We start from the raw sequence: 54,857 nt of genomic DNA on the forward strand, positions 1-54,857 counted from the left end.
TTCCGTGCCTGTGCGTGAGGTGCGTCTGTCAGCCGGTGCTGGCTTCATCGTGGTGGTCTGCGGCGAGATCATGACCATGCCAGGTCTGCCGCGCAAGCCTGCTTCGGAAAGCATCCGACTGAACGACGAAGGCTTGATCGAAGGTCTGTTCTGATCGCGATTGCGGTTTGGGTATAGGCAGGGTAGGCATGCGCGACACGTTCTGGAGAACAGCGATGCTTGCCCCTGCCGATTGCCCTGACATGCCCACTTTGCGCGCGCAAATCGATGCGTTGGACCATGAGTTGGTCCAACTTTTGGTCAAGCGCGCAACCTATATCGACCGGGCGATAGAGATCAAACAGGAGGCCGGCTTGCCGGCCTCTATTCCGGCCCGCATCGAAGATGTGGTGGCCAAAGTGAAAACCACAGCAGAATCCGAAGGACTGGACCCAGTCCTCATCGAGACCTTGTGGCGACAATTGATAAATTGGTCGATTGAGCGCGAAGCGCAGACCATAAAATACGAATAGCGGAGCACACCATATGCGCGCAGCGGTGATTGACGGCAAAGCGATTGCAGCGGAGCTTAGAGCGGAAGTCAGAGCGGAGGCGCAGACGCTGAGTGAGCTGGGATGGGCGCCTCGGTTGGTGTCTATCTGTGTTGGAGATACAGCGGCGGCGGAAATCTATGTCCGCAACCAGCAGAAACAGGCCGAAAGTGCGGGCGTTCAATTTGAAGCCCGCAGCTATCCGTCGGAAACGTCTCTGGAACAACTGATCGGTATTTTGCAGGGCCTTAACCATGATCCGCGCGTGAACGGCATCATTATTCAGCGCCCGCTGCCAGAGCATATTCCAGTGAAAGCGCTCCAGAAGACAGTGCACCCACTGAAAGATGTGGAAGGCATGCATCCGGCCTCTATCGGCAACATTGTATACAACGATTTGGCACTTGGGCCTTGTACCGCAGTGGCGGCTGTTGAAATCCTGAAAACCCTGCCGCTGCAGATGGAAGGGCTGAACGTCACGGTGATCGGTCACAGCGAGATCGTGGGCAAGCCGATTGCCTTCTTGATGATGGGCCTGGGGGCAACCGTAACCGTGTGCCATCACATGACGCGCTCTGTGGCCATGCACAGCCGTGCGGCAGATGCGGTGTTTGTTGCCGTGGGCAAGCCGGGGCTGGTGACAGGTGACATGATTAAACCCGGCGCAGCGGTGATCGACATTGGCATCAACCGGGTTGAGACGCCAGACGGGCCGCGCACTGTTGGTGATGCGGATTTTGCAAGCTGTTCTGAGGTGGCCGGGTGGATCACGCCGGTGCCCGGTGGTGTTGGCCCGGTGACGGTGGCCACGCTTATGAAAAACGCCGTGTTGGCGACACGGATGCAGATGGATCATTACCGGGCGTCTTACGCTCGGGCGGACGCGTAAGGGGAGAGCAAGATGACTGCGCAAGTGATTGATGGAAAGGCCTTTGCGGCCACTGTGCGCGAGAAGGTGGCAGGCCATGTCGCGCGTCTTAAGGCGGATCACGGGATCACCCCCGGTCTGGCCGTTGTGCTGGTGGGTGAAGACCCAGCCAGCCAAGTCTATGTCCGTTCCAAAGGCAAGCAGACCGTGGAAACCGGCATGAACAGCTTTGAGCACAAGCTCGAAGCGGACACATCCGAAGCAGATCTGCTGGCGTTGATTGATCAACTCAACAACGATGCATCGGTGCATGGCATTCTGGTGCAGCTGCCGCTGCCGGGTCACCTGAACGAAGATCTGGTGATCAACTCGATCGCGCCGGAAAAAGACGTTGATGGTTTCCATATCTCCAACGTGGGCCTGCTGGGCACCGGTCAGAAATCCATGGTGCCCTGCACCCCTCTGGGCTGCCTGATGATGCTGCGCGATCACCATGGGTCGATTTCTGGCATGAATGCCGTTGTGATCGGTCGCTCCAATATCGTGGGTAAGCCAATGGCGCAGCTTCTGCTGAATGACAGCGCCACTGTGACCATCGCGCATTCGCGCACCAAAGACCTGCCCGGCGTGGTGAAACAAGCTGACATCGTTGTCGCCGCTGTTGGCCGCCCGGAAATGGTGCCGGGTGATTGGATCAAAGAAGGCGCAACCGTGATCGACGTGGGCATCAACCGCATCGACGCACCTGAAAAAGGCGAAGGCAAAACCCGCCTTGTGGGCGACGTGCACTACGAGAGCGCGGCCAAAGTGGCCGGGGCAATCACACCTGTGCCCGGTGGCGTGGGCCCGATGACCATCGCCTGCCTGCTGGCCAATACTGTGACAGCCTGCTGTCGTGCCAATGGCTTGGACGAGCCAGAAGGTCTGACCGCATAAGTCTTTTGAGACTGTGAAACGTTACGGGCGGCTCTGGGAGCCGCCCGTTCTATTTTGGCAGGCTAGGGACCATCGTGCCGGTCATCAGCGCGATTTGCGTACGCTGCTCTGCTAAGATGGCAAACACCTCTGCCTGCACAATCACGAGACGCCGCCCGGGTTTGATCACCTTGCCAATGGCTTCGAGCCGGTCGCCCTGCGCAGGGGCGAGCAGATGGATCTTCATTTCGCTGGTCAGCACTTCCGCCCCCTGAGGCATCACAGACAGCGCAGCATAGCCCGCTGCGCTGTCACCAAGACCAAAGGTCAAGGCCGCATGGCCGAAACCGTGCTGTTGACTGCAGGTAGGCAGGATCGGCGCCCTTATCGTGATCTGGCCCGCGTCAATATCCGCAAGCTCTGCGCCGAAAGTGGCCATCATGGCCTGTTTGGCAAAGCTGTCTTTGATCTTCTGTCTGATCGGCTCTGAAAGTGACATGGTGGCTCCTCCCAACACGGAGCAGAAGGCACCGTTGATGTTCCGTCAAGCGGCTCAGCGCGGCATAGGGATAAGACGTGGCGTCTTGCCGGTCAAAATGGCCATGGCGTCAGGGCGCATGAGTTCTGAGAGCACATCGGCGTCACTGCGCAAGCCGCCCGTATAGGTGCCAAAGGCAGGTAGAATGATGCGGTCCCTGTCAAACAGGAACGCAGCGCGCGAGATTTTGCGGAGCCGAGTCTGAAGCGCGACTTTCGGATGGTAATGTCCTGAGATTTCGCCGTTTTCGCCAGTTTGTGCGATGTGGCGGAATATCAGCGGCGACAGGTGTAGCTCTGCGAGATGTTCTCCGCCCATGTCGATGGGGCCGGGATCATGATTGCCCTCTATCCAAATCCAGCGGCGTCCGGCCTGCAAACGTGCGATCCACAGCCGCTCTGCTTCTGGCAGTGACTTGGCCGCCTCGGCATCGTCAAAACTGTCGCCTAGGCACACCACCGTTGCAGGCTGCGTTTCTTCCAGAACGTGTTCCAGGCGCAGCAACGTGTCGCGTGTTTCGTAGGGGGGCATCGACGGGCCACCTCTGCGTCGCACGCGCTCGGACTTGCCGAGATGCAGATCGGAGACCACGACGAGCTTTTGCGCCTGCCACCACAAAGCGCCAGATGCCAATGCTGTTAGGGTGCAATCTGCAAATGATAGTGCGACGCCGTTCATGGTACGTTCTTATTTGCATGTTTCGCTGTTATCAAGACGGAGCGGCGCTGCATATGTGGTTTGTGCATTTGACGTTTCTTTTGCACCTAGACCTGCGCAAGGCCGCTGTCCTTCATCAACGCTGCGGTTTCCTCTGCGAGCAGGCGCTCTTCTGCACTGCCGCTTTGCACGGGTACCTTACCCACCTCCAGAAGCAATGGCGCCGCTAGCGGGGTGACATGCGGCGTGCGCACATGGTCGATCCTGTCGCCAACTTGCTGGAGCAGCATTTCTATACGCGCAAAGTCCACGAGGCCACGCATGGCTTCGGTGCGTGTGACTTTCATCAACAGGTGATCGGGATCGTACTTGAGCAAGGTGTCATACAGAATATCAGAACTGAAGGTTGCCTGCCGTCCAGATTTTTTCGCACCCGGTGTGTTACGCTCGATCAGGCCCGCGATGGTGGCTGATGCTCGAAAGGTGCGCTTCATCAATGCGTTACCGGCCAGCCAGCCTTCTAACCCTTCCTGCATCACCTTGAGATCAAACAATAGCTTTGGATCGACCACCTCGTCCAATCCCCAGATCAACGTGGCATAGTCAGACGACACAAACCCCATTGGGGCCAGATCCATCTCTTCCATCCGTTTGGTGAGCAGAAGTCCCAAAGTTTGCTGGGCATTGCGGCCTGCAAACCCATAGACGCACATGTTTTGCCGCCCGTCGCGTTCGAACGTTTCAACGAGCAGTCGATTGGGTTCGGGCAGGCGCGACATGTCTCGTTGCAGGCGCAACCAGTCGGCGGTGTGAGCGGGGAGGTCGGGCCAGTCCCCCTGCTGCAGGTAGCGCAGGGTGCGTTGGGAAAGCTGGGTGGATGTGGCAAATTTGGTGCCGGAGAAGACAGCCACGCGCGGTTTTCGTGCTGCGTTGCGCGACACCTGCACGGTCATGTCTCGCAGGCCCTCGTAGCGTACGATTTGCCCGCCAATCAGGAAAGTGTCGCCGGCCGAAAGTGTCGCGGCAAAGGCCTCTTCGACTTCGCCGAGGGGCTTGCCACCCCGATTGCGCTTGAGCTGCACCTTAAGCGTATCGCTGTCCTGTATGGTGCCAGCGTTCATGCGCAGGCGCGCGGCACTGCGTGGATCGCGCAACTGCCAAAGACCATCCTCCCGAAGTTGCAGTCTTTGCCAACGATCATAAGCCTTTAGCGCATATCCACCAGTGGCGCAGAAGTCGAGGCAGGCCTCAAATTCTGATCGAGACAGGTCAGTATAGGCGCCCACGCTGACGATCTCCGCAAATAGGGCATCTGCATCAAATGGGCCTGCGGAAGCAGTGAGCAGGATGTGTTGACACAGGACATCTTCAGGCCCGGGACCCCGGGTATCCCCGTCGAGTTCGCCCGCGCGGACGGCGTCCAGAGCGTTGACACATTCGACCACCTCCCAGCGGTTGGCTGGCACAAGCAGGGCCTTGGAAGGCGCGTTGTAGCGGTGGTTGGCGCGTCCGATGCGCTGGATCAGGCGTTTGACATTTTTGGGAGCGCCGACCTGGATCACCAGATCGACATCGCCCCAATCGATCCCCAGATCCAGGCTGCCGGTGCAGACAATCGCGCGCAGGTCCCCACGCACCATGGCCGCTTCCACCTTCTCTCGCTGTGCGCGGTCAAGGCTGCCGTGGTGAATGCCTATGGGCAGCCCTTCGTCATTGGCAAGCCACAGATTGTGAAAGAAAATTTCGGCCTGTGCACGGGTGTTGTGAAAGATCAACGTCGTGGTGTGGGCCTTCACGTGTTCCAGCACCGCAGGGATCGCATAGGCCGCGCCGCCCCCTGACCAGGGCGGGGCTTCCTTGGTGGTCAGCATTGCGATGTCTGGTGCTGGACCGGGGTCTGCATAGAGAATGTCACACGGGTCAGGATTGCGGGCCAGCAGTCGGGCGATTTCTGCGGGCTGGTCGACAGTGGCCGAAAGGCCAACGCGGCGCAGATTGGGGCGCAGTGCTTGCAGGCGGGACAGAGCAAGGAACAGCTGGTCTCCGCGTTTGCTCTCGGCAAGTGCATGGATCTCATCGACAATCACGCGCTTTAGCCCCGCAAAGATGCGAGGGGCGTCCTCATATGACAGCAGCAGTGCAAGACTTTCCGGCGTTGTGAGCAATATGTCAGGCGGATCAACGCGCTGGCGTTTTTTGACAGTTTGGGAGGTGTCTCCGGTGCGGTCCTCTATTCGAATATCCAGCCCGATTTCTTCGACCGGTGTGCGCAGATTGCGCTTGATGTCGGCGGCTAAGGCCTTGAGAGGGCTGACATAAACTGTGTGCAGCCCGTTATGGGGAGCGGCGGCGAGATCACACAGAGTGGGCAAAAAGCCCGCGAGGGTTTTTCCGCCACCGGTTGGGGCGATCAGCAACGTACAGGGTGCATCGGCCCGGGCGAGCATGTCCAGCTGGTGAGGATGCGCCTGCCAACCACGCGTCGCAAACCAATCAGAGATTTTGGCTGGCAGCGTGTCAGGCACCAGAGATCACTCCGCAGCTGGCGCGCAAAAAAGACGATATAACAGGGAGATAATCTGTGATGTGTTGGAATCTGCGAGGCGATAGTAGATCGTTTTACCTTCGCGCCGCGTGGCCACGAGCCCCTCTTCGCGCAGACGTGCGAGCATCTGACTGACTGCAGCCTGACGCAGATCCAGCAGGGCCTCAAGTTCGCTCACCGATTTTTCCCCGCCTTCCAGATGGCACAGGATCATGAGCCGCCCGGAATGGGCCAGTGTCTTGAGATAAGTCGCTGCAGCATCGGCATTTTTAGCCATCTCACTGTGCAATTCAGGCGGGTCTTTTAGGGTCACGGCTGTTGGTTCCGGTTAGGCAGAAAAGCGGTTGTCCGCTTCTCATATAACATGTGCAGGCTGGGGTTGCGAGACACGTCAGTGCTTCGGAGGAGCCCCGCCTTCAAAACTGTTGCCGTTGACGTAATCGCAGGGGGCGTCCTGCATTTGCAGGTGTAACCCTTTGCCATCAAATGGATTCATACGAGCAAGGGTTTCATCAACCTCGATGCCCAGACCCGGTGCTGTTGGGGGGATCACGAAACCTTGTTCTACTCTAAGGTGATTCTTGATCAGCGCGTTGTGAAAGGGCGTATCGATTGTTTCGATCATCAGCAGGTTGGGAATGGAGGCCGCAAGATGGATATTGGCGGCCCATTCAATGGGGCCAGCATAAAGGTGCGGCGCCATCTGTGCGTTATAACACTCTGCAATCGCTGCGACTTTTTTCATTTCCCATATGCCCCCTGCGCGTCCTAGGGCGGGCTGCAAAATCTCTGCAGCCCCTGCGCGCAGGACGGCTGCGAACTCTGATTTGGTGGTCAGGCGCTCGCCTGTGGCAACAGGGATTCGGACGGTGCGCGCAACGCGGGCCATGTCTTCGATATTTTCTGGCGGGGTGGGCTCTTCGAACCAGAGCGGGCTGTAGGATTCGAGCGCCTGACCCAGACGAATGGCGCCTGCGGTGGTGAATTGGCCGTGGGTGCCAAAGAGCAAATCCGCTTTGTTTCCAACGGCTTCCCGGATCGCTTTGCAGAAGGCGACGGATTGCGTGATGTCGCTCATCGCGGGCATGTGGCCACCGCGCATGGTGTAGGGGCCGGCGGGGTCGAATTTTATGGCGGTGTAGCCCTGCTCTATCGCGGCCAGCGCGCTTTCAGCGGCCATTTCAGGGGAGGTCCAAAACTCTGAAATCGTATGCTTTTCAAGAGGATAAAGGTAAGTATAGGCGCGTAGCCGCTCGTTCATCAAGCCGCCGAGCAATGCGTAGACGGGCCGGTCACGGTCTTTGCCGAGGATATCCCAACAGGCGATTTCCAGCCCCGAAAAGGCGCCCATCACGGTCAGATCTGGGCGTTGCGTGAAGCCGGAAGAATACGTTCTGCGGAATAATCTCTCAATGTTTTCAGGGTTTTCATTGAGAAAGTACCGCTCAAACACATCCCGGATGACATGTGTCATCGCCGCAGGTCCAATAGAGGAGGCATAACATTCGCCCCATCCAACAATACCCGTGTCTGTGGTGAGCTTTACCAAGATCCAGTAGCGCCCGCCCCAACCGGGGGCTGGGGGCGCGGTGATGATGACGTCGAGATCCGTGAGCTTCATGGGAGCGATCCTAGAGGCAACGGTTGTTGTTAACCATGTTTTTCAACGTCGGTATTGCGTCGGTTTTCCAACGGTATTGCGACGGTGCAATTTTGCGGTGCTCAGAAAGGTTTTCGCACCGCGCGTTGCGCATGCGTCAGAGCCCTTTGGCGGCGGCGAACGCCTCCAGCTCTTGCTGAATTTCCGCCACCGCGTCCAAGGTGCCAAAGAAGGTGAGATCGGGCGCGTCGATGTCATCCATCAACGCCTCGATCTCCATCAGGATCGGTTGACGGTCAAAATCGCAGGTGAGCTTCCAACGGCGTGTCTCATCAACGGCCATGTCCTGCAGCCCATGTGCGATCTCCTCTGCAAGAGCGGCTGGGAAGGTGAAGCGTGCGTTATTGCCAAGTTGTGTGAGGAAGGGGGCGACCTCCTGCAGATCGAAGTTCATTGAGGTTTCGGAAGTGGCCGGTGCAGGGGGCTTTGCTTCTGCGGGCTTGAACAGATTGGTGACGAACTTCAAAACGTATCTTTCCTTTTGTGCGCGCGGGGGCGGCGTTGGCTCAGGAGCCTGGCCGCTCGGCCGGACAATAGCGGCTCTTTGCGGTTGCGTGCCAGTGCCCACAGTCGTTTTTGACGCATCATGCGGATCTACGGGATCCGGCAAACACGATCAGGGACAACACCATAAGCACGGCAGCAAGCAGGAAGGGCGCGCCAGGCAGGTAAAACATTGCATGGTCAGCGGAGAAATAGGCAAAGGTTTGTGTCATCACCAAGGGCGCTAGAATATGTGCCAGAGAGGTCAGCGAGGAGGAAATGCCCTGTAGCTCTCCCTGTGCATCGTCGGCGACGCGGCGGCTCATGATGCCTTGCAGTGCGGGCAGGCCTACAGAGGCCAGCGCTGCGAGGGGAATGCCCATCAACAGCAGCATGCCGGACGGGATAAACCCGATATAGATCAGCGCAACCACTTCCAGCGCGAGCCCGATGACAACGGTGCGGCGGTTGCCAAGCCATTTGATGGTGGGCGCGATCAGCGCGGCCTGCACAATGGCGTAACAGAGCCCATAGGTGGACAGTGACACGCCGATCATGCCTTCCTCCCAGGCAAAGCGTTCGGTGACAAAATAGGCCCAGATGGCGGGATAAACGGCTGCTGCGATTTGATAGAGGAAGAACACCAGAAGCAGCTTGGTCATCGCGGGCAGGTGGTTGAGCGCATGGAGCGCGCCAAGCGGATTGGCGCGGCGCCATTCAAAGCTGCGGCGATTGGCTTGTGTCACCGTTTCCTTCAGCACCATCCACCCCAGAAAGGCATTGCCGCCTGCCAGCACAGCGGCGGCCCAGAAAGGCGCGCGGGTGCCAAATTGGCCGAGAATGCCGCCCATGGCTGGGCCAAGCACGAAGCCAATGCCCACCCCAGCGCCCACCAGACCAAAGGCGCGGGCTTTGTCCTGTGGGGTAGAGATGTCGGCCATATAGGCCATGGCGGTGGCATAGGTGGCGGCTGTGATCCCGGCGATCACGCGGCCGATCACCAGAACCCAGATGTTCTGCGCCAGCGCCATGATGACATAATCGGCGGACATCACAGCCAGAGAAATCAACAGGACGGGGCGGCGGCCAAACCGGTCAGACAGGTTGCCAAGCAGGGGGCCGCAGAGAAATTGCATGAAGGCAAAGACGGTGGACAGCACGCCGCCCCAGATGGCCGCCGCGCCCAGATCCCCGCCGGTGACTTCGCGAATGAGATCGGGCATCACCGGCAGGATCAGCCCGATGCCCATGGCATCAATGATGACGGTGGTGAGGATCACCAGAGTGGGAAGGCGATTTTTCATGAGTTTGCTGTCTGTCCTGCGATGGCGAGAGCTGAAAATGTGATGTGAATACGCCACCAGTTGGCACTTGGATGTGCCACTTTTTGAAGCGCCTCCCCACAGCTTCAAGACGTTGCGCCACGCTGGCGCAAGCTGATGTCAGAGGCAATCTTTCCCTAACGTCAATCTGAGGCGGGTCTGACCATTTGCAACAGCGATAGACTGCCAAGGGCGATCTGGGGCAGGTGGAGGGTTTCGGCGAGACTGGCGTGGGGCGCCAGTGTGCTGAGCTGCAATGTGCCGTTGAGGGTTTGCACCTGCTGGAGGAGCGCGGCGGCTGTGGGGCTGGGCTGCGTTTGGGATGCGGGGGGGTGAGCGGCGGCCTGCGCAGCAGCGGTGAGCCATTGGGCAATGGTGCGTGTGCTTTGGCGGGTGTCGCCGGATGTGCCCAGCGACAGCGCGCTTGCGATCTCGGCGCCGATGTCCGCATCGTTCGCAAAGGCTGCGTGAATGGCCTCCGCGCGCAGGGCGGGCAATTCCGCCAGCACGGCGGCGGTTTGATTGGTTTCTGGCAGGGCTTGTAGGGCTTTTTCTGCGAGGCCCAGCAGCTGGCGCAGCCGCAGCATCAGGGCGGTGTCCGCAATGTCCTGCGGGGTGGCGCCATGGCCGATGAAGCGGCTGTGCTCGGGCGCTTCCATGGCTTTGTCAAAGGCGGCGATCAGCGCGGGGATATAGGTTTGATCGGTGGCCACCCCCGCGGCGAGGCCCGCCGGATCCACCTGCACCTCCATGGCGCTGCGGTGGATGAAGAAGCCGCTGTCCTCGGGGATGTCACCGCGGGTGGCCTGTACTTTGGCAAGCGTGCCCAGAACCAGCAGCGCGGCGCGCAGTTCGGCGCTGTGGGTGAAAAGGCGCCCGGCCTCTCCCACTGGGAAAAGCTTGGTGAACATGGGGCTGTCAAAGACGGAGGCGGTCATCAGCTGGCTTTCAGGATGCGGTCGATCAGGGCGGCAAGGCCTGTAGGATCGGCAAAGAAGGGAGAATGGCTTGTGGCCATCTCATAAACATCCGCGCTTGGCCAGTCCTGTGTCATTGTGACCTGAAATTCTGGCGGGATGGTTTGGTCATCGGCACAGCGGATGTAGCTGCGGGGCGTGGCGCGGTGGCCCTCCCCCAGGGTGATGGGATCAGACTGCGCGCGGATCGATTGGGGGCAGAGGTGGGCGTTGGCAAAATCTTCGGTGCCTGCGGGGCAGTCGTGATAAAACGCGGCGCGGGTCTGGGCGGGATCAATCGTGTAGCTGGCGCCGTCCTCTGATTTGACCACAGCTTTCATCAGTGGCTGACGGGGCGCGGCGCGGCGCATATCGGCTAGTGAATGCCCATCCCAAGGGGCGTAGGCGCACAGATAGATCAGGCGGGCGATTTTAGTGGGGGCGATGTCGGCGGCGCGGGTGATTGGGAAGCCGCCCCAGCTGTGGCCGAGCACCACGGTGTTGTCGCCAAGGGCGTTCACAATGGCTTCGGCGCAGCTGTCCAATGTGACCTCTGCCACCGGAGTGGTGTCAGCGCCATGAGAGGGCAGGTCAATGGCGCGGGGGTGATGGCCGAGGGCCGCGAGCGCGGGGATGAGATCGCGCCAGCACCACGCGCCGTGGCAGGAGCCATGTACGAGCAGGATGTCAGCGCCGGTGCGCGGGATGTCAGACATGGCCGGTCTCTTTCATGAAGTCAGTGAGAAGTTGGGCGTATTCGACAGGCTTTTCCACGCAGGGCAGATGGCCCACGCGGCGCATCAGTTCCATGCGTGCGCCGGGGATCAGCTCGACGGTTTCGCGCACCAGATCGGGCGGCGTGGAGCCATCCTCAGACCCCGCGATGCCAAAGGTGGGCAGGCGCAGGCCGGAGGTGGGGGTGTAAAAGTCTGTGCCTTTGATCGCGGCGGCGCAGCCTGCGTAGCCTGTAGGCGGCGTGGCCTCAAACAGCGCGCGCCACTGGCCCAGCTCTGGCCGGATGCGGAAGTCGCGGCTGAACCAGCGGGTCATGGTTGCCTCTGACAGGGCGGCGATACCTTTGGTTTCCGCCGTGTCGATACGTTCGTCCCACATCTTGGGAGAGCCGATTTTTGCGGCGGTGTTGGAGAGCACGAGCGCCCGCACCAGATCAAGCCGTTTGACCGCCAGACCTTGCGCCACCATGCCGCCGATCGACAGGCCGACCACCAGCGCGTCTTTGACTTCCAGATGATCCAGCAAGGCTTCGGCGTCTTTGACAAGTTGGCCCATGGCGTAGGGGGCGGGTGGCACCTCTGTCTGTCCATGACCGCGCATGTCGGCGCGTATCAGGCGCAGGCCCGCGGGCAAATGCGCCAAGATGGGATCCCAGAGCCGCATGTCTGTGCCCAAAGAGTTGAGAAACATAATGGGCGCGCCTGCTGGGTCGCCGTCTTCGCGGTAGTGGATTTGAATGCCATTGAGTGTGGCAAAGGGCATGTGGGTTAGTCCTTCAGGCGCATGTGGGCCATGATTTGTCCGTGGTCAGAGGCCAGCTTGTTATAAGGCGCTTCGGCGTGGCTGCCATCGGTGAGATGGTCGTTGAACACGCTGAAATACTCCATGTCGCCCAAGCGGGCTGCGTTGTCTGGGTGGAAATGGCGCGAAAGATAGATTTGGTCAATGCTTTCATAGACCCCGCCAAAGGCCGTAGTGTAGACCATGTCGCGCAGGGATTTGCGGGTGAAGAGCGCCTCAGCAGAGGTGAGGCGCACCGCGCCCACGGCCTCTTGAATGGCGTCGTTTTCATCGCGGCTGTAGCGGTCATTGGCATGTTTGGCATCATGGCGCAGCATCCAGCTGTAGTTTCGGAAGGGCACCTCGCCGGAGATGATTTCAGAGCTGACCGCATGTTCGCCGTCGTTGAAATCCCCCAGAACCATCACAGGGCGGCCCAAGTTCAACTCTTCGACAATGGCGCGGCGCAGCACCCAAGCTTCGGCCATACGGCGCAGGCTCGCGCGAATGGCCCCCATGGCGCGGCCAAGCGGGTCATAGGTGGTGAGATCGGCCTCAGCCGCTGCGCCAGTCTCAGGATCACGGACAAACTCGCCGAGCTTCGATTTGAGATGGCAGTTGAAGACGGTGATGACCTGATCGCCCACCGGAATGCGCGCCTTCAGGATCGGGCGGGAGGTGCGGGTCAGTGTGAAGTGGCCCGCCTCACCGCCGCCCAAAGCCGAAAAGGGAATTTTGATGGGCTCGGCAAGTTCCTGAATCACCTCGGGTGGTTCGGCAAAACCAAAGCGGGACAGAATGGCGACGCCGGGGCGGCGGTGGCCGGGTTCACCGGTGTCGTTCACATTGGGGGCTACAAACAGGCCCTCGGTGCCATAAGGCGTGTAGCCCAATTTGCGAAAGATGGCTTTGCGATGATAGCGTTTGGAGCGGTCGGGGATGACGGCTTCATTGGAGGCGGCCCCAATGCGGTCGGCCTCTGCCACCACATCGCGCAGGGCGCTTTCTTCGAAGATTTCCTGAAAGCCGATGATGTCAGCGTCCATCGAGAAAATCTGAGAGGCGGTCCAGTCTTCTTTCCAGGCGTATTCCTCAGGCGTGTAGGACTGGAAAGTGTAGTATTCCTGATCCGGGCCGATGAGGTTTTTGACGTTGAAAGAGGCGATGGTGAATTGGGTCATATGAAAAATCTCGCAGGTTGGCGCGGCTGAAAGCCGGGCAGCGCCCGAACCGCCCCCCACCGGGGCGGGCGCGTTGGGAAGGGGAGCGCAAAACCGAAACTATCATGCGATACGGTAGAGCCTGCGCCAAGTGGCTGGCCGCCCCATGCGGTTCGGGCGCTGCCCTTGGTAGGAGCCACGCCCCTTGCGTTAGGCGTATTTGGAAAGGGCATTGTTGAACACATCGACGTCCACATTGCCGCCGGTGCAGACGGCCACGACGGCCTCTCCTTCGATTTGGTCGCCATGAAACAGCGCGGCGGCAAGCGCGACTGCGCCGCCCGGCTCCACCACGATTTTCAAGCGTTTGAAGGCCAATGCCATCGCGTGCAACGCTTCCTCTTCGCTGACCACAAGGCCGGGGCCGCAGAGGCGGGACATGATCGGGAATGTAATCTCGCCCGGACTTGGGGTGATGATGGCGTCACAGAGGCTGCCAGAGTTGCGCGCGTTGGTTTCAATCGTGCCCGACGCCAAAGACCGCGCCACATCGTCAAATGCTTCCGGTTCAGCGGTGCGCACGCGCATTTCTAGGGCTTCAGCCTCTAGCGCCAGCGCGATGCCGGAGGTCAGCCCGCCGCCACCGCAACAGACCAGCACATCCCCGGAGGTGACTCCCATCTCAGCGGCCTGAGACGCGATTTCAAGACCGGTGGTGCCCTGACCGGCGATCACCTCTGGCTCGTCATAAGGGCGGATCAGGGTCAGGCCGCGCGCCTTGGCAATGGTGCCGCCAACCTCCTCGCGGTTTTCGCCACCGGCGCGGTCATAGAGCACAACTTCGGCGCCCAAGGCGCGGGTGTTGTCAATTTTCAGCTGCGGGGCGTCTTTGGGCATGACGATCACTGCGGGCGCGCCGTGTTTGGCTGCGGCGAGTGCGACGCCCTGCGCGTGGTTGCCGGAGGAATAGGCGATGATGCCGCGTTTGCGGGTTGCCGCGCCCAATGCGGAGACCGCTGCCCAGCCGCCTCGGAATTTGAACGACCCTGTGTGTTGCAGGCATTCCGGTTTCACAAGCAGGCGGCGGCCTGCGATCTCATCCAGAAACGGCGAGGTCAGCAGGGGGGTGCGGCGGGCGTGGCCCTCAAGGCGCGTTTGGGCCGCGCGGATCATGTCTATGTTCATAAGCTTTCCCGCTCTTTGAGGGTAGAAACCCATTGGTGCAGAACGGCGAGGCTTTCTGGCTCATCCAGAAAGGGCACATGGGCGCGGTCTGTGACCTCTGCCGCCAGAATGGGCGCGCGGGCCTGCATTTCCTCCACCGTTTCGCGGCTCAGAATGTCGCTGTTTTTGCCACGCAGGACCGCAAGCGGCAGACCAGCGAGCTTGTCAAACTGCGGCCACATGTCGCCAGCGGGTGCACGCGGATCAAACTCTGCCAGCACGGCGTTGCGCAGCTTGGGATCATAGTTGATGGCAAGCCCGCTTTCGGTTTCCACGAAGTGATGCGCGGCTTCCTCGGCCCAGCGGCTGGCCGGGACGTTGTGAAAGCCGGGCAGACGCTCTGCCAGCGCCTCGGCGGCCTCTGCGCGGGTTTTCCAGATTGGCTTGCGGCCAATGAAGACAAGGATGATTTCCAGACCAGAGGTTTCAATCACCGGGCCAATGTCATTGAAGCAGACACCGGTGATGCGAGTGGGGGCCATGTCCATGAGCGTGAGGGCAATGAGACCACCGCGCGACGTGCCAAGGATGGCGGTTTTTTCCAGCCCCAGATGATCCAGCAGCTCCAGCGCGTCCTGGGCTTCGCGGGGCAGGCTGTAGGTGCTGAAATCTTCGGCCCAGTCAGATTGCCCGCGCCCGCGATAATCCATGCGGATCACCCGGGCGTCGGTCAGATGGGGCAGAACATAGTCAAAATCCGTGGTGTTGCGGGTGAGGCCCGCAAGGCACAGCACAACCGGGCCGTCGCCGCCGGTGTCATCATAGTAAATCGACAGGCCATCAGATGTGGTGAAATGGGGCATCAGGCGCTCGCAAGATCGGGGATGGTGGTCAGGTCAGACAGTATATGGGCCGGTTGCCAGGGCAGGCGGTCCACCGGTTCGCCGGCGCGGTTGACCCAGGCGGTGGTGAAGCCGTAGCCGGTGGCGCAGCCTGCATCCCAGCCGTTGGAGGAGACAAACAGCACCTCGTTCTTGGCGCAGTTAAAGCGTTTGCCGACAAGGTCATAGACAGAGGCGGCGGGCTTGAAGATGCCCACGTCTTCGACGCTGAGCACATCATCAAGGAATTCTCCGACATGGGCTGATTGTACCGCACCGTTGAGCATGTCGGGGGAGCCGTTGGAGAGGATCGCAGTGTTAAAGCCTGCGGTTTTCAGTTTGGCAAGCATGTTGGGCACCTCGGGGTAAGCCGAAAGCTCCCAATAAAGTGCCAGCAGGCGTTCGCGCAGCTCGGCATCGTCGTGAAGGCCCGCCGCTTCGAGCGCCCAGTCGAGCCCGTTTTGCGTGACCTCCCAGAAATCGGTGTGGGCATCTGCCACGGCGCGCAGCCATGTATATTGCAGCTGTTTGAGGCGCCAGTTGTTGGCCACAACCTGCCAATGGGCGGCAAATGCCTCTCGTCCCGGTTCGCTTGCGGCTTCCCGCGCGGCGGCGGCGACGTCAAAAAGCGTGCCGTAAGCGTCAAAAACACAAGTTGTGATGGCCATGTGATCCTCCCATTTAAAGTGCAGACTGGCAGGTTTGGCGCAGGGCGAAAAGGCCTGTTTGCCAATTAACACCAAGGTCTATAGGGTGCGGCGCTCAAGCCGACACTTTGGTCGGGTCATGCTGACAGATGGGACATTTCATGACCGCAGCAAAATCGGGCGATACCGTCCGTATCCACTACACTGGCACCCTGAGCGATGGGTCTGTTTTCGACAGTTCCGAAGGGCGTGACCCGCTGGAGTTCACCCTTGGCTCTGGTCAGGTGATCGCAGGCTTTGACAGCGCTGTGGATGGTATGAGCGTCGGTGACAAAAAGGTTGCGGAGATCCCGGCGGATCAGGCCTATGGCCCGCGTCATGACGAAGCTGTGCAGGATGTGCCGCGCGAACAGATCCCGGCAGAGATCCCGCTGGAAATCGGTCTGCAGCTGCAGATGCAATCTCCGACAGGTCAGATTGTGCCGGTGACCGTGGTGGAAATCACTGACGAAAGCGTCAAGCTGGATGCCAACCACATGCTGGCGGGTAAAGATCTGACATTCGCAATTGAGCTTGTGTCAATCAATTGAGCTGAAGCGCGATAAGCGTTTTGCAGAGCCCGCCTATATTTGGCGGGCTTTTTGCTGTGTGTCTGACGCCTGAGGTATTGGCGTGGGGTTGTTTTTCTGGGGTGAGCTTACCGTCCGATCCAGTTCAAGATGTTGATCTGGCTTGGCGGGAAGTCCTGGCGCAAGGGGCTTGTGCTGTTTGATGTTGAGGAGAACAGTGCCCAAAACACGATTCCAAGACTCAGGGCCACAAGCAAAGGCTCGAGTTTTTTGAGTCGGGGCGCCTCGCTGAGAATATTGGCTGCTAAAAAGAACATGAGCACCACCCCGACGATGGCCGATAAGACTGCATAAAGCTGCATTTGGGTTCAATCCGAATAAAAGTTAAATGAAGGTGTCTATATTGCGCAAAAACCCCGCTTTCCAAGTGGGGCGGCTATGCTGATCGCGCTGGGCCGCTATGAGATTTTTGAAAGGCTTGAGGCGCTCTAAAAGCGCTTTGAAAGGGTCATTTGGGGCGATGAACGCGTTTCTGGGTGGCCTTTTGAGCGCGGTGCAGTAGCGTGGGCGCAAGGAGGACAGGCAATGGATTTGGTCAAAAAACTGGGCCTCACGTGGCCCTTGTTTCAGGCGCCGATGGCGGGGGTGTCCACGCCTGAGATGGCAGCGGCCGTCAGCAATGCCGGAGGGCTTGGTGCCTTGGGGCTTGGCGCGGCAGGTGTGGACGGTGCGCGCCAGATGCTGCAGGCGGCGCGTGCGCTGACAGAGCGGCCGATCAATGCCAATCTGTTCTGCCATGAGCCTGCCGTGCGGGATGCGGATGTGGAAACTGCGTGGCTGGCCGCACTTGCGCCGACCTTTGCGCGCTATGGGGCAGAGCCGCCACAGACATTGCATGAGATCTACAAGAGTTTCGCGGTGGATCGGGCGATGTGTGACATGCTTTTGGAGGAGAATCCCGGTGTGGTGAGCCTGCATTTTGGTCTGCCGGATACTGGGTGGATTGCAGAGCTGCAGGCGGCGGGCAATCTGGTTTTTGCCAGCGCAACCAATGTGGAGGAGGCACGCGCCTGTCAGGCGGCGGGCGTGGATGCGATTGTGGCGCAAGGCATTGAGGCTGGCGGGCATCGCGGCATGTTTGATCCAGAGGCGGAGGACGCGGCGCTGTCGACCTTGGCGCTTGTGCGTGCGTTGGGGGCGGAGGTTGATGTGCCGATCATTGCCGCCGGTGGGTTGATGGATGGTGCAGACGTGGCGCGTGCGCTGGCGGCGGGTGCGGCGGTGGCACAGCTTGGCACCGCCTTTCTGGATTGTACGGAATCCGCGGCAGATGCGGGCTATCGCGCGGCGCTCAGAGATCCGGCGCTGCAGCCCTCAGAGCTGACGCCCACCTTGTCAGGCCGCCCGGCGCGGTGCTTGCGCAACAAATATGTGGCGCTGGGAGAGGCGCTGCATGCACGGGTGCCGGACTATCCTGTGGCTTATGATGTGGCGAAACAGCTGAATGCAGCGGCCAAAGCCGCTGGCGAGCCGGGGTTCGGTGCGCAATGGGCAGGTGCGGGCGTGGCTCGGGTGCGCCAAGGCGGTGCGGCAGAGATTTTGCAGGCCATTGGCGTGGAGTATGAGGCGGCGCAATAGGCGCGGCCCCAGAGGTTTAAGCTTAGAGGTTTTCGGTGAGGGGCATGCCCAGCACGTGAAAGCCCCCATCCACGCGCAGCACTTCGCCTGTGGTGCAGGCGCCTGCGTCGGAGGCGAGATAGACCGCTGTGCCGCCCACTGCGTCGAGCGTGGCATTGGCACGCAGGGGGGCGTTTTCCTCGGTGTGTTTGAAGGTGGCGCGTGCGCCACCGATGGCCGCACCCGCGAGGGTTTTCATCGGACCGGGGGAGATCGCATTCACGCGGATGCCATCGGGGCCAAGGTCACTGGCCAGATAGCGGGTTGCGCTTTCCAGCGCGGCTTTGGCCACGCCCATGACATTGTAAAACGGGGTCACGCGGTTGGCGCCCTGATAGGTCAGCGTCAGGATGGTGCCGCCGTTTTCCGCCATCATCGGATGCGCGCGACGGGCCACTTCGATCAGGGAATAGCAGGAAATATCCAGCGAATTCTTGAAGTTGTCGCGCGTGGTGTCAACAAAACGCCCGGTCAGCTCGTTGCGGTCTGAATAGGCGATGGCATGCACCACAAAGTCGATGGTGGGCCATGCGTCCGCCAGCTGTGCAAAGGCCGCATCCAGCGAGGCGTCATCGGTCACATCCACGTCAAGAAGCAGATCGCTTCCGACACTTTCGACAAGCGGTTTGACCCGCTTGCCAAAGGCATTGCCCTGATAGGTGAAGGCGAGCTCTGCCCCGGCCTCATGCATGGCGCGGGCAATGCCCCATGCAATCGACCGCTCATTTGCGACGCCCATAATGAGGCCGCGTTTGCCCGCCAGTACACCTGTCATGGGGATTACCCTTTGTATTTGCTGAGAACCATGGAGCCGTTGGTGCCGCCAAAGCCGAAGCTGTTGGTCATCACGCTATCAAGGCCGGCATTCTCGACATAAGAGGTCGCCACTTCGCCCGGCTCGATGCCGGTGGCCAGCGTGTCCACATTGATCGACGGGGCGATGAAATCCTGATCGAGCATCAGCAGGCAGAAGATTGCCTCAAGCGCTCCTGCCGCACCTTGGGCGTGGCCGGTCATGGATTTGGTCGAAGAGATCGGTGGCACGTTGCCTGCGCCAAAGACGCGGCGGGCGGCCTCAACCTCACCCACATCGCCGACTGGCGTGGAGGTGCCGTGGGCGTTGATGTAATCCACCTTGCGGCCCTCTGGCAGGGTGGAGAGCGCCAGACGCATGGCGCGCTCGCCGCCTTCCCCAGATGGGGCGACCATGTCATGGCCATCAGAAGTGGCCGCAAAGCCGGTGACTTCGGCGTAGATTTTTGCGCCGCGGGCCAGTGCGTGGTCGAGATCTTCGAGCACCACAATGCCGCCGCCGCCGGAGATCACAAACCCATCGCGGTCCTCATCAAAGGCGCGGGAGGCTTTTTCCGGGGTGTCGTTATATTTGCTGCTCATCGCGCCCATGGCGTCAAACAGACAGGACAGGGTCCAGTCGAGTTCTTCACCGCCGCCGGCAAACATCACATCCTGCTTGCCCATCATGATCTGCTCTGCGGCGTTGCCGATGCAGTGCAGCGAGGTGGAGCAGGCCGAGGTAATGGAATAGTTGATGCCTTTGATCTTAAAGGCGGTGGCGAGGTTCGCCGAAATCGTCGAGCTCATGCATTTTGGCACGGCAAACGGCCCGATGCGCTTGGTTGCGCCGGTTTTCTCGACAGTCTGGTGCGCGACCAGCATGGAGGAGGTCGAGGGGCCGCCTGAGCCCGCCACAAGGCCGGTGCGCTCGTTTACAACCTGATCTTCGGCGAGGCCGGAATCCGCAATCGCCTGTTGCATGGCGATATGGGCATAAGCCGCACCGGGGCCCATGAAGCGCAGGGTGCGTTTGTCCACATGTTCTTTGGGGTCGATGTCAATATGACCGGCGATCTGGCTGCGGAAGCCATGCTCGCTCATTTCCGGGCTGGCAGAGATGCCAGATTTGCCTGCTTTCAGCGAGGCGGTGACTTCTTCGGCATTGGTGCCGATCGAGGAAACGATACCCAGTCCGGTAACGACGACGCGACGCATGTGCGCTCTCCCTTAGTTTGCTGGCGTCTATGTAGGGGATTTGTGCGGGTAGGCGCAAGGTGGGTTGGGGGGGACTGTTTTGCGCGAAACAAAGGGCCTCTTATAAAATTGCATGATGCAAGTTGGTGCTTTAGGCGTTTGCCACAAAAATGGATCGCCTTAAGCGCGCCAGTGATGATACCGACTACCTTATGAGTGGTAGATTTTGGATTCGCACACATGGCCAAAAACATAAAACAATTCGACGTGTTTATTTCATCGCCTTCCGATGTTGACGCTGAGCGGGATATCGTTGAAGAGGCAATTGATCAGATCAATAAGCTTAAAGGTGAAAAGGAGGGGTTTCGTTTGAACCCTCTTAGGTGGGAGAGAGACGTTGCACCTGAAATGGGAGGGCAACCTCAAGCCTTAATAAACAAGCAAATTGGAGATGATTACGATATTTTCGTAGGCATTCTATGTAACAGGTTTGGGCAAAAAACAGAGAATTTTGACTCCGGTACTGAAGAAGAGTTCCGAATGGCTTTTGACAGGCTTAGCTCTGATGAAGGTGGTCCAGAAATACTCTTTTACTTCAAGGATCCAAGAAGATCTGAGTTGCCAATCGATGCCGAGCAGTTCCTGAAGGTTTCAAAATTCAAAGAACAGATTGGTAGTCTCGGAGTATACGGGGAGTTTGATACACCCGAAAACCTGAAGACCAAACTTCTTACTGCTTTGATGAAAGCACTTGACAGAATTTCGGAAGCGGCATTGGCAGAGGCGCAAGGAGATGACCGTCAGGTTGATACAGTATCAGAAAACAGTAGCGCAATGGTTGTTGTTGACTCCTTTGATGAGGATCTTGGGTTGATGGAGTTGTCGGATATGATTTCCGATGCTTTGGACAACTTTATTGAAACGATCGACAGGATGGCAGCATCAACGGCTAGGTTCGGAACAAAGCTAATGGTGCGAACAAATGAGATTTCAAACCTAAAACAGACTGGAGACACAAGGCAGGACAGAAAAAATGCCAAACTAGTCGTTGATAAGGTTGCTTCAGAAATGCGACGATTTACTCACCTGCTTGATCAGGATGTTCCAGATGCGCGACGTGAGTTCGGCGTCGCGCTACGATGTACGCAGCACGCGGTCATAATTTCCGACCAAGATGGCATGACGGGAGATGGCGAACTTGAGGCTATTGTTGATAGCTTTCAAGCTTTAAGAAATACCATTGACATGGTTTACGGGCAAGTGGCTGGCTTTAAAGATGCAATTGGTTCAACACCCCGTTTGACGTCGAATCTTAATCAAGCAAAACGCCATGCGATGAACTCTGTTAGCGATCTGCTAGAATTTTTCACCGAGGCATCAGCAAGTATAGACGACGCATTGGAAGCTATTCAAAGGTGAGAAATCTACTAATATTCAGAGAGTTCTTAGCTTTGCCATCGAATGCAATAAAAGAGGCCCTCGGGCCTCTTTTGAAAAAATAGCTTAGTGAGAAAGACAGCTCATAATCGCCCAAAATCAGCTCTCGCTGAGCGCCACCTTCATGTCTTTGACCTCATAGATCACCTCGCCGTCGGCTTCGACGATGCCGTCGGCCACGCCCATGGTCAGGCGGCGGGTTTGGATGGCTTTGGTGAAGTCGATTTTGTAGGTCAGCATCTTGCGGTCCGGGCGCACCATGCCTTTGAGTTTCACTTCGCCCACACCGAGTGCGTAGCCGCGCCCCTGCCAGCCGCGCCAGCCGAGGTTGAAGCCGGTCAGTTGCCACAGACCGTCCAGACCCAGACAGCCAGGCATGATTGGGTTGTTTGGGAAGTGACAATCAAAGAACCAGAGGTCTGGCGTGATGTCGAACTCTGCCAGAATGTGGCCTTTGCCATGGGCGCCGCCGTCGCTGGAGACCTCGGTGATGCGGTCCATCATCAGCATGGGCGGGGCTGGGAGCTGCGCATTGCCGGGACCAAAGAGCTCGCCGCGCGCGCATTTCAGCAGATCGTCTTTGTCAAAGCTCGTTGGATAGTCGGCCATTCTGGGGTCCCTTATCAGTCCGTTTGATTTGGACCCCTCTAGCACTTGCGCCCATGCCCCTGCAAGGCGGCTGTGGGGGCGCCTCTTTCGGGCAGACCCACTGTCTGAAAGGGTCTGTTTCCCACTTGCGACTCATTTTCAATTGAAACTGCCCCTTAAAATGCGCTAAACATGACCCGCACAATCAGGATTTGACCCATGAGCACGACAGACGGCACACAGGCACATATCTCAGATACCCCGGTACAGGTTGGCACGAAGTGGCTGGCATCCGGTGGGCTGCGCCCGACGCGTCAGCGTGTGGCGCTGGCGGCTCTGCTGGTGGGCGACGGCAATGACCGCCATGTGACGGCGGAAAGCCTCTATGCCTCTGTGCAGGATTCCGGGGATCGTGTGTCGCTGGCGACAGTTTACAACACGCTGCGTGCGTTTTGTGAGGCTGGTCTGATGCAGGAAATCACGGTTGATGGCGCCAAAAGCTACTTTGACACCAACACCGGCGATCACCCGCATTTCTTCTGGGAAGATGACCGTGTGTTGACCGATGCGCCGTCTGAGCAGCTCAAGATTGCCCGCTTGCCGGACGCGCCCGAAGGTGCTGAGATTTCCAAGATCGACGTGGTGATCCGCCTGCGCCGCACCTGATCGGCGCCTGACTTTCTGACATGTTGTGACGTGGCGGTCGCGCAATTGTGCGTGGCCTTTGCCTGTGTCAGCATGCGCGGAAACTGACCGTACGACAACAGAGAGGGAGCGCGCGATGAAGGCAGTGACCTGGCGCAAATTTGGCGCAGCGCAGGATGTATTGCAGGTGGAGGAATTGCCAAAACCAACCCCGGCCGCGGGAGAGGTTTTGGTGCGGGTTGCTTTTTCAGGCGCGAATCCCTCGGACGCAAAGGCACGCAGTGGCACGCGCCCCGGTGTGACCAAACCGCCGTTTGAGGTGATCGTGCCCCACAGCGATGGTGCCGGTGTGATTGAGGCGGTGGGCGCAGGCGTGGATGCGGCGCGCGTCGGCGCGCGTGTCTGGATCTGGAACGGTCAGTGGCAGCGCCCCTTTGGCACCTGTGCGGAATATGTGGTTTTGCCTGCGGATCAGGCCGTGACCCTGCCGGAAACGGTCTCTCTGGAAGTGGGGGCAGTGCTGGGCATTCCCGGTCTGACCGCGGCGCAGACCGTGTTTGGCGACGGGGATGTGACGGGTAAGGTGGTGCTGGTTTCCGGTGGCGGCGGCTCTGTTGGCTTTCTGGCGGTGCAGCTTGCGGCCTGGGGCGGGGCGACGGTGATCGCCACCTGTGGTGCACGCGATATGGCGCGGGTGAAGGCAGCAGGGGCGACACATGTGTTTGATTACGCAAGCCCAACTTTGGCGGAAGATATTCTGGCTGTCAGCGGTGGTGGCGTGGACCGCGCGGTGGAGGTTGAACTGGGGCCCAATCTCGCGCTGCTTGCCGAGGTCATGAAGCCGTTGGGCACCATTGCCGCCTATGGTTCTGCCAAGGACATGACACCTGAGATGCCGTTTGGCCCCATGCTGTTCAAGGCGCTGAAGCTTGACATTACCTTGATTTACATCCTGCCCAAAGCGGCGCGGGATGCGGCGATTGCACGTCTGCATGACGCGTTGACGGCGGGCGCGCTGACCCTTGAGACCCCCAATGTGTTTGCCCCAGATGCGGCCGGGGCTGCGCATGATCTGGTCGAAGCAGGGGGGCGCAAGGGCGCGGTTTTGGTGGCGTTCTGAGGGGCTTACCCGCAATAATGTTCCGGCTTAGAGGTGCCCGTCAGTTCAAACACTGGCGGGCCAAAGCTGTCATTTGAAAAGCTGTATTCATGCAAGTGGCCATCGATCACGGCTAAGGCATGCGGGGAGCGAAAGTCCTTGGCATGATGCGCTAAGGCTCTTTGCAGATTGAACGATGAGACGCAGATGGCGCCTTGGCGTTTGCCTGCGGCCTCAATCCGCATTTGGGTCATGAACTCCGTTGCTTTCAGGCTGAGGGTCACGCTCACCACGACAATCATGGGATGCACCAGCGCGCGCCACATGCGGCTGAGCGATGGTTTTGCCAGATGTAGCAGGGCAAACAGACTTGCGCTCATGATAAGTGGCAGCGCCATGCTTGGGAAAAAGAGTTCTGGCACGAGGTAGGCGTATCTGGAGAGGGAGGCGAGATACAGCAGGAAGACCGGAGGAAAGATGACTGCCAAAATGGGCGGGATCAGGGAGAGGTAAAGCGCGCCCAGAACAAAAAGCACAGAGATCTGTGCCAGCGGTATGTAGAGGCTTCGCGTCGTTGTGGTGCCCCGCGCTTTCATGGCTCTGTAGAGCGAAACCGCCATGGTGCCCCACCACGTTGCGCAACACGCAAGCGCGACGAAAGCCAAGAACCAAACGGTCGCCATGCTAGTGAGGGCCGCCTGTCAGAACCACCATGCTAGAACCATTGCCCCGGCTCCATCAGGCCAAGGTCGAGCAGTTGGCGGGAGTGCCATTCAAAGCGCACGGAGTTGTGCCAGCTGAATTGCTGAATGTCGAAGGTTGAGCCCGGATTGGATTTCAGCGCTTTGGCCGCTCGGAAGGAGCACACCGCCGCGGTCAGGTTGTTGTGCCAGGGGCAGGCGTAGGTGTTGTATTCCTGATCGTTGAAGGTGAAATCCTCATTGAGGATCAGGCCGGGTTGGCTGCGGAAAATCGAGATCCGGTCGATCTTGCGCCGGTTGGAGGGGATGTGCTCCTCAAACCGCCAACGCAGGCCGCCAAAGAAATCCAGCTGCCGTTCTTTGGGCTGATCGTGGTTCTCCGCGTCAGGCCGCGCCAGCGCGTAATAGCCGGAGCGGTCGAGCTGCGCGGTGTCAAGTGAAACGGCGTTTGGGGTCTGCCACAGATCTGCCGCATAGAGATCAATCACATAGGTCAGCATCGCATCGCGGCGCTCCTCAGAGTGAAAGGCGAGCATTTCGCCAATGCCGCGCGTTTCACAAAACGGATAAAACAGATACTCCGCGTTGAAGCAGTAGTAGAGCCAGATGTCAGGCGCGGCTTTGGTGATGGCGTTCACCGCCTCGCGCATGGGTTGGCCATTGGCCCGCTCCATGGTCACACGTTGGCAGCGCTCTGTCAGATCTGCGGGCAGTTTGAAGCTGTGCGGCATAAAGGCGATGACAGATTGAAAGCCCAGCGACAGATGGTGGCGCAGCGTGCTGGCAAGCTCCACATCATCTTCGGCAAAAATCAGGGCAACCGGGCCTTTGGCAAGGTGGTCCTGACCGGTTTGCAGGAATTGCTCCAGCGAGTCGTATGTCATGCACTGCCCCACATGCGTTTTTGCGCGTTCTTTCATGCGCTTGTTTGTGTTAAAATCTGCCAAAACCCTCTGCATTGCAAGCACCCCTCTTTTTGATGTAGAGACGCGCCTTGAAACCGCGAGACGCGACAGGATGAGTGCCATGGCCGAAAATACTGAAGCTGAGAAAAAGAAGCTCTTCATCAAGACCTACGGGTGTCAGATGAATGTCTACGACAGCGAGCGCATGGCAGAGGCCATGGGGGGCGCTGGTTACGAGACGACGGACAACGCAGATGACGCGGATATGATCCTGCTCAACACCTGTCACATCCGGGAGAAAGCGGCGGAGAAAGTTTATTCCGAACTCGGGCGTTTCAAGGGGCTTAAGGCGGAAAAGCCAAACCTGAAGATCGGTGTGGCAGGGTGCGTGGCGCAGGCTGAAGGCGAAGAAATCATGCGCCGCCAGCCACTGGTGGATCTGGTCGTGGGGCCGCAGGCCTATCACCGTCTGCCAGAGATGGAGGCCAAGACCCAGGAGGGTGTGAAGGCGCTCGACACGGATTTCCCGGAAGAAGACAAATTTGAAAAGCTCAAGCGCCGCCCTAAAGCCAAGCGTGCGCCCACTGCGTTTCTGACCGTGCAGGAAGGCTGTGACAAATTCTGTGCCTTCTGTGTTGTGCCCTACACCCGTGGCGCCGAGGTAAGCCGCCCGGTGGATCGCGTGCTGACCGAAGCGCGGGATCTGGTGGAGCGCGGCGTGCGTGAAATCACCCTGCTGGGCCAGAACGTGAACGCCTATCATGGTCTGCATGGCGCGGGCGATATGACTTTGGCGGGGCTGATCTGGGAACTCGACAAGATCGATGGGCTGGAGCGTATTCGCTTTACCACCAGCCACCCCAACGACATGATGGACGATCTGATCGAGGCCCATGGCACCTGCGAAAAGCTGATGCCCTATCTGCACCTGCCGGTGCAGTCCGGCTCCAACAAGATCCTGAAACGCATGAACCGCAGCCATGACCGCGACAGCTATATCAAGCTGATCGAGCGCATCCGTGCCGCGCGGCCGGATATGCTGCTGTCTGGTGATTTCATCGTCGGCTTCCCAGAAGAGACCGAAGAGGATTTCCAGGACACGATGGATCTGATTGAAGAGGTCCGCTACGGGCAGGCCTACAGCTTCAAATATTCCACCCGTCCCGGCACGCCTGCGGCGGAGCGTCCGCTGGTGGATGAGGCCAAATCCAGCGACCGTCTGCAACGTCTTCAGGCGCTGCTCAGCACGCAGCAGCGCGAAATTCAGGACAGCATGGTCGGGCGAGAGGTGAGCGTGCTTTATGAAAAGCCGGGGCGTCTGGATGGGCAGATGGTGGGCAAGTCCGATTATCTGCATGCGGTTTATGTGCATGATCCCAAAGGGCAAATCGGCGAGATCAAACGCGTGAGAATCGTGGAGAGCAGCACCAACTCTCTGGGGGGAGTGCTGATCGGCGATTGATCGCGCTGCGGAAACATTGTCGGGCACAGCCAAAAATTGATGACGGCGCTCCATTTTGATGGGCGCGCCTTTGTCACATTATGACCATATTTTTATGTGCCAGCCGCGAGAACTTTGCATTTCTTCTTCACTTAATGCGCTTTTCACTGCATTTTAAGACAATGTTGAAAGCCTTGATTTAGAACGTGTTTCGATTGAACGAAGCTTTCGGGGGTTATGGAGAGGGTATCGCTGTGGCGAAAAATTCCAAAAATAAAATGCGGGCGATTTTGGGGAGTGCGGCAGCTGCCTGTGTTGCGCTTATGTCCATTGCCGAACCCGCCCTCGCGCAGAACCAGCGCACGGTGCTTGGCCAGCGCTATGTGCCAACTGTCTGGGTGGATCCAGATGGCTGTGAGCACTGGGTGATGGACGATGGTGTGGAGGGCTACATGACCCCACACGTCAACCGCCAGGGTATTCCGGTTTGCCGCCGGGGCAATATCTGTGGGGTGATGAACTCTGACCAGTTCTTTGCCACGGACAAACATTACATCAACACGGCCAACCGCCAGAAACTGGCGGAGTTTTTCAAAAGCGCAAACGCCTCTGCCTTTATCATCTTGGGCCACACGGACAGCCGCGCCAGCGACAGCTACAACATGCGCCTGAGCTACAACCGTGCCAATGCGGTGGCGAAAGTTGCCCGTCAGAGCGGTGCGCGGGTTGCGGATGTGCGCGGCTATGGCGAGCGTATGCCACGCGCCACCAACCGCACGTCAGCGGGCATGGCGGAAAACCGTCGCGTTGAAATCATCTGCCTGCGCTGAAGGGGAGCGAGCATGAAACGGATCAAAGGTGTTCTTCTTCTTGGGCTGGCCGCGAGCGTGTCTGCCTGTGTGGAGCCAAAAATTGACAAGACTGTGGACAATGGCCGCGACTCTGGCCACCTAAGCAACCTTATTGCCGGGGTCTGGGTCGATCCAAATGGGTGTGACCACTGGATCATTGATGACGGTGTAGAAGGCTATCTGTCTCAGCGTCTGGATCCCTATGGCAAGCCGGTCTGCTCTGGTGCGGCCCCTCCCGGCGTGGCGACTGGGCCTTACAAAGAAGGTTCCAAGTTTGGCGATTGGATCTGATCGGATCCAGATCGACACAAATGCGCGCCGTCAGCCCTGTGCTGGCGGCGTTTTTCTTTTGGGCGCCTGTGATGAAATTTGCAGGCGTCATGGAAAATTCACTGGCGTGCGCTTGCACGTGGCGGCCCAACTTGGCACGATAGGCACAGACCCTTCGCTACAGGAGAAGTGATTGCCCACCGGCACAACGTCCCAACCGCCCGCCACCACCGCGCCCAAACCAGCGTCGGTCGAGTTCCCAGACAACCGTTTGCTGATCGAACTTTGCGGCGAATACGATCGCAATCTTGCAGATATAGAGCAGAAGCTTGGCGTCCAGATCCTGCGTCGGGGCAACCAGCTTGATATTCACGGCGAAGAGCCTGCACAGGCAGAGGCCGTTGAGGTGCTGACTGGGCTTTACACACGGCTGGAGAGTGGCAAATCCGTCGATCCCGGAGATATTGATCGCGAGATCCGTATGGGACCCTCAGAGGCAGAGACCGGCGCGCGCGATGGTGACCAGCTGGAGATGTTCAAAGGCGGCCCGGTTGAGATCAAGACCCGGAAAAAGCTGATTGAGCCGCGCACAGACGCGCAAAAAGCCTATGTTCTGTCGCTGTTTAACAACGAGCTGGCCTTCGGCATTGGTCCTGCGGGTACGGGTAAGACCTATCTGGCGGTGGCGGTGGGGGTGAGCATGTTCATCTCTGGTCAGGTGGACCGGATCATCCTTTCCCGCCCTGCGGTGGAAGCGGGTGAAAAGCTTGGCTATCTGCCCGGCGACATGAAGGACAAGGTCGATCCCTACATGCAGCCGCTTTATGATGCGCTGAATGATTTCTTACCCGGCAAACAGCTGGCCAAGCTGATTGAGGAAAAGAAGATCGAAATCGCACCACTGGCGTTCATGCGCGGGCGCACGCTTGCCAATGCCTTTGTGGTGCTGGATGAGGCGCAGAATGCCACCACCATGCAGATGAAAATGTTCCTGACCCGTCTGGGCGAAGGCTCGCGCATGGTGATTACAGGCGACCGCAGCCAGATCGACCTGCCGCGCGGCGTGCCCTCCGGCCTGAAAGATGCGGAACGTCTGCTCAAAGGCATTTCCAACATCAGCTTCAACTATTTCACGGCTGAGGATGTGGTGCGCCACCCGCTGGTGGCTGCGATCATCAAAGCCTATGACGCCGATGCGGTGCGCGCTTTGGCGGAAAAAGAAAAGAAGGCATGAGCGTGTCTCATTCTGAAAATATCCACGGGGGTGCGGGGGCAGTCAGCCCCCGTGCGACGCCTGCATGCTGACCGACACCATCCTGGAAGACCCGCGGTGGGACACGCTTGATTTCGAAACCCTTGCCGAAACTGCCGCGCAGGCGACCTTGGCGCATCTAGCGCTTAAGGCTGAGGATTTCGAGATTGCCGTGTTGGCCTGTGATGATGCGCGGATTGCCGTGCTGAACGCCGATTTTCGCGACAAGGACAAGGCCACCAATGTGCTGAGCTGGCCCAGCGAGGAGCGTGGTGCAGAGGAAGATGGGGGCGCGCCCGATGCGCCTGAGCCCTCCATGATGGGCATGCCGGAAGAGCTGGGGGACATCGCGATTTCCTATGACACCTGCCTCAGAGAGGCAGAGGAGGCGGGTAAATCGCTGACAGATCATTGCACGCATCTTGTTGTTCATGGCGTGTTACATCTTTTGGGGTATGATCATATCCGTGACAAAGATGCCACTTTGATGGAAGGTCACGAGGTGGCCATACTTGGCAAACTGGGTCTGCCGGACCCATATGACGACAACTAAGGGGCGCGAAAGCCTCGCTTAACAGACCAATGACACCGATCATCGGAAAGGACAGATGGGCGACAGTATAGACGGGTCTTCTAACGCAGCGCTCCGCGCGCAGCCGGAAGGCAAGAAAAACGCATCAAAAGGCTGGTTGAGCCGCCTTTTGGGCTCCAAAGACACCGTGCAGCCGGGCGCAACGCGCGCGGTCGCCCCCTCCGCCCCGGCGGGTCAGGTCCATGGTATGGTCAACCTGCGCCGCATGCGCGTTGAGGATGTGGCGGTTCCCAAGGCTGATATTATCGCGGTGCCCAACACCATCACCAAAACAGAGCTGGTGCAGCTGTTTCGCGACAGCGGCATGACCCGTCTGCCGGTCTATGACAACACGCTGGACACGCCGGTCGGCTTTGTCCACCTGAAGGATTTTGCGCTGCGCCACGGCTTTAACGGCAATGGCGATGCGGATTTTGATGTCGCCAAAGTGCTGCGTCCGCTGTTGTTTGTGCCACCGTCCATGACCATTGGCGTGCTGCTCACCAAGATGCAGACCGAGCGGCGGCATATGGCGCTGGTGATTGATGAATATGGCGGTGTCGATGGTCTGGTGACCATTGAGGATCTGATCGAGCAGGTGATCGGTGACATCGCTGATGAACATGACGTCGAAGAGGCGGATCTGTTTGTTGAGGAAAAGCCTGGCTGCTATCTGGCGCTGTCCAAAACCCCGCTGGAGGATTTTGAGGCCGCCATTGGCCGTTCGCTGACCCACCACGAAGAGGTGGACCGCGAGGAAATCGACACGCTTGGTGGGCTGGTCTTTATGCTGAGCGGCCATGTGCCCGCACGGGGTGAAGTGGTGGAAAGCCCGGATGGCGTGGAATTTGAGGTGGTGGACGCCGATCCACGCCGCATCAAACGTCTGCGTGTGTTTGTGCCCAGCCCTTCGGTGGTTGTGCAGGATGGCTGACACCCAATCGTCGGAAGGGCGGCGCGGCTGGCGTGCTGTGCCTTTCCGCATTGCCGCTGGCGGCGCGTTGCTGGGCAGCATGGCCGGGCTGGGCCATCCGCCGTTTGATCTCTGGTGGGCGACGCTCCTGGCCTTTGCGGCGGTGTTTTATCTGCTGCATGAGGTGCAGCGTGGGCGCGAAAGTGCCTGGTTGGGCCTTGGCTTTGGCACCGGCTATTTTGCCATGTCGCTGCATTGGATTGTGGAGCCTTTCTTTGTGGATCCGCTGCGCCATGGCTGGATGGCGCCCTTTGCCATTGTCTTTATGGCGGTGGGGCTGGCGCTGTTTTGGATGGCGGCTTTCTGGGGGGCAAAGCGGCTGCATCCCAGCGGCTGGCCCGTTGTGCTGACGCTGACGGTTGCGGAGCTTGCGCGGGCCTATGTGCTGACGGGGTTTCCCTGGGGCATGCCTTCCTATGTGCTGGTGGATCGGATGGCCGGGCAGGGCGCGGCCTTTGTGGGGCCACATGGGCTGAATCTGCTGCTGTTTGCGGTCGGTCTTGCGCTGGGGCTGTCATTGGCTGCCAAACGTGGGCGGCGCCTGTTGGCCCCGTTCGGACTCGCCGGTGCGGTTGCGCTGGCAGGGCCGATGCCGACACCAGAGCCGATCGCAACGGATGATCGTCCGGTGGTGCGGCTGGTGCAGCCCAATGCCCCGCAGCATCAGAAGTGGGATCCGGAACACACCGGTGTGTTCTTTGAACGGCTTGTGCGCGCCTCAGCAGCAGGTGAGGTGCGGCCTGACTTGATTGTCTGGCCAGAAACCGCGGTGCCGGTGCTTTTGAATTACGCCGAAGAAACGCTTCAAATCATAAACCGCTCTGCGGCGGGGGTGCCCGTGGTTTTGGGGATCAACCGGTTTGAAGGGCTGCGCATTCACAATGCGGCGATCCTGCTGGATGGGCAGGGGGCGGTGGCCGCAACCTATGACAAGCACCATCTGGTGCCTTTTGGTGAGTACATCCCGCTGGGCAATCTGTTGTCGCGCGTTGGGATCGCGGGCTTTGCGAGCCAGAATGGTGAAGGGTTCTCGTCGGGGCCGGGGCCTGCGCTGATGGATCTTGGGGCGCTGGGCAAAGCTTTGATGCTGATCTGTTATGAGGCGGTTTTCCCGCAGGATGTGTTTGGCGCGCCCGCGCGGCCGGACTTCATCCTGCATCTGACCAATGATGCGTGGTTTGGCAGTTTCTCTGGTCCGTTCCAGCATCTGGCACAGGCCCGGATGCGGGCGATTGAAAGCGGTCTGCCGGTGCTGCGCGCCGCCAACACCGGCGTGAGCGCGGTGATTGATGCGCAGGGGCGCGTGCTGGACGCGTTGCCGCTCAACACCGAGGGATACCTGGATGCGGCACTCCCAAAACCACTAGCGCTGACCCTTTATGCGCGCACCGGGGATTGGCTGTGCTTTGCGGTGGTGGTCTTACTGATATGCGTTGCGGCCTTAACGATGAGGCGCAATAGCGATTGACCCGGCCCGCCCGCTCAGATAGGGCGGATCAGACTTTGTCGTCACAACGGCTTCCTGACGTGACGATCGATTATCCAATGGAGCACTTCATGACACGACAGAACTACACGTTTACTTCCGAAAGCGTTTCGGAAGGCCACCCAGACAAGGTCTGTGACCGTATCTCGGACGCCGTACTTGATGCCTTTTTGGCAGAAGAACCAGAGGCCCGCGTTGCGGCAGAAACCTTTGCCACCACAAATCGCGTGGTGATTGGCGGCGAGGTTGGTCTGTCGGATCAGGACAAGCTGCATGACTATATGGGCAAGATCGACGAGATCGCGCGCGCCTGTATCAAAGACATCGGCTATGAACAGGAGAAATTCCACCACGAAACCGTGGAAATCACCAACCTGCTGCACGAGCAATCCGCCCATATCGCGCAGGGCGTCGATGCGGCCGAGGACAAAGACGAAGGTGCGGGCGATCAGGGCATCATGTTTGGCTATGCCACAACAGAGACTGAGGCGTTGATGCCCGCCCCGATCCAGTATTCCCACGCGATCCTGCGCCGTCTGGCCGAGGTGCGCAAATCTGGCCAAGAGCCAACACTGGGCCCGGATGCGAAATCCCAGCTGTCGGTGGTTTATGAAGGCGGCAAACCTGTGGGGGTGAGCTCCATCGTGCTGTCCACACAGCACCTTGATGAGACCATGAGCAGCGCGGATGTGCGCGCCGTTGTAGAGCCTTACATCCGCGAAACCTTGCCTGAGGGCTGGATCACGGACGCCACCGCGTGGCACGTGAACCCAACTGGCAAGTTTGTGATTGGTGGCCCGGATGGGGACGCAGGTCTGACAGGGCGTAAGATCATCGTGGACACTTACGGCGGCGCAGCCCCACACGGTGGCGGCGCGTTTTCGGGCAAAGATCCAACCAAGGTGGACCGCTCCGCAGCTTATGCCGCGCGCTATCTTGCCAAAAACGTGGTGGCCGCAGGCATGGCAGAGCGCTGTACCATTCAGCTGTCCTACGCAATTGGCGTGTCTGAGCCGCTTTCTGTCTATGCAGACACGTTCGGCACAGGAGAGGTCGCCCCGGCGGAGATCGAACAAGCGATCCGCAATGTGATGAGCCTGACCCCACGCGGTATTCGCGAAAAACTGCAGCTGAACAAGCCGATCTACCAGCGCACCGCAGCCTATGGCCACTTTGGCCGCACCCCGGATGCGGATGGCGGCTTCAGCTGGGAGCGCACCGATTTGGTCGAAGAGCTGAAAAAAGCAATCTGAGCAAGGGATACTGGGGGCGCAAATTGCGCCCCTTTTCTGTCAATATGCCTATGTTATTGAGAATTTTTCAGAGTCTCCGTGAGGGTAGTGAGTTTTCGGGAGACTGGTACGGCTGGGTTACAAATCAAGCAGGACATAGCTATTTTGTTGGTCTCCCATTCGCGATCATTGGTTCGCTGCTTGATGCGAGCTGGATTGTCACAGCCTCTGCAAGTTTTATTATCTACTTCGTTCTATGGGAGCTTTCGACTAAGAGCAGGGTTAATTTGCGGGATAGCTTAACTGATACTACGCACGTTTCACTTGGAAGTGCGTTGTTGGTAAGTCTTTCTAACCAGCAATTGGAGATCACTGTTGCCTTGCTGGTATTGCAATTTTTAATGCTGTTAAGTGGTATTTCTCGCCGCATGGATGGCAGAATCTGATACACCTTGGACTCTTATTTCAGTTGTTATGAACGGTAGTCACGGGCTAACGAGATAGAAGCTCTTTGGACTTCTCCACTTTTGTGTCACGGTCATGGCGGGACACTGGGAGGACGACGGGATGCTTTTAGAAGTGGCACTGCCGCTTGCGCTGGCCATAATCATGTTTTCGCTGGGATTTGGGCTGACATTTGCGGATTTTGGCCGCGTGTTCAGCCTGCCGCGTGCGGTGATTACAGGAATCTTGATGCAGGTGATTGCCTTGCCTGTGGTGGCCTTCCTGCTGGTCAGCCTGTCTGATCTGCCGCCGGGATTGGCGCTGGGCGTGATGATACTGGCGTTTTGCCCCGGTGGGGTGACATCCAGCATGCTCACAAAACTTGCGGGCGGCACGGTGGCTCTGTCGATCACACTCACGGCAGTGATCAGCCTGTTGTCTGTTTTGACGGTGCCCGTGTTGGTGGGCTGGTCAACGGATCACTTTCTGGGCAGCGCGGCCCCGGAGCTGAATGTCACTGCGATTGGCATGAATATGTTTGTCATCACGGCGGTGCCCGTGGTGATTGGGGTGCTTCTGCGGTTTGTCGCACCAGGGTTTGCGGATCGCTATGAAAGCAAAGTGTCTCTGGTGGCGCTGGTGCTGTTTGTCATCATCGTGGCGGCGGCGCTGACAGCCAACTGGACAATGTTCATCTCTAACGTGGGCACACTTGCTCCGATCCTGATGGGGCTGAATGCGGTGCTGTTGGTGCTGGGCGTGGCTGTCGCGCGGCTTGTCGGCCTGTCTGGCGCGGATGGGCTGTGTATTTCGGTGGAGATGGCGGTTCAGAACGCCACATTGGGCATCGCGGTGGCAGGCATGGTGGCGGCGGCAGCGGGCATTCCGGAATATGCGGTGCCCTCGGCGGTCTATGGCATCACCATGTTTGTGGTGACCCTTCCCGGTGTTGTGGTGTTGCGCCTGATTTTCGGCAAAACTTGACCTTTGGCGCGGCTTTGGGCAAAGGCTGCGCGCAAAGATCGAGGATCACGCTGCCATGTCTGACGACACCAAACCCACAAACCATCCCTCAGGCGCGCCCTGGCGAAACTTCTACGGCCGGTTCAAAGGCAAGGGCCTGCGCCCCAGTCAGGAAGCCTATCTGGATGAGGATCTCGCGGCGCTGTCACCCGGCAAGGTGAGCTGGGAAGACAACCCGGAGCGCGAGCAGATTGATCTGAAGGCGCTGTTTGGCGACAAAGATGTCTGGCTTGAGGTTGGCTTTGGCGGCGGCGAGCATATGGTGCATCAGGCGGTGCAGAACCCGGATGTGGGCATCATCGGCTGTGAGCCTTACATCAACGGCGTCGCCATGCTGCTGGGCAAGATCCGCCAGGCGGGCGCGGACAACATCAAAGTGCATCCCGGCGATGCGCGTGACATGTTTGACGTGCTGCCGGATGGCTGTCTAAGCCGGGCGTTTCTGCTTTATCCTGATCCTTGGCCCAAGAAACGCCACCACCGCCGTCGCTTTGTGACGCCGGAGCATCTGGAGCCCTTGTCACGCAAGCTCAAGCCCGGCGCGATCTTCCGCGTGGCGACGGACATTGAAGACTACGTGCGCCAGGCGCTGGAACAGGTGCCGCGCCACGGCTTTGAGTGGTTGGCGGAGAGACCGGCGGATTGGCAGGAGCCGTGGGAGGATTGGATTTCCACGCGCTATGAGCAGAAAGCTTTCCGCGAAGGCCGCAAGCCGCACTATCTGACCTTCCGAAAGGTGTGAGGGGGCCAGCCCCCTCGGCCAGTTTCTGGCGAACCTGGCCTCACCCCCGAGATATTTTTGGCAAGAGGAAGCGCCGCGCATTTACGGGGCGCGTCTGTTGCGCTAACAGCTTTGGCAACTGAACAAAGGATGACGCGCATATGTCCGGCCATGGCACCCCGATCCCGATGACTTCTTCTCCCTGCGGCCCGCTGTCTGGCGAGGCGCATGTGCCCGGCGACAAGTCGATCAGCCACCGCAGCCTGATCCTTGGCGCAATGGCCGTGGGCGAAACCAAAATCAGTGGCCTGCTCGAAGGCGAGGATGTGCTGGACACGGGCAAAGCCATGCAGGCCTTTGGCGCGGAGGTGGTGAACCATGGCGGCGGCAACTGGTCTGTGCATGGCGTGGGTGTGGGGGGCTTTGGTGAGCCGGACACAGTGATTGACTGTGGCAACTCCGGCACCGGTGTGCGCCTGATCATGGGGGCGATGGCCACCAGCGATATCACCGTGACCTTCACCGGGGACGCAAGCCTGAATGGTCGCCCGATGGCGCGGGTGACCGATCCGATTGCGCTGTTTGGCGCCACGTCCGTTGGCCGCTCTGGTGGGCGTCTGCCGATGACCATTGTGGGCGCGCGTGATCCGCTGCCGGTGCGTTATGAAGTGCCGATGCCGTCGGCGCAGGTGAAATCTGCGGTGCTGCTCGCTGGGCTCAATGCACCCGGACAGACCGTGGTGATTGAGAAAGAAGCCACCCGCGATCACACAGAGCGCATGCTGGCGGGCTTTGGTGCAGAGATTACGGTTGAGGAAACCAATGAAGGCCGCGTGATCACCCTGACTGGGCAGCCGGAACTGAAGCCGCAGACCATCGTGGTGCCCCGTGATCCAAGCTCCGCTGCTTTCCCGGTCTGTGCGGCGATCATCACGCCGGGCTCTGACGTGCTGGTGCCAAACATTGGCCTGAACCCAACCCGCGCGGGGTTGTTTTATGCGCTGCAGTCCATGGGCGCGGATCTGACCTTTGAAAACGAGCGTGAAGAGGGCGGGGAGCCTGTGGCGGATCTTCGTGCGCGCTTCTCTCCCAACCTCAAAGGCGCAGAGATCGACCCGCTGCGCGCGGCCAGCATGATTGATGAATACCCCGTGCTGTCGGTTGTGGCGGCCTTTGCTGAGGGTGACACGGTCATGAAGGGCGTGAAGGAACTGCGCGTCAAAGAAAGCGACCGGATTGATGCGATGGCCAAAGGCCTGCGTGCCAATGGCGTAGAGGTCGAAGAAGGCGACGATTGGTGGATCGTCAAAGGGCGCGGCCATGGCAATGTGCCGGGCGGGGCGACCTGTGAGAGCTTCCTTGATCACCGCATTGCTATGAGCTTCATGGTGATGGGCATGGCCACGCAGAAGCCGGTGAGCGTGGATGATGGCAGCCCGATTGCCACGTCCTTCCCGATTTTTGAACCGCTGATGGCGGGGCTTGGCGCGTCCATCTCACGCACAGCTCAATAACGGCGCAGTAAGGGCAACACATGGCATTTACCATTGCGATTGACGGGCCTGCGGCGGCGGGCAAAGGCACGATTTCCAAAGCGATTGCTGCGCATTTTGGCTTTGCCCATCTGGACACGGGCTTGCTCTATCGCGCAGTGGGCGCGCGTACGTTGGACGGCACCGACCCGATTGACGCCGCCCGCGCGTTGACGGCGGAGGATCTGGCGGCGGACAGTCTGCGCACGCCTGAGGTGGCGCAGGCCGCCAGCCGGGTTGCGGTGATTGGTGAGGTGCGCGCCGCGTTGGTGGATTTTCAGCGCGCTTTTGCCCGGCGCGCCGGTGGTGCGGTGCTGGATGGGCGCGACATTGGCACGGTGATCTGCCCGGAGGCGGAGGCCAAGCTGTTTGTCACCGCCAGCGCCGAGGTGCGGGCCGAGCGCCGCTATCTGGAGCTTATTGGCAAAGGCCATGACGCCAGCCGTGAGGCTGTGCTTGCGGATGTGAAAGAGCGTGACGCGCGGGATATGGAGCGCGCCGAGGCGCCGCTGAAACCTGCTGAGGATGCCGTTTTGATTGACACGTCTGAGCTGGCGATTGACGCAGCCGTGCAGGCGGCCATCGCGGCGGTAGAGGCGCAGCGCGCGTAATCTCGATGCCGGAGTGGCGTCAGGCGCTGTCTTTCAGCGCCGCCGCCTGATCATAGGTTTCTCGCGCCGCGTCAATTGTCGGCAGGTTTTCCAACGCCCAGTATCCCATGGCTTTCACAGGCTCCAAAAACGAATGCCCCAGATCGGTGAGGGCATATTCCACTTTCGGTGGGATGGTCGGGTGATAGGTGCGACTGACCAGCCCGTCACGCTCCAGCTCGCGCAGCGTGAGCGACAGCATCCGTTGCGAAATGCCCAATCTGCGCTTCAGTTCATTGAAACGCAGAATGCCATATTCGCCAAGGGAGATGATAATCAGCACAGACCAGCGGTCGCCCACCCGGCTCAGCACCTCGTTGATGCGTTGGCAGTTTGGGCATTGCGCCTTTGGTGTCGTGTCCGGCATGTGAGGCTCCTTGGGGTGGTTCCCTCGGTGTGACCGGGGATTGAAAATGTGACTTCTTGCGGCGCGATCTGGTTCTTTCTATATCGTCAGTATCGAAAATATACCACCCTTTGCGGCCCCTACCTTTGGCGTGTCGCAAGACAGAGAAAGACCCAAAATGACCGCACTCAAAGATCTGATGAACTGGCGCTATGCCACCAAAAAAATGGACCCGGCGAAAGCTGTGCCAGAGGAGAAGGTGGAGGCTATTCTGGAAGCGATCCGGATGGCGCCGACCTCCAGCGGCACGCAGCCCTTTGAGGTGTTTGTGGTGACACAGGACGCGATGCGCGAAGAGATTCGCAAAGTGGGCTGGGATCAGAGCCAGATCACTGAGGGCAGCCATCTGCTCGTGTTTGCGGCCTGGGACAACTATTCGGCGGAACGCATTGATGCGGTCCGTAGCCACATGGAAGAGCTGCGCGGCGAAAATCCGATGATTGCGCAGTATTATGAAAACCTCAAAGGCGCGTATCTGCCGCGCGACGCTGCGGTAAACCATGACCATGCGGCGCGTCAGGCTTATATCGCTCTGGGCTTTGCCATGCTGGCGGCGGCGGAGCTGGAGGTGGATTGCTGTCCTATGGAAGGGTTTGATGCGGATGCCGTGGACGACATCATGGGGCTGAAAGCCTTGGGTCTGAAATCGGTGACCCTGCTGCCGCTTGGCTATCGTCAGGAAGGCGCCGACTGGCTGTTGCCAATGGAAAAAGTGCGCAAATCGCGCGCAGATATGGTGAAAACCATCAGCTGATCAGCGACGCGATGTCTCTGTTGCGGCGGCACCCTTGCCGGGGTGCCGCTGTTTTGCGTTTTGGCCCTTGTAATTTGCTGTGGCAGATATGTAATAACGTAACATTATTGTGGCGAGAGCAGAGTCGATATGGGTAGAAATCTCAACAGCAGCCTGAAGGGGCGGCGGCGTCAAGGGAGTGCAATGCAGGCCTATGATGCCTTGCCCCCGGAGCTGCGCCAGTGGTTGCGCAGCGCAGCATTGCCCTGGAGTCCGGCCTCGGCCAGCGGGATCTGGAAGAAAGCGGGCGGCGCACGGGATCCGCAGGCGGCACTCGCGCGGCTGAATGCGGTGGAACAGGCGACACTGCGCCGAGATCGCGTCACCGGCGGAATCGGCTTGCCCACATAGGTTTTTGGCGCTATGTAGCGCTCGTCGATAAGGCGCAAATGCCATAAAACAATGAGACGAGCAGGGTCGGATGCACCGGCCCTCTTTGTTTTTTTGTGTTTTCTTGTTGTTGGCGCGCCCAAGACCAAATCGCTCTGCCAGAAGGCGGACACCAACCAAGACCGGCGGAGACAACCGCACGGCCAGAAAAAAACGTTTGTAAAGGAAGTTAGTGCCACATGGCTAACACAACCATGGAGGAATTCGAAGCCCTCCTTAATGAAAGCTTCGAAATGGACACACCGAACGAGGGTTCGGTTGTCAAAGGCAAAGTCATCGCAATTGAAGCGGGCCAAGCCATCATCGACGTCGGCTACAAAATGGAAGGCCGCGTTGAGCTTAAAGAATTCGCAAATCCTGGTGAAGCTCCTGAAATCGCTGTTGGCGACGAAGTGGAAGTGTACCTGCGCGCGGCTGAAAACGCCCGTGGCGAAGCTGTTATCTCCCGCGAGATGGCACGCCGCGAAGAAGCATGGGATCGCCTTGAGAAAGCCTACGCAGACGATGCACGCGTTGAAGGCGCGATCTTCGGCCGCGTCAAAGGCGGCTTCACGGTTGACCTCGGCGGCGCCGTGGCCTTCCTGCCAGGTTCCCAGGTTGACGTACGCCCCGTACGTGACGCCGGCCCTCTGATGGGTCTGAAGCAGCCGTTCCAGATTCTGAAAATGGACCGTCGCCGTGGCAACATCGTTGTGTCCCGTCGTGCGATCCTCGAAGAGTCCCGCGCCGAGCAGCGCGCCGAAGTTATCGGCAACCTGTCCGAAGGCCAGGCAGTGGACGGTGTGGTCAAGAACATCACCGAATACGGTGCATTTGTTGACCTCGGCGGCGTTGACGGCCTGCTGCACGTCACCGACATGGCATGGCGCCGTGTGAACCACCCATCTGAGATCCTGACGATCGGCGAAACCGTTAAGGTTCAGGTCATCAAGATCAACAAAGAAACACACCGCATCAGCCTGGGCATGAAGCAGTTGCAAGACGATCCATGGGATCTGGTTGCTGCGAAGTACCCACTGGAGTCCGTGCACAAAGGCCGCGTGACCAACATCACCGATTACGGTGCCTTTGTTGAGCTGGAAGCTGGCGTTGAAGGTCTGGTTCACGTGTCCGAGATGTCTTGGACCAAGAAAAACGTGCACCCCGGCAAGATCGTTTCCACCTCTCAGGAAGTGGACGTCATGGTGCTGGAGATCGACGGTGCGAAGCGCCGCGTGTCCCTGGGCCTCAAGCAGACCATGCGCAACCCATGGGAAGTGTTTGCAGAAACACATCCAGAGGGCACCGAGGTCGAAGGCGAAGTCAAGAACATCACCGAATTCGGTCTGTTCATCGGCCTGCCAGGCGAGATCGACGGCATGGTTCACCTCTCCGACCTGTCTTGGGACGAGCGTGGCGAAGATGCGATCCAGAACTACCGCAAAGGCGACATGGTTTCGGCCGTTGTCTCCGAAGTGGACGTTGAAAAAGAGCGTATCTCCCTGTCCATCAAAGCCCTCGGTGGTGACAAATTCGCAGATGCGGTTGGCGGCGTGAAGCGCGGCTCCATCGTGACTGTGGAAGTGACCGCGATCGAAGACGGTGGCGTTGAAGTGGAATACGAAGGCATGAAGTCCTTCATCCGCCGCTCCGACCTGTCCCGTGACCGTGCGGATCAGCGCCCAGAGCGTTTCTCCGTCGGCGACAAGATCGACGTGCGCGTCACCAACATCGACAGCAAGACCCGTCGTCTGGGTCTGTCGATCAAGGCACGCGAGATCGCAGAAGAGAAAGAAGCCGTGGAACAGTACGGGTCTTCCGACTCCGGCGCATCCCTCGGCGATATCCTCGGCGCAGCGCTGAAGTCCGGCGACGAGTAAGATCAGCCGATCTTTCGACTATGATTTTGGAAACCCCGCCAGCGATGGCGGGGTTTTCTTTTTGGAACGTAAGCACGCCATCAAATCGCCTTTTACGTGTGTGAATTAACACCGCAAACGAGTCGCAGATAAAGGTCGAGATGATGTTGGTTCTGATACGCGGATTGGCCATCGTGGGGGTCGTCATTGCCGGGCTGTTTGCCTGGCATACCCATAGCGCCCACAACCGCAACGCAGAGGCTGCGATGCCCACTTTGGAGATCGCGGACGCGCCGGGAACCTTTGAGATGGTGAGCAGCACCGCTTTTTATGTGCGCCACTTGAAAACCTATGAGTTTGAAGTTGCCGAGGCGACACGTGCGGCGGCCACGGCACAGCAAACCTTGGACGGAACGCAGCCGGTGACTTGGCATTACTTTGTGCCAGAGACCGATGAAAAGGTGCCTTTGGTGGTGTTGTTTCACGGGCGCGATCGGGAAGGGTTGTCGTTGATCGAGCTCTGGCTGGACACTGCTCGGCGCGAAAACATCGCGATCATTGCGCCAACAGCGCCGAGTGGATCTTGGCCCTACACAAAGCCGTCTCCGCAATTTGTGAACAGGATCATCAGCGAAGTGGCCAAGAGTCACCCCATTGATCAGGAACAGATTTACCTCTTTGGGCATTCAGCAGGGGCCGTCTATACACATGTGTTGCTCAACACGACGCAGGGCCCGTGGAAGGCGGCGGTTTTGCATGGGGGCTTCATGCCCGCCGATTATTTGATCACCCCGGCCATGCCGAAACCGTATCGCGCCTATATTGGACAGCACGAACGCGGGTTTGAACGCAGCGCCATTCGGGCCACTGGCGAAGAAATGGCGCGCCGCGGTCATGACAATGATCTGATTATTATTCCGGCGCACACCCATTGGATTTACGACATCGGAGATCAGATCGCGGCTGACAGCTGGCGCTGGTTTCAATCGCTCCCTCAGCTGTAAAGCCGTGCCGCCTGCGCGGTGAGCGTTTTCATCGCCGTGCGATAGGGGGCAGGGCCAAAGCTGATGCGTGCCACCCCAAGCGCGCCCAGCGGGGTGACATCGGCGGCGGTGTCCAGACACATGGCATTCACCGGCAGCCGTACTTTGTCGCAAACCATGCGGATCAGCTCTGGTTCGGCCAGACCGGGCACAAAGATGCCGCTCGCGCCGGCCTCGGTGTAGGCGGCCGCGCGGTTCAGGGCCTCATCCATAAGTTCTGCGTGCTGCTCGGGTTTGGACTGCAAAAACACATCTGTGCGCGCGTTGATATAGAGCGGGATGCCGGTGTCCTCAGCGGTGGCCCGGATCGCCCGGATTCGCGCCATCTGCGCCTCCACGTCATGCAGCCCTTTGCCGCCCACCACGCGGTCTTCGAAATTCAGTCCCACCGCACCGGTGGCGAGCAGCCGTTTGATGTGCAGTGACAGCTCTTCTGGATCGGTGGCATAGCCGCCTTCAAAATCGACGCTTAAGGGCAGATCATTGGTGGCGCTGATACGCCCGGCGATCTGAAACAGCACCTCCATGGGTAGGGCTTCGCCATCGTCATAGCCTTGCGCAGCAGCCACCGACCAGCTGCCTGTGGCCAGAGCGATGGCACCGGCCTTGGCCACCGCAGCGGCGCTGCCTGCATCCCAGATGTTATAAAGCACAAGCGGGTTGCCCGGTTGGTGCAGCGCGGCGAAAGCGTTTGCGCGGTCTGTTTGTGTCATCCGTCCATCCTCATCGGTTGATACTGTTGTTCGATTTCGATCAGTTTCTGTTTGCGCCACAGCCCGCCGCCATAGCCGGTGAGGGCGCCATCCGCACCCAGAATACGGTGGCAGGGCACCAGAATGGCGAGCTGGTTCGCGCCATTGGCGCGGGCGGCAGCGCGGGTGGCTGTGGGGCGGTCAATGGCGTTTGCAAGTTGCGCATAGGTACGGGTCTCCCCCGCCGGAATGGCACAAAGCGCGTGCCAGACTTCTTTGGTGAAGGCGCTGCCATGAAAGGCCATCGGGGTTTCAAACCTCGCGCGCGTGCCTGCAAAAAACGCCGCCAGTTCGCCCTCCACCTGATCGGTTGGCGCATAGCGGCCAAAGCCCAGATCGCCTTTGGCGAAATCACGCAGGCGTGCCAGCTCACGCGGCAGCGCTTTGCGTTCGACAAATTCCAACAGATGCAGGTGAGAGGCGCTGGACACCGCAATCATATCTCCCAGTGGCGTGTTGAACCAATCCGCCCGCAACAGCCCGCCTTGTTTCAGCGCATTGGGCGTACACCCCAGAAGGCGGGCAAAGGCTATGCGAAAGGCAGAGGCGCTTTCAAAACTGGCGCTGTGCTGGGCGTCAATCACGCGCTCGCCCTGACGCAGCACTTCAAAACCCTCGCGCAGGCGGCGCTGGCGGGCCATTTCCAGAAATGTCATGCCAAACTGGCGTTTAAATGAGCGGCGCACGGTGGACAGATCAAACCCCATTTGGGTGATGTGGCGCTCTGACCAGCGGATGTCGGGCCGCTCATCCAGTGCGCGCAGCAGTGCGGCGATGGCGGGGTCTGCATCTGCAGCAGGGGCCAAAGGATGGCAGCGTTTGCAGGCACGATAGCCGCCTTCGATACAGTCCCCGATGGTTGCAACAAAGGTGCAGTTTTCTGATTTGGGTTTACGGGCCGGGCAGGTGAGGCGGCAGAAAATGCCGGTGGTGCCGACACAGACATAGGCGCGCCCATCATAGGCCGGATCACGTGCAAGGAGTGCCGCGTAAAGCGTGTCGTGAGAAGGGAGGTCAAACATCATGGTGTCACAGTAGCGTGTCGCCGGGACAGGTCAGCCGAAAATCAGGCGCCTATTCTAAAAACTTGGTGAAATGATAGTCTCGTGGTGGACAAGGCCGTACATACAGAAAGGCTGACCATGATCCAGATTGACCGCTTGGACCATTTGGTCCTGACCGTGGCGCGAATTGACGCGACAGTGGCGTTTTATAAGCGCGTTCTGGGGATGGAGGTGGTGACCTTTGGAGCGGGCCGTGTGGCGCTTACCTTTGGGCCGCAAAAGATCAACCTGCATGAGGCGGGGCGGGAGTTTGAACCCAAAGCTCTGCATCCAACGCCGGGATCTGCGGACCTCTGCTTGATTGCCGCAACGCCCCTCAGTGAGATTGTGGCGCATCTTGAGGCACAGAAGGTTGCGATAGAGCAGGGCCCCGTTGCCCGCACCGGCGCGACAGGGCCAATCACCTCTGTCTATTTCCGTGATCCGGATCACAACCTGATTGAGGTGTCGACCTATGACTGAGCCTTTGCAGGACGCACTCTATGAAGATCAGCGTCTAGTCGCTGTCTACGACGCGCTTAACGCAAGCCGCGATGATTTTGATTTTTATCTGCGCCATTTGCCTGTACCCCCCAGTCAGGTGCTTGATATTGGCTGTGGAACAGGTCGCTTTTCTGTCGATCTCGCGCGGCAAGGCTATCATGTGACCGCCTGTGATCCCGCAGTGGACATGGTCGATTATGCTCAAGCGCGGCCTGATGCTGCGCTTGTGGCCTGGCATCACGGCGCGGTGGGGGGATTGCCGTCGTATCTGCGCTTTGACGCTGCCGTGATGACTGGGCACGCCTTCCAATGCCTGCTGTCTGATGAGGATATGCGACAGTTCTTTGAGGTTTCACGCAGTCATCTTGTCGAAAAGGGTGTTTTGATGTTTGAAAGCCGTAACCCCAAGGCCCGCGCGTGGGACAGGTGGAAGCCAGATCATGCCGGACCGCCTGTTGATCTTGGGGCAGGGCAAAGCGTTGCGGTCACCCACGAAGTGATCACGCATCGCGCGCCTTATGTGACCTTTGAGGAGCGCTATCATTTCTTGCCTGACAACGTTGAGAAACGCTCGGTATCCACCCTGCGCTTTGCCAGTGAGGAGGAGATTCTGTCGTGTGCGGAGGGGGCAGGGTTTCAGCTTGTGCAGCTCTGCGGCGATTGGTCTGGAGCGCCTTTTGAGGCGGATCAAACCCCGGAGATGATCTTCAAATTCTTGGCCGTTTAAGGCGCACAAAAAAGGCCGGGCGATGGGCCCGGCCTTTGTCTTTGGATATGTATCTTACCGACCCCGGATGCGTGGGTCGAGCGCGTCGCGCAGACCGTCGCCGAGGTAGTTCACCGACAGCACGGTCAGAGAGATCGCCAGACCGGGCCAGAACACGCGCTCTGGATAGTCTTGCAGATACTGCACCGCGTCATTGAGCAGGCGGCCCCAGGTCGGGAAGTCTGGCGGGAAGCCAAGCCCGAGGAAGGACAGCGCGCTTTCCGTGATGATCGCATTGGCGATGCCCAGAGTCGCCGACACCATGATCGGAGACAGCACGTTGGGCAGAATGTGCCGGGTGATCATGTTTTTGTTGGAGGTGCCGATGGAGCGGGCAGCGAGCACGAACTCACGCTCTTTCAGCGACATCACATCGCCCCGCACAATGCGCGCAGTTGGCATCCAGGAGGTGACGCCAATGGCGATCACGATCAGGATGAAGATCCCGCGCTCTGGCCCAACCGCTGCGGACAGAGGCTCGCGGAAAAGCATCATCATCACCAGCAGCAGTGGCAGGATTGGCAGCGCCAGAAACAGGTCTGTCAGGCGCATCAGCGGGCCGTCGAGCTTTTTGAAATAGCCCGCGCTGATGCCCACAAGGCTGCCCAGACCCAGCGCCAGCAACATGGCGGTGAGGCCCACGGCGATGGAGGTCTGCCCCCCGGCCATCATGCGTGCGAGCGTGTCACGGCCCAGCTGGTCTGTGCCAAACGGGTGTGCCAGGCTCGGGCCCTGGTTGCGGGAGCGGATGTCGATATAGGTCGCATCATAGGGCCACAGCCATGGGCCAATGAAAACGCCAAGCACGATCACGATGAAGATGATGCCGCCCAGCAAAGCACCTTTGTGCGCCTTGAACTGATGCCAGACGTCCACCCATTGGGACCGCTGCGGTGTGGTCGGTTCGGTGTTGGTGGTATCAGTCATAGCGGATCCTCGGATCAAGAATGCCGTAAAGCACATCTGCGATCAGGTTGAAGAAGACGATCAGGAAAGCGAACATAAAGGTCAGTGTCTGCACGGTGGGCAGATCGTTGGCCTGAATCGCGCCGATCAGCTGGGCACCGATGCCGTTCACAGAGAAGACCTGCTCGGTGATAATAGCGCCGCCAAAGATGGCAGGCAGACCCAACGCGATCACGGTCACAACCGGGATCATCGAGTTGCGCAGCACATGCACCAGCACCACAACACGCTCGCTCAGGCCCTTGGCACGCGCGGTGCGCACATAGTCCTGATTGAGGTTATCCAGCATCGAGGCCCGCATGTAGCGGCTGATTTGCGCGGTGGTCTGCAGAGCAAGCACCATCACCGGCATGATCATCTGGCGCAGCTGATAGACAAAGCTGTCCCAATCCACCACTTCATGGGTGGTGTCATAGATGAAGGGGAACCAACCAAGGTTCACCGAGAAGATCACAATCACCAGCGGGCCGGTGAAGAACGGCGGGATGGAGTAGCCGATCATGGTGATGAAGGTACCCGCCTGATCGAAGATCGAATATTGCTTATAGGCAGAGTAGATGCCGATAGGCAGGGCGATCAGGATGCCGACGATGTAGGACATGCCCACAACCCACAGGGTCTGGGGCAGGCGTTCTACCACCACATCCATCACAGGAGAGCGGGTCTGCCAGCTGATGATGCGCAGTTTGCCTTCGGCAAAGGTGGTGCCAAACATATGGTCTACAAAGACCTGAGGTTCCACCCAGAAGAACTGCACCAGCCATTTGTAAAAGCGGATGTAGCCAGGTTCGCCAAGGCCAAGAGCCTGACGCATTTTTTCCTTCACTTCTGGCGGGACGGTGAGTGGTACCTGGGCCATCGGATCACCGGGGGCCAGTTCCAGCAGAAGGAAAATGACAAGAGAGATGAAGAGGAGCGTCGGGATCGAGAGGATCAACCGTCGTATCGTGAAGGTCAGCATAAAGCGGCGCCTTTGTGCGTCTGTTTTTGATTGGTGGGCTCTGCGCAGCGACCTGCCTGTTCAGAGCCAAAAGTGAAAAGGCGGACCCGAGGGCCCGCCCTGTTTGATCAGCTTACTTGATACGATGCCAATCGGCAATGTTCCAAAGCTCGGAGTCCCATGTGTTCAGAACAACGCCGCCCAAAGAATTGGCATGTGCAGACACACGGCCACGGTGCACCAGTGGCACGATGGTGAAGCTTTCGTTGGTCAGCATGTCGTTCATCTTCTTGGCGATCTCGCCGCGCTTCTCGATGTCGCCGGTGCGGGCCAGTTCGTCGATCAGTGCGTCATAGGCTGGATCACAGAAGCGGTTGATGTTCTCACCCTGCCACTGGCTGTCAGGCTTCGGCTCGCCGCCACAACGGTAGGCCGCCAGATACTGCTGAGGGTCAGTGCCGTTGAAGGTGTTGGCGTACATTTCCACGTCTGCATAGAACTTCTGGAAGGTGTCAGGGGAACCTGGGTCACCACCAAAGAACACGGATGCAGACAGGTTGCGCAGCTCGGTTTCAACACCGATTTCAGACCACCACTGTTTGATCAGCGCTTGGAAATCCTGACGCACAGCGTTGGTGGAGGTCTGGTACAGGATGGACAGTTTCACGCCATCTTTGGCGCGGATGCCGTCGCCACCTTTGACCCAGCCAGCTTCATCCAGCAGCGCGTTTGCGCCTGCGATGTCCTGGGTGAAACAGTCTGTGTTGGCAGAAGCGTAGTTTGCAGGCACAGGCACCAGATCACAGGTCACTTTACCCGCTTTGCCGTAGCCGATCTCCACCAGCAGTTCACGGTCGATTGCCATCGACAGCGCTTTACGCACGTTGATGTCAGACAGGAATGGGTGTGGGTGAGCCACCGTCGCGCGCTCGCCTTCAGGCAGGCTGGAGGATGGGTCGGTCATGTTCATTTCGATACGCTCAACCAGCGGGCCAAAGCCTGCAATCGCAATGCCTTTGCCGCCTTCTTCCATCTTGGCGATCACGTCGGGCGCCAGCTGGAGGTTCCATGCGTAGTCAAATTCGCCGGTTTCCAGAACGGCACGGCCTGCACCGGTTGCATCTCCGCCACCTTTGAAGGTTACGGTGGCAAACGCGGGCTTCGCAGGGTCGCGATAGTTCGGGTTGGCTTCGTATTGGATCACGTCGTTGGTTTTGAATTCGGTCACAACGAACGGGCCTGTGCCGATTGGGCCGAAGTTTTCTGCAGTACACTCAGGCGCTTTGGCGCCCATGCAGTTTTCAAACTGTGCTTTCTGCAGGATCGGGGACTGGCCGCCAACGAACGGGCCATATGGGTTCGGCTTTGGCTGGTTGAAGGTCACTTTGACGGTTTTTTCGTCAAGCGCTTCAATGGTTTCGACGCCGTCAAAGAAAGCTGCCTGTGCACAGCCACCTTCGGGGTGCATGCAGTATTCGCCGGTGAAAACAACGTCGGCGGAGGTCACTGCGGTGCCATCAGACCACACCATGCCGTCTGCGATGGTCCAGGTGATGGTGGTCAGGTCCTCAGACACGCCGCCGTTGCTGACGGTTGGAATGTCTGCTGCCAGATAAGGCACCATTTTGCCGGTTTCGTCATAGCGCGCGAGCGGTTCGATGGTGAGGGAGGCAGACTCGATATCTTTGGTCCCGGAGGACAGATACGGGTTCAGGATGGACGGGGCTTGCCAGTAAATAATATTTACGTGGCCGTCAGAGCCGCGCTCTGCCATGGCCGCCGGGGCCATCACAAAGGCCGCCGCAGCGCCCAGCATCAAGGTTTTTGCTTTCATGTCTCACTCCATGTTGGCACGAGAATCGTGCGGAAGTGGCGGATTTTTCCGCCGTTTTTTGGCTGTCAAATTGAGGGGAAAGGCCGCGAATCAATCGTGCCCCATGCACAAGTTAACTGTCGTGATCCCCTCCGACTAGCGGCATCACAGACCAGACAATCAAAAAATGCAAGGATTGTTTTGTATCCAATATACCATTTGGGTCAGGAATATTGCCCTTCGATTTGACCTCTCGCAGCGGCCGCTATAGCGTGACGCTCAGGGGAAAACAAAAACACTCAGGGGAGTAACCCGCATGCTGGACAACGCCATTGCCTCGATCGAGAACCTGCGCGTCGAGTTTCAAACCAAAGACGGCCCAGTGGTTGGCGTGAAGGATGTGTCCTTCAAAGTAAATCCAGGTGAAACCGTTTGTATTGTTGGGGAATCCGGCTCTGGTAAATCGGTGTCCAGCCTGTCGTTGATGCGGCTTGTCGAATTTGGCGGTGGCGACATTGCCGGTGGGCGCCTGCTTTTTGACCGTCGCGACGCAGAAGATGTGGATCTCTCCACGGCGGATCAGGATCTGATGCGCACGATTCGCGGCAATGAAATCGGCATGATTTTTCAGGAGCCGATGACCGCACTGAACCCGGTGTTCACCGTGGGACGCCAGCTCACCGAGGGGCTGCGGCTGCACAAAAAACTATCGAAAGCCGACGCAGAGGCCCGCGCTTTGGATCTGTTGAAACAAGTGCGCATTCCCGAGCCTGAGCGCCGCATGAAACAATACCCGCACGAGCTTTCCGGCGGCATGCGTCAGCGGGTTGTGATCGCCATGGCGATGGCCTGCGAGCCGCGTCTGCTGATCGCGGATGAGCCCACGACCGCGCTGGATGTGACCATTCAGGCCGAAATTCTTGCACTTATGGATCGTCTCAAGCGCGAAACCGGCACGGCTGTGATGTTCATCACCCATGATATGGCGGTGGTGGCGCAGATGGCCGACCGCGTGGTGGTGATGTTCCGCGGAAACAAGGTCGAAGAAGGCACGGTTGAGGAGATCTTTGAAAACCCGACCCATGATTACACCAAGGCGTTGCTGGCCGCGGTGCCAAAGCTTGGTGAAATGTCAGGCACGGACGTGCCAAGCCCGATGAAACTGTTTGGCGACAACACGCACAACACCGATCCGATCCCCGGCACAGATGAGACCATTCTCGAAGTCAAAAACCTGGTCACGCGCTTCCCGGTGAAAGGCGGCCTGATGCGTCGCACCGTGGCCAATGTGCACGCGGTGGAGGATGTCTCTTTCACGGTGAACAAAGGCCAGACCCTCTCGCTGGTGGGCGAATCCGGCTGTGGGAAATCCACCGCGGGCCGCTCTCTGTTGCGTTTGGTGGATCCGACCTCTGGTCAGGTGCGGTTTGATTGCAAGGACATCCTGTCTCTCAATCCAAAAGAGATGCATGCCGCGCGTCAGGACATGCAGATGATCTTTCAGGATCCCTTCGCCTCGCTGAACCCGCAGATGATGCTGATGGATCAGGTGGCCGAGCCGATGCGCAACTATGGCACCCACTCGGGGGTGGAGCTGCAAAAGCGCGTTGAGATGCTATTTGACCGTGTGGAACTGCCGCGCAGCTTCATGCGCCGCTATCCGCATGAGATGTCGGGTGGTCAGCGCCAGCGGATCGCCATTGCCCGCGCGCTCGCCCTGAACCCCAAGTTGATTGTCGCCGATGAGGCCGTGTCGGCGCTGGATGTGTCTGTGCAGGCGCAGGTGCTCAATCTGATGATGGAGCTGCAGGCCGAAATGGGCATTTCCTATGTCTTCATCAGCCACGACATGGCAGTGGTAGAACGTGTCAGCCACCATGTGGGCGTGATGTATTTGGGGCGGATTGTGGAAATCGGACCACGCCGTGCCGTGTTTGAAAACCCACAGCACCCCTACACACAAGCGCTGATGAAAGCGGTGCCAATCGCCGATCCACGCCGTCGCAAATCGGAAAAAGATCTGAATTTCAAGCCGATCCCAAGCCCGATCCACAATGTGGGCTATGAGGCGCAACCCTCAGAATACAAAGAGGTGGGACCGGGCCATAAGGTGCTGATCACCGACAGCGGCTATTAAGAACATTCAGACAATGGGGCGCATCAATGATGGGCCCCATCGCATTCAAAGACCTGAGGAAAAGGGCGTTTGCACCGGTTTCTCGGCCGTTTTGAGCATCGCTACATTTGACGCATTTTAGACCGAAGGGATTGCCTGTGAGCACACGTCTTTCACCCCGCGAGATTCTGGACAAACTTGTGTCCTTTCCAACCGTCTCCAGCGAGACCAATCTGCCGTTGATTGACTGGGTGGAAAGCTATCTCCAAAGCCATGGCATTGCGGTGCATCGCCACCCGCATGAGACGGACCCGGCCAAGGCGGCGGTGTTTGCGCATGTCGGGCCGGAGATCGCGGGGGCTGTGGTTTTGTCCGGTCACACCGATGTGGTGCCGGTCGAGGGCCAGCCCTGGAGCAGTGACCCGTTTGAGGTTGTCGAGCGGGACGGCAAGCTGTTTGGCCGTGGCACCTGCGACATGAAAGGGTTTGATGCGCTCGCGATCTGGGCCATGGTCGAAGGCCACTACGCCAATCTTGCGCGCCCTCTGCAGCTTGCCCTGTCTTATGACGAGGAAATCGGCTGCACCGGCGCCGCGCCTCTGATTGAAAGCATGGCCGCCAAATTCCCCAAAGGCAGCGCTGTGATCGTGGGCGAGCCGTCGATGATGGGTGCCGTCACCGGCCACAAGGGCGGTGCTGGGTTCCGGGTGCATGTGCGTGGCTTTGAGGTGCACAGCTCGCTTATGCACACTGGGGTCAATGCCATTATGTATGGTGCCAAGCTGATTGAGTGGGCCAATGACATGAACGCCGCCAATCGCGCCCAAGAGCCCAACCCAGTGGCCGCCACGTTTGAGCCGCCCTGGACCACGGTGCATGTGGGTACAATTTCTGGCGGCACGGCGCATAATATCACCGCTCTGGATTGCCACTTCGGCCTCGATTTCCGCTTTGTACCGGGTGACGACAGCGCAGAGTGGCTGGCACGCGCGCGCGCCAAAGCCGCAGAGATCGAAGGGGAGATGCAGGCCGTTGTGCCAGACACGCACATTGAAATGCGGGAAACCTTTGCGGTGCCCGCATTGATGCCAGAAGAGGCAGGCGAGGCGGAAACGCTTGTGCGCCAACTCACCGGCGACAACACGCCACGCGTTGTCAGCTACGGCACCGAGGGCGGGCATTTCCAAAGCGCAGGCTATTCCACCGTCATTTGTGGCCCCGGCGATATCGCGCAGGCGCATCAGCCGGACGAATACCTGACAGTCGCACAGTTTGAAGCGGGTCAGCGCTTTATGGAAAAGCTCCTGACCAGCTGTTCCTGAGGGCAGGCTTTCAGGAACCTCCAAATTGAGCGGAATAAACAGTTAATCCAATTCAAATCTTAACCAACAGTGTAAAAACAGAGGCCGCAAGCTCTTAGGAGGGCTTGCGCGCGCAAGAGTGCTGTTGATAACTTTGGCGACGTGACCAGTTGATGGAGTACCATGCGCCACTCATTGCCGATAGCACCGCAGTTCTATGTGACCGCCCCACAGCCGTGTCCCTATCTGGACGGGCGCATGGAGCGGAAGTTGTTTACAGCGTTACAGGGGGACAATGCGACCGCACTGAATGATGCGTTGTCTCAGCAGGGGTTTCGACGCTCCCAGAATGTGCTGTATCGTCCGTCATGCGCCGATTGTACGGCCTGCATGTCGGCGCGCATTGACGTGTCAAAGTTCAAACCCACCAAAAGCCAGCGCCGCGCCGCCCGCCGGAATGCGCATTTGACGCGACGGGCCACCTCGCCCTGGGCAACCGAAGAACAGTTTGATCTGTTCCGGCGTTATCTGGACACACGCCACGCGGATGGTGGCATGGCGGATATGGATGTCTTTGAGTTCGCGGCGATGATCGAAGAAACCCCGATCCGCAGCCGGGTTGTGGAGTATACGGACCGTGCCAGCGATTCTCTGATTGGGGTGTGCCTGACCGACATGCTCGAAGACGGGCTGAGCATGGTGTATTCCTTTTATGACCCAGCGCAGGCGCGATCCTCTCTTGGGACCTATCTGATCCTCGATCACATCGAAATCGCGCGCGAGGCTGGGCTGCCTTATGTGTATCTTGGCTATTGGGTGCCCGGCAGTCCGAAGATGGCCTATAAGGCGAAATTCTCAGGGTTGGAGATCCATTTCGCAAATCAATGGCTGCCCATGAATGATCCAGAGGCGTTTTCGGCAGAGGCCCATCCGTTGTCCACACCGCCGATTGCCGAACAGGTGGCCAATATTTCCCTACCGGATCTGCGCGCCCAGAAATTCTGATGTGAGTTCCGGCAGAGGCTTACGGTAAAGGCCGAGGTCCTCTGCTGTTGGTCGAACGCACCCGCTACAATAAATAAGCCGCCGCACCCAACCCAGAGTGCGGCGGCTCCGTCATTTTTCGGGCCCGGAATTTGGGACCGATGCAAGGAGCACTTTAGTTGGTGGCGCCTGCACCCATGGCGCGTTTGGACATCAACTCAATCGCGTTGCCTGCCGCCCGGGTGTAGGGTGGCCAGAACATGCTTTCTTCAAAAAACGCGGGATTTTCGTCGATCAATGGATTGCGTTCCACCAGCGAGGTGGCGGCAACCATACCAAGCTCTTCCACCACACGGGTCTGCACGTCTTTGCCGATGAAGTAGTTGGCAAAGATCTCTGCTGCTTCCAGCTTCTTGCCTTCAAGATGCTTGGCGAAATTGATGGTGTCGAGCCAGACGGTATTGCCTTCTTCAAACGCGACGAGGCCCCAGTTGCCACCGGCGGCAATCGCGGCGGACGCCCCGACCCCGTACGAGGCGACAAGATCATATTCGCCAGTAAAGGGCGGGCTGGTTGTCCAGAAATGGCCAACTTGGCTGTAGAGCGTGTTCACTGTGTTTTGCAGCGCGCCATCGGCCGCCACGAGTTTGCCAAGGGCTGCACGATCTTTCGACGCATCGTTCACCTCAAACGGGGCATGACCATTGGCCATGGACGCAAGGGCGATATTGGGGTGAACTTGGCCTTCTGTTAGCGACACGCGGCCCTTCCATTCGGGTTTCAGGAGGTCGCTCACAGATGCTGGCATCTCTTCTACAGTGTCTAGATTGGCCCACAGACCATAGGCTCCGCCACCCCAAGGAATATACAGATGCTGATCGCCCTTCATGCCCATTGGGATGTCGGTCAGCGCTGGGGAGAGGTGCTTGTAATTCTCAAGGCGCGGTGAGTTTACATTGATAGGCTGGAGCATATTGGCGGAAGGGTTGCCTTCCATATTGATGTAGTTCAGCGTCAGGAATGAGATGTCCACATCACCCGTGCGCAACATGTCAAACATCTGCTGCGGTCCTTCCGCCCAGCTGTCCACAAGACGCACGTCCACGTCATATCCATTTTCTTGCAGAAGGGCGTTCACCGCCGCAATTTCATGATCCTCAACATAGCCTTCCCAGGTCAGGATGTTCAGGGTTTCAGTTGCTTGCGCCATGCTTGCGGTCGCTGCGAGCATGCAGCCGATCAACGTATGTTTCATAAAGTACTCCAAGTAAGAAACGGCCATGGCCAAGCGGGGACACGGCTGAT

58 protein-coding genes and 1 riboswitch are annotated in these 54,857 nt (G+C 58.8%); of the genes, 31 read left to right on the forward strand and 27 right to left on the reverse strand.

Going from position 1 to position 54,857, the window contains the following annotated elements:
- The 4 genes from PJL69_RS18670 to folD all read left to right on the forward strand — a co-directional run.
- Positions 1–154 (forward strand): formate--tetrahydrofolate ligase (locus PJL69_RS18670; protein ID WP_271311096.1); only part of this gene is annotated, 154 nt, incomplete at its 5' end.
- A gap of 61 nt (positions 155–215) precedes the next feature.
- Complete coding sequence (locus PJL69_RS18675) at positions 216–512, forward strand: chorismate mutase (protein ID WP_271311033.1); 297 nt, start codon at positions 216–218, stop codon at positions 510–512.
- A 13-nt stretch (positions 513–525) separates the two neighbouring features.
- A complete protein-coding gene (locus PJL69_RS18680) occupies positions 526–1,419 on the forward strand; it encodes a bifunctional 5,10-methylenetetrahydrofolate dehydrogenase/5,10-methenyltetrahydrofolate cyclohydrolase (protein ID WP_209100617.1) in 894 nt (297 codons plus the stop codon).
- Positions 1,420–1,431: 12 nt separating this feature from the next.
- Positions 1,432–2,334, forward strand: a complete 903-nt coding sequence (gene folD / locus PJL69_RS18685; protein WP_271311034.1) for a bifunctional methylenetetrahydrofolate dehydrogenase/methenyltetrahydrofolate cyclohydrolase FolD — start codon at positions 1,432–1,434, stop codon at positions 2,332–2,334.
- A 49-nt stretch (positions 2,335–2,383) separates the two neighbouring features.
- On the opposite strand, the gene PJL69_RS18690 is transcribed toward folD, so the two are convergent.
- The 14 genes from PJL69_RS18690 to PJL69_RS18755 all read right to left on the reverse strand — a co-directional run bounded on the left by PJL69_RS18690 (position 2,384) and on the right by PJL69_RS18755 (position 15,862).
- Entirely contained in the window at positions 2,384–2,812 is a 429-nt protein-coding gene (locus PJL69_RS18690; RefSeq protein ID WP_271311035.1) for a PaaI family thioesterase, read from the reverse strand.
- 54 nt (positions 2,813–2,866) lie between these two features.
- Positions 2,867–3,529, reverse strand: coding sequence for a ligase-associated DNA damage response endonuclease PdeM (pdeM, locus tag PJL69_RS18695; protein ID WP_271311036.1), 663 nt, complete (start codon positions 3,527–3,529; stop codon positions 2,867–2,869).
- Positions 3,530–3,615: 86 nt separating this feature from the next.
- On the reverse strand, positions 3,616–6,033 hold the full coding sequence (locus tag PJL69_RS18700) for a ligase-associated DNA damage response DEXH box helicase (protein ID WP_271311037.1): 2,418 nt from the start codon (positions 6,031–6,033) through the stop codon (positions 3,616–3,618).
- A gap of 6 nt (positions 6,034–6,039) precedes the next feature.
- Positions 6,040–6,330 (reverse strand): ArsR/SmtB family transcription factor, encoded by a 291-nt coding sequence (locus PJL69_RS18705; protein WP_271311038.1) that lies wholly within the window; start codon positions 6,328–6,330, stop codon positions 6,040–6,042.
- Positions 6,331–6,444: 114 nt separating this feature from the next.
- The gene (locus PJL69_RS18710; protein ID WP_271311039.1) at positions 6,445–7,674 is read right to left on the reverse strand and encodes a mandelate racemase/muconate lactonizing enzyme family protein; all 1,230 of its coding nucleotides are present in this window, start codon (positions 7,672–7,674) and stop codon (positions 6,445–6,447) included.
- A gap of 136 nt (positions 7,675–7,810) precedes the next feature.
- Positions 7,811–8,179 (reverse strand): hypothetical protein, encoded by a 369-nt coding sequence (locus tag PJL69_RS18715; protein ID WP_271311040.1) that lies wholly within the window; start codon positions 8,177–8,179, stop codon positions 7,811–7,813.
- 118 nt (positions 8,180–8,297) lie between these two features.
- Complete coding sequence (locus tag PJL69_RS18720) at positions 8,298–9,500, reverse strand: TCR/Tet family MFS transporter (protein WP_271311041.1); 1,203 nt, start codon at positions 9,498–9,500, stop codon at positions 8,298–8,300.
- A gap of 161 nt (positions 9,501–9,661) precedes the next feature.
- Positions 9,662–10,456, reverse strand: coding sequence for a hypothetical protein (locus tag PJL69_RS18725; protein WP_271311042.1), 795 nt, complete (start codon positions 10,454–10,456; stop codon positions 9,662–9,664).
- Complete coding sequence (locus tag PJL69_RS18730; protein ID WP_271311043.1) at positions 10,456–11,190, reverse strand: alpha/beta fold hydrolase; 735 nt, start codon at positions 11,188–11,190, stop codon at positions 10,456–10,458. The genes PJL69_RS18725 and PJL69_RS18730 overlap by 1 nt, the downstream gene beginning before the upstream one ends.
- The gene (gene pcaD / locus PJL69_RS18735; protein WP_271311044.1) at positions 11,183–11,971 is read right to left on the reverse strand and encodes a 3-oxoadipate enol-lactonase; all 789 of its coding nucleotides are present in this window, start codon (positions 11,969–11,971) and stop codon (positions 11,183–11,185) included. Before pcaD ends, PJL69_RS18730 begins: the two co-directional genes overlap by 8 nt.
- Before the next feature lie 5 nt (positions 11,972–11,976).
- Positions 11,977–13,170, reverse strand: coding sequence for an endonuclease/exonuclease/phosphatase family protein (locus PJL69_RS18740; protein ID WP_271311045.1), 1,194 nt, complete (start codon positions 13,168–13,170; stop codon positions 11,977–11,979).
- Positions 13,171–13,359: 189 nt separating this feature from the next.
- The gene (locus tag PJL69_RS18745; protein WP_271311046.1) at positions 13,360–14,334 is read right to left on the reverse strand and encodes a threonine ammonia-lyase; all 975 of its coding nucleotides are present in this window, start codon (positions 14,332–14,334) and stop codon (positions 13,360–13,362) included.
- On the reverse strand, positions 14,331–15,176 hold the full coding sequence (locus tag PJL69_RS18750; RefSeq protein WP_271311047.1) for an alpha/beta fold hydrolase: 846 nt from the start codon (positions 15,174–15,176) through the stop codon (positions 14,331–14,333). The genes PJL69_RS18745 and PJL69_RS18750 overlap by 4 nt, the downstream gene beginning before the upstream one ends.
- Positions 15,176–15,862 carry a haloacid dehalogenase type II gene (locus tag PJL69_RS18755; protein WP_271311048.1) on the reverse strand — a complete coding sequence of 229 codons (687 nt, stop codon included), beginning with the start codon at positions 15,860–15,862 and terminating at the stop codon, positions 15,176–15,178. The genes PJL69_RS18750 and PJL69_RS18755 overlap by 1 nt, the downstream gene beginning before the upstream one ends.
- A 140-nt stretch (positions 15,863–16,002) precedes the next feature.
- On the opposite strand from PJL69_RS18755, the gene PJL69_RS18760 reads away from it, so the two are divergent.
- Complete coding sequence (locus PJL69_RS18760) at positions 16,003–16,431, forward strand: FKBP-type peptidyl-prolyl cis-trans isomerase (protein WP_271311049.1); 429 nt, start codon at positions 16,003–16,005, stop codon at positions 16,429–16,431.
- Positions 16,432–16,538: 107 nt separating this feature from the next.
- Here PJL69_RS18760 and PJL69_RS18765 read toward each other — a convergent pair whose 3' ends face one another.
- Positions 16,539–16,772, reverse strand: a complete 234-nt coding sequence (locus PJL69_RS18765; protein ID WP_271311050.1) for a hypothetical protein — start codon at positions 16,770–16,772, stop codon at positions 16,539–16,541.
- Between the two features lie 223 nt (positions 16,773–16,995).
- Here PJL69_RS18765 and PJL69_RS18770 point away from each other — a divergent pair, with 223 nt between their 5' ends.
- Positions 16,996–18,048, forward strand: a complete 1,053-nt coding sequence (locus tag PJL69_RS18770) for an NAD(P)H-dependent flavin oxidoreductase (RefSeq protein ID WP_271311051.1) — start codon at positions 16,996–16,998, stop codon at positions 18,046–18,048.
- Between the two features lie 22 nt (positions 18,049–18,070).
- On the opposite strand, the gene PJL69_RS18775 is transcribed toward PJL69_RS18770, so the two are convergent.
- Both PJL69_RS18775 and fabB read right to left on the reverse strand, forming a co-directional pair.
- Positions 18,071–18,862 (reverse strand): enoyl-ACP reductase FabI, encoded by a 792-nt coding sequence (locus tag PJL69_RS18775; protein WP_271311052.1) that lies wholly within the window; start codon positions 18,860–18,862, stop codon positions 18,071–18,073.
- Between the two features lie 5 nt (positions 18,863–18,867).
- Positions 18,868–20,097 (reverse strand): beta-ketoacyl-ACP synthase I, encoded by a 1,230-nt coding sequence (gene fabB / locus PJL69_RS18780; RefSeq protein WP_271311053.1) that lies wholly within the window; start codon positions 20,095–20,097, stop codon positions 18,868–18,870.
- 219 nt (positions 20,098–20,316) lie between these two features.
- Between fabB and PJL69_RS18785 the strand changes: the two genes are divergently transcribed.
- On the forward strand, positions 20,317–21,495 hold the full coding sequence (locus tag PJL69_RS18785; RefSeq protein WP_271311054.1) for a DUF4062 domain-containing protein: 1,179 nt from the start codon (positions 20,317–20,319) through the stop codon (positions 21,493–21,495).
- A gap of 117 nt (positions 21,496–21,612) precedes the next feature.
- Here the strand turns inward: PJL69_RS18785 and fabA are convergent, their stop codons facing one another.
- On the reverse strand, positions 21,613–22,122 hold the full coding sequence (fabA, locus tag PJL69_RS18790) for a bifunctional 3-hydroxydecanoyl-ACP dehydratase/trans-2-decenoyl-ACP isomerase (RefSeq protein ID WP_271311055.1): 510 nt from the start codon (positions 22,120–22,122) through the stop codon (positions 21,613–21,615).
- Positions 22,123–22,320: 198 nt separating this feature from the next.
- On the opposite strand from fabA, the gene irr reads away from it, so the two are divergent.
- Together irr and PJL69_RS18800 are read left to right on the forward strand one after the other, a co-directional pair.
- On the forward strand, positions 22,321–22,767 hold the full coding sequence (gene irr, locus PJL69_RS18795) for a Fur family transcriptional regulator Irr (protein ID WP_209100575.1): 447 nt from the start codon (positions 22,321–22,323) through the stop codon (positions 22,765–22,767).
- A gap of 115 nt (positions 22,768–22,882) precedes the next feature.
- Entirely contained in the window at positions 22,883–23,866 is a 984-nt protein-coding gene (locus tag PJL69_RS18800) for an NADPH:quinone reductase (RefSeq protein ID WP_271311056.1), read from the forward strand.
- Positions 23,867–23,871: 5 nt separating this feature from the next.
- Here PJL69_RS18800 and PJL69_RS18805 read toward each other — a convergent pair whose 3' ends face one another.
- Positions 23,872–24,465, reverse strand: a complete 594-nt coding sequence (locus tag PJL69_RS18805; RefSeq protein WP_271311057.1) for a hypothetical protein — start codon at positions 24,463–24,465, stop codon at positions 23,872–23,874.
- Positions 24,466–24,560: 95 nt separating this feature from the next.
- Entirely contained in the window at positions 24,561–25,430 is an 870-nt protein-coding gene (locus PJL69_RS18810) for a hypothetical protein (RefSeq protein WP_271311058.1), read from the reverse strand.
- 142 nt (positions 25,431–25,572) lie between these two features.
- Between PJL69_RS18810 and miaB the strand changes: the two genes are divergently transcribed.
- The 13 genes from miaB (at position 25,573) to PJL69_RS18875 (ending at position 37,858) form a co-directional block, all read left to right on the forward strand.
- The gene (gene miaB / locus PJL69_RS18815; protein WP_271311059.1) at positions 25,573–26,913 is read left to right on the forward strand and encodes a tRNA (N6-isopentenyl adenosine(37)-C2)-methylthiotransferase MiaB; all 1,341 of its coding nucleotides are present in this window, start codon (positions 25,573–25,575) and stop codon (positions 26,911–26,913) included.
- Between the two features lie 302 nt (positions 26,914–27,215).
- Positions 27,216–27,722: an OmpA family protein gene (locus PJL69_RS18820; protein ID WP_247743599.1), complete on the forward strand. Its 507-nt coding sequence runs from the start codon at positions 27,216–27,218 to the stop codon at positions 27,720–27,722.
- A 12-nt stretch (positions 27,723–27,734) separates the two neighbouring features.
- Positions 27,735–28,034 (forward strand): hypothetical protein, encoded by a 300-nt coding sequence (locus PJL69_RS18825; RefSeq protein WP_271311060.1) that lies wholly within the window; start codon positions 27,735–27,737, stop codon positions 28,032–28,034.
- Between the two features lie 172 nt (positions 28,035–28,206).
- A complete protein-coding gene (locus PJL69_RS18830; RefSeq protein ID WP_271311061.1) occupies positions 28,207–29,247 on the forward strand; it encodes a PhoH family protein in 1,041 nt (346 codons plus the stop codon).
- Positions 29,248–29,311: 64 nt separating this feature from the next.
- On the forward strand, positions 29,312–29,818 hold the full coding sequence (ybeY, locus tag PJL69_RS18835; RefSeq protein WP_271311062.1) for an rRNA maturation RNase YbeY: 507 nt from the start codon (positions 29,312–29,314) through the stop codon (positions 29,816–29,818).
- 55 nt (positions 29,819–29,873) lie between these two features.
- Positions 29,874–30,770 (forward strand): hemolysin family protein, encoded by an 897-nt coding sequence (locus PJL69_RS18840; protein ID WP_271311063.1) that lies wholly within the window; start codon positions 29,874–29,876, stop codon positions 30,768–30,770.
- Positions 30,763–32,277, forward strand: a complete 1,515-nt coding sequence (gene lnt / locus PJL69_RS18845; RefSeq protein WP_271311064.1) for an apolipoprotein N-acyltransferase — start codon at positions 30,763–30,765, stop codon at positions 32,275–32,277. Before PJL69_RS18840 ends, lnt begins: the two co-directional genes overlap by 8 nt.
- Before the next feature lie 35 nt (positions 32,278–32,312).
- A riboswitch (SAM-SAH riboswitch) is annotated at positions 32,313–32,362 on the forward strand.
- Positions 32,363–32,366: 4 nt separating this feature from the next.
- Positions 32,367–33,548: a methionine adenosyltransferase gene (gene metK, locus PJL69_RS18850; protein WP_271311065.1), complete on the forward strand. Its 1,182-nt coding sequence runs from the start codon at positions 32,367–32,369 to the stop codon at positions 33,546–33,548.
- A gap of 23 nt (positions 33,549–33,571) precedes the next feature.
- A complete protein-coding gene (locus PJL69_RS18855) occupies positions 33,572–33,973 on the forward strand; it encodes a hypothetical protein (protein WP_271311066.1) in 402 nt (133 codons plus the stop codon).
- A gap of 121 nt (positions 33,974–34,094) precedes the next feature.
- Positions 34,095–34,955, forward strand: a complete 861-nt coding sequence (locus PJL69_RS18860; protein ID WP_271311067.1) for a bile acid:sodium symporter family protein — start codon at positions 34,095–34,097, stop codon at positions 34,953–34,955.
- Positions 34,956–35,010: 55 nt separating this feature from the next.
- Positions 35,011–35,736, forward strand: a complete 726-nt coding sequence (gene trmB / locus PJL69_RS18865) for a tRNA (guanosine(46)-N7)-methyltransferase TrmB (protein ID WP_271311068.1) — start codon at positions 35,011–35,013, stop codon at positions 35,734–35,736.
- Positions 35,737–35,876: 140 nt separating this feature from the next.
- Positions 35,877–37,229: a 3-phosphoshikimate 1-carboxyvinyltransferase gene (gene aroA / locus PJL69_RS18870; RefSeq protein ID WP_271311069.1), complete on the forward strand. Its 1,353-nt coding sequence runs from the start codon at positions 35,877–35,879 to the stop codon at positions 37,227–37,229.
- Between the two features lie 20 nt (positions 37,230–37,249).
- Positions 37,250–37,858 (forward strand): (d)CMP kinase, encoded by a 609-nt coding sequence (locus PJL69_RS18875; RefSeq protein ID WP_271311070.1) that lies wholly within the window; start codon positions 37,250–37,252, stop codon positions 37,856–37,858.
- 19 nt (positions 37,859–37,877) lie between these two features.
- Here the strand turns inward: PJL69_RS18875 and PJL69_RS18880 are convergent, their stop codons facing one another.
- Positions 37,878–38,264: a winged helix-turn-helix transcriptional regulator gene (locus PJL69_RS18880; RefSeq protein ID WP_209100528.1), complete on the reverse strand. Its 387-nt coding sequence runs from the start codon at positions 38,262–38,264 to the stop codon at positions 37,878–37,880.
- A 157-nt stretch (positions 38,265–38,421) separates the two neighbouring features.
- Between PJL69_RS18880 and PJL69_RS18885 the strand changes: the two genes are divergently transcribed.
- The 4 genes from PJL69_RS18885 (at position 38,422) to PJL69_RS18900 (ending at position 42,328) form a co-directional block, all read left to right on the forward strand.
- Positions 38,422–39,057: an NAD(P)H-dependent oxidoreductase gene (locus PJL69_RS18885; protein ID WP_271311071.1), complete on the forward strand. Its 636-nt coding sequence runs from the start codon at positions 38,422–38,424 to the stop codon at positions 39,055–39,057.
- A 129-nt stretch (positions 39,058–39,186) separates the two neighbouring features.
- On the forward strand, positions 39,187–39,447 hold the full coding sequence (locus PJL69_RS18890) for a DUF6525 family protein (protein ID WP_271311072.1): 261 nt from the start codon (positions 39,187–39,189) through the stop codon (positions 39,445–39,447).
- Positions 39,448–39,665: 218 nt separating this feature from the next.
- The gene (gene rpsA, locus PJL69_RS18895) at positions 39,666–41,345 is read left to right on the forward strand and encodes a 30S ribosomal protein S1 (RefSeq protein ID WP_209100522.1); all 1,680 of its coding nucleotides are present in this window, start codon (positions 39,666–39,668) and stop codon (positions 41,343–41,345) included.
- A 143-nt stretch (positions 41,346–41,488) separates the two neighbouring features.
- On the forward strand, positions 41,489–42,328 hold the full coding sequence (locus PJL69_RS18900; RefSeq protein ID WP_271311073.1) for a hypothetical protein: 840 nt from the start codon (positions 41,489–41,491) through the stop codon (positions 42,326–42,328).
- Here the strand turns inward: PJL69_RS18900 and PJL69_RS18905 are convergent.
- Positions 42,319–43,080, reverse strand: coding sequence for an isocitrate lyase/PEP mutase family protein (locus tag PJL69_RS18905; protein ID WP_271311074.1), 762 nt, complete (start codon positions 43,078–43,080; stop codon positions 42,319–42,321). The two genes, PJL69_RS18900 and PJL69_RS18905, sit on opposite strands and share 10 nt — an antisense overlap.
- Complete coding sequence (locus PJL69_RS18910; protein ID WP_271311075.1) at positions 43,077–44,144, reverse strand: bifunctional transcriptional activator/DNA repair enzyme AdaA; 1,068 nt, start codon at positions 44,142–44,144, stop codon at positions 43,077–43,079. Before PJL69_RS18910 ends, PJL69_RS18905 begins: the two co-directional genes overlap by 4 nt.
- Before the next feature lie 117 nt (positions 44,145–44,261).
- Between PJL69_RS18910 and PJL69_RS18915 the strand changes: the two genes are divergently transcribed.
- Both PJL69_RS18915 and PJL69_RS18920 read left to right on the forward strand, forming a co-directional pair.
- The gene (locus tag PJL69_RS18915; RefSeq protein ID WP_271311076.1) at positions 44,262–44,645 is read left to right on the forward strand and encodes a VOC family protein; all 384 of its coding nucleotides are present in this window, start codon (positions 44,262–44,264) and stop codon (positions 44,643–44,645) included.
- Positions 44,638–45,393: a class I SAM-dependent methyltransferase gene (locus PJL69_RS18920; RefSeq protein ID WP_271311077.1), complete on the forward strand. Its 756-nt coding sequence runs from the start codon at positions 44,638–44,640 to the stop codon at positions 45,391–45,393. Before PJL69_RS18915 ends, PJL69_RS18920 begins: the two co-directional genes overlap by 8 nt.
- Before the next feature lie 54 nt (positions 45,394–45,447).
- On the opposite strand, the gene PJL69_RS18925 is transcribed toward PJL69_RS18920, so the two are convergent.
- The 3 genes from PJL69_RS18925 to PJL69_RS18935 form a co-directional block, all read right to left on the reverse strand.
- Entirely contained in the window at positions 45,448–46,359 is a 912-nt protein-coding gene (locus PJL69_RS18925; RefSeq protein ID WP_271311078.1) for an ABC transporter permease, read from the reverse strand.
- A complete protein-coding gene (locus PJL69_RS18930) occupies positions 46,352–47,359 on the reverse strand; it encodes an ABC transporter permease (RefSeq protein WP_271311079.1) in 1,008 nt (335 codons plus the stop codon). Before PJL69_RS18930 ends, PJL69_RS18925 begins: the two co-directional genes overlap by 8 nt.
- A 112-nt stretch (positions 47,360–47,471) precedes the next feature.
- Positions 47,472–49,172 carry a peptide ABC transporter substrate-binding protein gene (locus PJL69_RS18935; protein WP_271311080.1) on the reverse strand — a complete coding sequence of 567 codons (1,701 nt, stop codon included), beginning with the start codon at positions 49,170–49,172 and terminating at the stop codon, positions 47,472–47,474.
- Between the two features lie 295 nt (positions 49,173–49,467).
- On the opposite strand from PJL69_RS18935, the gene PJL69_RS18940 reads away from it, so the two are divergent.
- The 3 genes from PJL69_RS18940 (at position 49,468) to PJL69_RS18950 (ending at position 53,573) form a co-directional block, all read left to right on the forward strand.
- The gene (locus PJL69_RS18940) at positions 49,468–51,288 is read left to right on the forward strand and encodes an ABC transporter ATP-binding protein (protein ID WP_271311081.1); all 1,821 of its coding nucleotides are present in this window, start codon (positions 49,468–49,470) and stop codon (positions 51,286–51,288) included.
- Between the two features lie 137 nt (positions 51,289–51,425).
- On the forward strand, positions 51,426–52,589 hold the full coding sequence (argE, locus tag PJL69_RS18945; protein ID WP_271311082.1) for an acetylornithine deacetylase: 1,164 nt from the start codon (positions 51,426–51,428) through the stop codon (positions 52,587–52,589).
- A 162-nt stretch (positions 52,590–52,751) separates the two neighbouring features.
- Positions 52,752–53,573: an arginyltransferase gene (locus PJL69_RS18950; protein ID WP_209100499.1), complete on the forward strand. Its 822-nt coding sequence runs from the start codon at positions 52,752–52,754 to the stop codon at positions 53,571–53,573.
- 154 nt (positions 53,574–53,727) lie between these two features.
- Here PJL69_RS18950 and PJL69_RS18955 read toward each other — a convergent pair whose 3' ends face one another.
- A complete protein-coding gene (locus PJL69_RS18955; protein WP_271311083.1) occupies positions 53,728–54,807 on the reverse strand; it encodes an ABC transporter substrate-binding protein in 1,080 nt (359 codons plus the stop codon).
- Between the last annotated feature and the right edge of the window lie 50 nt (positions 54,808–54,857).

This window comes from Shimia sp. MMG029, from assembly GCF_027947445.1.
Taxonomy (GTDB): Bacteria; Pseudomonadota; Alphaproteobacteria; order Rhodobacterales; family Rhodobacteraceae; genus Shimia.

What these genes read in the sequence shown, in the direction of transcription:
- PJL69_RS18880 (WP_209100528.1), bottom strand. Translation starts at nt 38,264, where the DNA reads ATGCCGGACACGACACCAAAGGCGCAATGCCCAAACTGCCAACGCATC.
- PJL69_RS18890 (WP_271311072.1), top strand. Translation starts at nt 39,187, where the DNA reads ATGGGTAGAAATCTCAACAGCAGCCTGAAGGGGCGGCGGCGTCAAGGG.
- PJL69_RS18920 (WP_271311077.1), top strand. Translation starts at nt 44,638, where the DNA reads ATGACTGAGCCTTTGCAGGACGCACTCTATGAAGATCAGCGTCTAGTC.
- PJL69_RS18885 (WP_271311071.1), top strand. Translation starts at nt 38,422, where the DNA reads ATGACCGCACTCAAAGATCTGATGAACTGGCGCTATGCCACCAAAAAA.
- PJL69_RS18915 (WP_271311076.1), top strand. Translation starts at nt 44,262, where the DNA reads ATGATCCAGATTGACCGCTTGGACCATTTGGTCCTGACCGTGGCGCGA.
- PJL69_RS18775 (WP_271311052.1), bottom strand. Translation starts at nt 18,862, where the DNA reads ATGACAGGTGTACTGGCGGGCAAACGCGGCCTCATTATGGGCGTCGCA.
- PJL69_RS18875 (WP_271311070.1), top strand. Translation starts at nt 37,250, where the DNA reads ATGGCATTTACCATTGCGATTGACGGGCCTGCGGCGGCGGGCAAAGGC.
- PJL69_RS18725 (WP_271311042.1), bottom strand. Translation starts at nt 10,456, where the DNA reads ATGACCGCCTCCGTCTTTGACAGCCCCATGTTCACCAAGCTTTTCCCA.
- PJL69_RS18955 (WP_271311083.1), bottom strand. Translation starts at nt 54,807, where the DNA reads ATGAAACATACGTTGATCGGCTGCATGCTCGCAGCGACCGCAAGCATG.
- PJL69_RS18935 (WP_271311080.1), bottom strand. Translation starts at nt 49,172, where the DNA reads ATGAAAGCAAAAACCTTGATGCTGGGCGCTGCGGCGGCCTTTGTGATG.
- PJL69_RS18805 (WP_271311057.1), bottom strand. Translation starts at nt 24,465, where the DNA reads ATGGCGGTTTCGCTCTACAGAGCCATGAAAGCGCGGGGCACCACAACG.
- PJL69_RS18800 (WP_271311056.1), top strand. Translation starts at nt 22,883, where the DNA reads ATGAAGGCAGTGACCTGGCGCAAATTTGGCGCAGCGCAGGATGTATTG.
- rpsA (WP_209100522.1), top strand. Translation starts at nt 39,666, where the DNA reads ATGGCTAACACAACCATGGAGGAATTCGAAGCCCTCCTTAATGAAAGC.
- PJL69_RS18755 (WP_271311048.1), bottom strand. Translation starts at nt 15,862, where the DNA reads ATGGCCATCACAACTTGTGTTTTTGACGCTTACGGCACGCTTTTTGAC.
- folD (WP_271311034.1), top strand. Translation starts at nt 1,432, where the DNA reads ATGACTGCGCAAGTGATTGATGGAAAGGCCTTTGCGGCCACTGTGCGC.
- PJL69_RS18825 (WP_271311060.1), top strand. Translation starts at nt 27,735, where the DNA reads ATGAAACGGATCAAAGGTGTTCTTCTTCTTGGGCTGGCCGCGAGCGTG.
- aroA (WP_271311069.1), top strand. Translation starts at nt 35,877, where the DNA reads ATGTCCGGCCATGGCACCCCGATCCCGATGACTTCTTCTCCCTGCGGC.
- PJL69_RS18860 (WP_271311067.1), top strand. Translation starts at nt 34,095, where the DNA reads ATGCTTTTAGAAGTGGCACTGCCGCTTGCGCTGGCCATAATCATGTTT.
- PJL69_RS18705 (WP_271311038.1), bottom strand. Translation starts at nt 6,330, where the DNA reads ATGGCTAAAAATGCCGATGCTGCAGCGACTTATCTCAAGACACTGGCC.
- ybeY (WP_271311062.1), top strand. Translation starts at nt 29,312, where the DNA reads ATGCTGACCGACACCATCCTGGAAGACCCGCGGTGGGACACGCTTGAT.
- PJL69_RS18785 (WP_271311054.1), top strand. Translation starts at nt 20,317, where the DNA reads ATGGCCAAAAACATAAAACAATTCGACGTGTTTATTTCATCGCCTTCC.
- PJL69_RS18675 (WP_271311033.1), top strand. Translation starts at nt 216, where the DNA reads ATGCTTGCCCCTGCCGATTGCCCTGACATGCCCACTTTGCGCGCGCAA.
- PJL69_RS18770 (WP_271311051.1), top strand. Translation starts at nt 16,996, where the DNA reads ATGGATTTGGTCAAAAAACTGGGCCTCACGTGGCCCTTGTTTCAGGCG.
- PJL69_RS18905 (WP_271311074.1), bottom strand. Translation starts at nt 43,080, where the DNA reads ATGACACAAACAGACCGCGCAAACGCTTTCGCCGCGCTGCACCAACCG.
- PJL69_RS18750 (WP_271311047.1), bottom strand. Translation starts at nt 15,176, where the DNA reads ATGCCCCATTTCACCACATCTGATGGCCTGTCGATTTACTATGATGAC.
- PJL69_RS18745 (WP_271311046.1), bottom strand. Translation starts at nt 14,334, where the DNA reads ATGAACATAGACATGATCCGCGCGGCCCAAACGCGCCTTGAGGGCCAC.
- PJL69_RS18925 (WP_271311078.1), bottom strand. Translation starts at nt 46,359, where the DNA reads ATGACTGATACCACCAACACCGAACCGACCACACCGCAGCGGTCCCAA.
- PJL69_RS18950 (WP_209100499.1), top strand. Translation starts at nt 52,752, where the DNA reads ATGCGCCACTCATTGCCGATAGCACCGCAGTTCTATGTGACCGCCCCA.
- PJL69_RS18940 (WP_271311081.1), top strand. Translation starts at nt 49,468, where the DNA reads ATGCTGGACAACGCCATTGCCTCGATCGAGAACCTGCGCGTCGAGTTT.
- trmB (WP_271311068.1), top strand. Translation starts at nt 35,011, where the DNA reads ATGTCTGACGACACCAAACCCACAAACCATCCCTCAGGCGCGCCCTGG.
- PJL69_RS18765 (WP_271311050.1), bottom strand. Translation starts at nt 16,772, where the DNA reads ATGCAGCTTTATGCAGTCTTATCGGCCATCGTCGGGGTGGTGCTCATG.
- PJL69_RS18690 (WP_271311035.1), bottom strand. Translation starts at nt 2,812, where the DNA reads ATGTCACTTTCAGAGCCGATCAGACAGAAGATCAAAGACAGCTTTGCC.
- pdeM (WP_271311036.1), bottom strand. Translation starts at nt 3,529, where the DNA reads ATGAACGGCGTCGCACTATCATTTGCAGATTGCACCCTAACAGCATTG.
- PJL69_RS18740 (WP_271311045.1), bottom strand. Translation starts at nt 13,170, where the DNA reads ATGACCCAATTCACCATCGCCTCTTTCAACGTCAAAAACCTCATCGGC.
- PJL69_RS18710 (WP_271311039.1), bottom strand. Translation starts at nt 7,674, where the DNA reads ATGAAGCTCACGGATCTCGACGTCATCATCACCGCGCCCCCAGCCCCC.
- PJL69_RS18910 (WP_271311075.1), bottom strand. Translation starts at nt 44,144, where the DNA reads ATGATGTTTGACCTCCCTTCTCACGACACGCTTTACGCGGCACTCCTT.
- PJL69_RS18680 (WP_209100617.1), top strand. Translation starts at nt 526, where the DNA reads ATGCGCGCAGCGGTGATTGACGGCAAAGCGATTGCAGCGGAGCTTAGA.
- pcaD (WP_271311044.1), bottom strand. Translation starts at nt 11,971, where the DNA reads ATGCCCTTTGCCACACTCAATGGCATTCAAATCCACTACCGCGAAGAC.
- metK (WP_271311065.1), top strand. Translation starts at nt 32,367, where the DNA reads ATGACACGACAGAACTACACGTTTACTTCCGAAAGCGTTTCGGAAGGC.
- miaB (WP_271311059.1), top strand. Translation starts at nt 25,573, where the DNA reads ATGGCCGAAAATACTGAAGCTGAGAAAAAGAAGCTCTTCATCAAGACC.
- fabB (WP_271311053.1), bottom strand. Translation starts at nt 20,097, where the DNA reads ATGCGTCGCGTCGTCGTTACCGGACTGGGTATCGTTTCCTCGATCGGC.
- PJL69_RS18730 (WP_271311043.1), bottom strand. Translation starts at nt 11,190, where the DNA reads ATGTCTGACATCCCGCGCACCGGCGCTGACATCCTGCTCGTACATGGC.
- fabA (WP_271311055.1), bottom strand. Translation starts at nt 22,122, where the DNA reads ATGGCCGACTATCCAACGAGCTTTGACAAAGACGATCTGCTGAAATGC.
- PJL69_RS18840 (WP_271311063.1), top strand. Translation starts at nt 29,874, where the DNA reads ATGGGCGACAGTATAGACGGGTCTTCTAACGCAGCGCTCCGCGCGCAG.
- irr (WP_209100575.1), top strand. Translation starts at nt 22,321, where the DNA reads ATGAGCACGACAGACGGCACACAGGCACATATCTCAGATACCCCGGTA.
- PJL69_RS18760 (WP_271311049.1), top strand. Translation starts at nt 16,003, where the DNA reads ATGACCGCAGCAAAATCGGGCGATACCGTCCGTATCCACTACACTGGC.
- PJL69_RS18900 (WP_271311073.1), top strand. Translation starts at nt 41,489, where the DNA reads ATGTTGGTTCTGATACGCGGATTGGCCATCGTGGGGGTCGTCATTGCC.
- PJL69_RS18810 (WP_271311058.1), bottom strand. Translation starts at nt 25,430, where the DNA reads ATGACATACGACTCGCTGGAGCAATTCCTGCAAACCGGTCAGGACCAC.
- PJL69_RS18720 (WP_271311041.1), bottom strand. Translation starts at nt 9,500, where the DNA reads ATGAAAAATCGCCTTCCCACTCTGGTGATCCTCACCACCGTCATCATT.
- PJL69_RS18930 (WP_271311079.1), bottom strand. Translation starts at nt 47,359, where the DNA reads ATGCTGACCTTCACGATACGACGGTTGATCCTCTCGATCCCGACGCTC.
- PJL69_RS18820 (WP_247743599.1), top strand. Translation starts at nt 27,216, where the DNA reads ATGTCCATTGCCGAACCCGCCCTCGCGCAGAACCAGCGCACGGTGCTT.
- lnt (WP_271311064.1), top strand. Translation starts at nt 30,763, where the DNA reads ATGGCTGACACCCAATCGTCGGAAGGGCGGCGCGGCTGGCGTGCTGTG.